This window comes from Ciceribacter lividus (genome assembly GCF_003337715.1).
In the GTDB taxonomy this organism is placed as follows: domain Bacteria; phylum Pseudomonadota; class Alphaproteobacteria; order Rhizobiales; family Rhizobiaceae; genus Allorhizobium; species Allorhizobium lividum.
Genome location: NZ_QPIX01000002.1, coordinates 402,862 through 452,371, shown reverse-complemented (window position 1 = coordinate 452,371; position 49,510 = coordinate 402,862). Strand labels below are relative to the sequence as shown.

General features: G+C 62.0%; 61 protein-coding genes. 25 read left to right on the top strand and 36 right to left on the bottom strand.

All coding sequences use genetic code 11. The features are described 5' to 3' along the window. Positions 1–79: 79 nt before the first annotated feature. Positions 80–307, bottom strand: coding sequence for a transposase (locus tag DFR48_RS22385; protein WP_425359235.1), 228 nt, complete (start codon positions 305–307; stop codon positions 80–82). Positions 308–1,050: 743 nt separating this feature from the next. Between DFR48_RS22385 and DFR48_RS06175 the strand changes: the two genes are divergently transcribed. Beyond that, entirely contained in the window at positions 1,051–1,299 is a 249-nt protein-coding gene (locus DFR48_RS06175; RefSeq protein ID WP_114362299.1) for a DUF4160 domain-containing protein, read from the top strand. Beyond that, entirely contained in the window at positions 1,247–1,699 is a 453-nt protein-coding gene (locus DFR48_RS06170; RefSeq protein WP_245415532.1) for a DUF2442 domain-containing protein, read from the top strand. Before DFR48_RS06175 ends, DFR48_RS06170 begins: the two co-directional genes overlap by 53 nt. Before the next feature lie 49 nt (positions 1,700–1,748). On the opposite strand, the gene DFR48_RS06165 is transcribed toward DFR48_RS06170, so the two are convergent. Continuing rightward, the gene (locus tag DFR48_RS06165; protein WP_114362297.1) at positions 1,749–2,423 is read right to left on the bottom strand and encodes a hypothetical protein; all 675 of its coding nucleotides are present in this window, start codon (positions 2,421–2,423) and stop codon (positions 1,749–1,751) included. A 944-nt stretch (positions 2,424–3,367) separates the two neighbouring features. Here DFR48_RS06165 and DFR48_RS06160 point away from each other — a divergent pair. The 7 genes from DFR48_RS06160 to DFR48_RS06130 all read left to right on the top strand — a co-directional run bounded on the left by DFR48_RS06160 (position 3,368) and on the right by DFR48_RS06130 (position 11,363). Next, positions 3,368–3,691 carry a hypothetical protein gene (locus DFR48_RS06160; RefSeq protein WP_147273511.1) on the top strand — a complete coding sequence of 108 codons (324 nt, stop codon included), beginning with the start codon at positions 3,368–3,370 and terminating at the stop codon, positions 3,689–3,691. Between the two features lie 32 nt (positions 3,692–3,723). Then, complete coding sequence (locus tag DFR48_RS06155; protein WP_147273510.1) at positions 3,724–4,182, top strand: hypothetical protein; 459 nt, start codon at positions 3,724–3,726, stop codon at positions 4,180–4,182. 179 nt (positions 4,183–4,361) lie between these two features. Continuing rightward, positions 4,362–5,207: a hypothetical protein gene (locus DFR48_RS06150; RefSeq protein ID WP_114362294.1), complete on the top strand. Its 846-nt coding sequence runs from the start codon at positions 4,362–4,364 to the stop codon at positions 5,205–5,207. A 10-nt stretch (positions 5,208–5,217) separates the two neighbouring features. Then, positions 5,218–7,542 carry a hypothetical protein gene (locus tag DFR48_RS06145; RefSeq protein WP_114362293.1) on the top strand — a complete coding sequence of 775 codons (2,325 nt, stop codon included), beginning with the start codon at positions 5,218–5,220 and terminating at the stop codon, positions 7,540–7,542. 9 nt (positions 7,543–7,551) lie between these two features. Beyond that, positions 7,552–8,685, top strand: a complete 1,134-nt coding sequence (locus DFR48_RS06140; protein WP_114362292.1) for an AAA family ATPase — start codon at positions 7,552–7,554, stop codon at positions 8,683–8,685. Continuing rightward, positions 8,682–10,508, top strand: a complete 1,827-nt coding sequence (locus DFR48_RS06135; protein ID WP_170141807.1) for a TniQ family protein — start codon at positions 8,682–8,684, stop codon at positions 10,506–10,508. Before DFR48_RS06140 ends, DFR48_RS06135 begins: the two co-directional genes overlap by 4 nt. A 204-nt stretch (positions 10,509–10,712) precedes the next feature. After that, positions 10,713–11,363, top strand: coding sequence for a hypothetical protein (locus DFR48_RS06130; RefSeq protein WP_114362290.1), 651 nt, complete (start codon positions 10,713–10,715; stop codon positions 11,361–11,363). A gap of 203 nt (positions 11,364–11,566) precedes the next feature. On the opposite strand, the gene DFR48_RS06125 is transcribed toward DFR48_RS06130, so the two are convergent. Further along, positions 11,567–11,923: an endonuclease domain-containing protein gene (locus tag DFR48_RS06125; protein WP_114362289.1), complete on the bottom strand. Its 357-nt coding sequence runs from the start codon at positions 11,921–11,923 to the stop codon at positions 11,567–11,569. 318 nt (positions 11,924–12,241) lie between these two features. Between DFR48_RS06125 and DFR48_RS21910 the strand changes: the two genes are divergently transcribed. From DFR48_RS21910 to DFR48_RS06090, 7 genes are all read left to right on the top strand, one after another. Then, entirely contained in the window at positions 12,242–12,802 is a 561-nt protein-coding gene (locus tag DFR48_RS21910; protein ID WP_170141791.1) for a Holotricin-3 precursor, read from the top strand. A gap of 198 nt (positions 12,803–13,000) precedes the next feature. Continuing rightward, positions 13,001–13,426: an HIT family protein gene (locus DFR48_RS06115; protein WP_170141806.1), complete on the top strand. Its 426-nt coding sequence runs from the start codon at positions 13,001–13,003 to the stop codon at positions 13,424–13,426. 152 nt (positions 13,427–13,578) lie between these two features. Further along, positions 13,579–13,941 (top strand): hypothetical protein, encoded by a 363-nt coding sequence (locus DFR48_RS06110; protein ID WP_114362286.1) that lies wholly within the window; start codon positions 13,579–13,581, stop codon positions 13,939–13,941. 97 nt (positions 13,942–14,038) lie between these two features. Then, positions 14,039–15,538 (top strand): multicopper oxidase family protein, encoded by a 1,500-nt coding sequence (locus tag DFR48_RS06105; RefSeq protein ID WP_114362285.1) that lies wholly within the window; start codon positions 14,039–14,041, stop codon positions 15,536–15,538. A gap of 62 nt (positions 15,539–15,600) precedes the next feature. After that, complete coding sequence (locus DFR48_RS06100; RefSeq protein ID WP_114362284.1) at positions 15,601–17,799, top strand: copper-transporting P-type ATPase; 2,199 nt, start codon at positions 15,601–15,603, stop codon at positions 17,797–17,799. Between the two features lie 113 nt (positions 17,800–17,912). Beyond that, positions 17,913–18,344, top strand: coding sequence for a GNAT family N-acetyltransferase (locus DFR48_RS06095; RefSeq protein WP_114362283.1), 432 nt, complete (start codon positions 17,913–17,915; stop codon positions 18,342–18,344). A gap of 148 nt (positions 18,345–18,492) precedes the next feature. Further along, positions 18,493–18,807 (top strand): DUF1883 domain-containing protein, encoded by a 315-nt coding sequence (locus DFR48_RS06090; protein ID WP_114362282.1) that lies wholly within the window; start codon positions 18,493–18,495, stop codon positions 18,805–18,807. A 6-nt stretch (positions 18,808–18,813) separates the two neighbouring features. Here the strand turns inward: DFR48_RS06090 and DFR48_RS06085 are convergent, their stop codons facing one another. Both DFR48_RS06085 and DFR48_RS06080 read right to left on the bottom strand, forming a co-directional pair. Then, entirely contained in the window at positions 18,814–20,130 is a 1,317-nt protein-coding gene (locus DFR48_RS06085; protein WP_114362281.1) for a replication-associated recombination protein A, read from the bottom strand. Next, entirely contained in the window at positions 20,127–21,536 is a 1,410-nt protein-coding gene (locus tag DFR48_RS06080) for a DegQ family serine endoprotease (RefSeq protein WP_114362280.1), read from the bottom strand. The genes DFR48_RS06085 and DFR48_RS06080 overlap by 4 nt, the downstream gene beginning before the upstream one ends. Before the next feature lie 306 nt (positions 21,537–21,842). Between DFR48_RS06080 and DFR48_RS06075 the strand changes: the two genes are divergently transcribed. From DFR48_RS06075 to DFR48_RS06065, 3 genes are read left to right on the top strand one after another with little or no spacing between them, the layout of a single operon-like run. After that, entirely contained in the window at positions 21,843–22,976 is a 1,134-nt protein-coding gene (locus tag DFR48_RS06075) for a cytochrome b/b6 domain-containing protein (RefSeq protein ID WP_114362279.1), read from the top strand. Further along, the gene (locus DFR48_RS06070) at positions 22,973–23,377 is read left to right on the top strand and encodes a DUF1924 domain-containing protein (RefSeq protein ID WP_114362278.1); all 405 of its coding nucleotides are present in this window, start codon (positions 22,973–22,975) and stop codon (positions 23,375–23,377) included. The genes DFR48_RS06075 and DFR48_RS06070 overlap by 4 nt, the downstream gene beginning before the upstream one ends. Positions 23,378–23,390: 13 nt before the next feature. Further along, complete coding sequence (locus tag DFR48_RS06065; RefSeq protein WP_210205960.1) at positions 23,391–23,891, top strand: diheme cytochrome c; 501 nt, start codon at positions 23,391–23,393, stop codon at positions 23,889–23,891. 104 nt (positions 23,892–23,995) lie between these two features. Here the strand turns inward: DFR48_RS06065 and ilvD are convergent, their stop codons facing one another. Next, the gene (gene ilvD / locus DFR48_RS06060) at positions 23,996–25,831 is read right to left on the bottom strand and encodes a dihydroxy-acid dehydratase (RefSeq protein WP_114362277.1); all 1,836 of its coding nucleotides are present in this window, start codon (positions 25,829–25,831) and stop codon (positions 23,996–23,998) included. Between the two features lie 271 nt (positions 25,832–26,102). Between ilvD and msrP the strand changes: the two genes are divergently transcribed. Continuing rightward, on the top strand, positions 26,103–27,053 hold the full coding sequence (gene msrP / locus DFR48_RS06055) for a protein-methionine-sulfoxide reductase catalytic subunit MsrP (RefSeq protein ID WP_114362276.1): 951 nt from the start codon (positions 26,103–26,105) through the stop codon (positions 27,051–27,053). Beyond that, positions 27,053–27,685, top strand: a complete 633-nt coding sequence (gene msrQ / locus DFR48_RS06050) for a protein-methionine-sulfoxide reductase heme-binding subunit MsrQ (RefSeq protein WP_114362275.1) — start codon at positions 27,053–27,055, stop codon at positions 27,683–27,685. Before msrP ends, msrQ begins: the two co-directional genes overlap by 1 nt. On the opposite strand, the gene DFR48_RS06045 is transcribed toward msrQ, so the two are convergent. Continuing rightward, entirely contained in the window at positions 27,682–28,611 is a 930-nt protein-coding gene (locus tag DFR48_RS06045) for a helix-turn-helix domain-containing protein (protein WP_114362274.1), read from the bottom strand. The two genes, msrQ and DFR48_RS06045, sit on opposite strands and share 4 nt — an antisense overlap. Positions 28,612–28,738: 127 nt before the next feature. Here DFR48_RS06045 and DFR48_RS06040 point away from each other — a divergent pair, with 127 nt between their 5' ends. Further along, positions 28,739–29,947, top strand: coding sequence for a serine hydrolase domain-containing protein (locus DFR48_RS06040; protein WP_114362273.1), 1,209 nt, complete (start codon positions 28,739–28,741; stop codon positions 29,945–29,947). 45 nt (positions 29,948–29,992) lie between these two features. Here DFR48_RS06040 and lhpI read toward each other — a convergent pair whose 3' ends face one another. Beyond that, on the bottom strand, positions 29,993–31,726 hold the full coding sequence (gene lhpI / locus DFR48_RS06035; RefSeq protein ID WP_114362272.1) for a cis-3-hydroxy-L-proline dehydratase: 1,734 nt from the start codon (positions 31,724–31,726) through the stop codon (positions 29,993–29,995). Positions 31,727–31,935: 209 nt separating this feature from the next. Here lhpI and DFR48_RS06030 point away from each other — a divergent pair, with 209 nt between their 5' ends. The 3 genes from DFR48_RS06030 to DFR48_RS06020 are packed head-to-tail and all read left to right on the top strand — an operon-like array spanning position 31,936 to position 34,132. Then, a complete protein-coding gene (locus DFR48_RS06030; RefSeq protein ID WP_114362271.1) occupies positions 31,936–32,373 on the top strand; it encodes a YciI family protein in 438 nt (145 codons plus the stop codon). 21 nt (positions 32,374–32,394) lie between these two features. Then, on the top strand, positions 32,395–32,817 hold the full coding sequence (locus DFR48_RS06025; RefSeq protein ID WP_114362270.1) for a VOC family protein: 423 nt from the start codon (positions 32,395–32,397) through the stop codon (positions 32,815–32,817). 49 nt (positions 32,818–32,866) lie between these two features. Beyond that, on the top strand, positions 32,867–34,132 hold the full coding sequence (locus DFR48_RS06020) for an RNA polymerase sigma factor (RefSeq protein WP_114362269.1): 1,266 nt from the start codon (positions 32,867–32,869) through the stop codon (positions 34,130–34,132). Positions 34,133–34,237: 105 nt separating this feature from the next. Here DFR48_RS06020 and rplQ read toward each other — a convergent pair whose 3' ends face one another. From rplQ to DFR48_RS21905, 28 genes are all read right to left on the bottom strand, one after another. Further along, positions 34,238–34,660, bottom strand: coding sequence for a 50S ribosomal protein L17 (rplQ, locus tag DFR48_RS06015; RefSeq protein WP_112684647.1), 423 nt, complete (start codon positions 34,658–34,660; stop codon positions 34,238–34,240). A 116-nt stretch (positions 34,661–34,776) separates the two neighbouring features. Next, a complete protein-coding gene (locus DFR48_RS06010; RefSeq protein ID WP_112684649.1) occupies positions 34,777–35,787 on the bottom strand; it encodes a DNA-directed RNA polymerase subunit alpha in 1,011 nt (336 codons plus the stop codon). A gap of 100 nt (positions 35,788–35,887) precedes the next feature. Further along, entirely contained in the window at positions 35,888–36,277 is a 390-nt protein-coding gene (gene rpsK / locus DFR48_RS06005) for a 30S ribosomal protein S11 (protein WP_015915761.1), read from the bottom strand. A gap of 126 nt (positions 36,278–36,403) precedes the next feature. Next, positions 36,404–36,772 carry a 30S ribosomal protein S13 gene (gene rpsM / locus DFR48_RS06000; RefSeq protein WP_112684651.1) on the bottom strand — a complete coding sequence of 123 codons (369 nt, stop codon included), beginning with the start codon at positions 36,770–36,772 and terminating at the stop codon, positions 36,404–36,406. A gap of 224 nt (positions 36,773–36,996) precedes the next feature. After that, positions 36,997–37,653 (bottom strand): adenylate kinase, encoded by a 657-nt coding sequence (locus DFR48_RS05995; protein WP_114362268.1) that lies wholly within the window; start codon positions 37,651–37,653, stop codon positions 36,997–36,999. Continuing rightward, positions 37,650–38,990 carry a preprotein translocase subunit SecY gene (secY, locus tag DFR48_RS05990; protein WP_114362267.1) on the bottom strand — a complete coding sequence of 447 codons (1,341 nt, stop codon included), beginning with the start codon at positions 38,988–38,990 and terminating at the stop codon, positions 37,650–37,652. Before secY ends, DFR48_RS05995 begins: the two co-directional genes overlap by 4 nt. Before the next feature lie 223 nt (positions 38,991–39,213). After that, positions 39,214–39,693, bottom strand: a complete 480-nt coding sequence (gene rplO, locus DFR48_RS05985; protein WP_112684657.1) for a 50S ribosomal protein L15 — start codon at positions 39,691–39,693, stop codon at positions 39,214–39,216. Positions 39,694–39,709: 16 nt separating this feature from the next. Next, a complete protein-coding gene (rpmD, locus tag DFR48_RS05980; protein WP_113462293.1) occupies positions 39,710–39,919 on the bottom strand; it encodes a 50S ribosomal protein L30 in 210 nt (69 codons plus the stop codon). 14 nt (positions 39,920–39,933) lie between these two features. Beyond that, a complete protein-coding gene (rpsE, locus tag DFR48_RS05975; protein WP_112684661.1) occupies positions 39,934–40,503 on the bottom strand; it encodes a 30S ribosomal protein S5 in 570 nt (189 codons plus the stop codon). Positions 40,504–40,648: 145 nt separating this feature from the next. Beyond that, the gene (gene rplR / locus DFR48_RS05970; RefSeq protein WP_112684663.1) at positions 40,649–41,011 is read right to left on the bottom strand and encodes a 50S ribosomal protein L18; all 363 of its coding nucleotides are present in this window, start codon (positions 41,009–41,011) and stop codon (positions 40,649–40,651) included. A 12-nt stretch (positions 41,012–41,023) separates the two neighbouring features. Beyond that, a complete protein-coding gene (gene rplF / locus DFR48_RS05965; protein ID WP_114362266.1) occupies positions 41,024–41,557 on the bottom strand; it encodes a 50S ribosomal protein L6 in 534 nt (177 codons plus the stop codon). Positions 41,558–41,600: 43 nt separating this feature from the next. Further along, a complete protein-coding gene (gene rpsH, locus DFR48_RS05960) occupies positions 41,601–41,999 on the bottom strand; it encodes a 30S ribosomal protein S8 (RefSeq protein ID WP_112684667.1) in 399 nt (132 codons plus the stop codon). A 12-nt stretch (positions 42,000–42,011) separates the two neighbouring features. Further along, entirely contained in the window at positions 42,012–42,317 is a 306-nt protein-coding gene (rpsN, locus tag DFR48_RS05955) for a 30S ribosomal protein S14 (protein ID WP_112684669.1), read from the bottom strand. 33 nt (positions 42,318–42,350) lie between these two features. Next, positions 42,351–42,908, bottom strand: coding sequence for a 50S ribosomal protein L5 (rplE, locus tag DFR48_RS05950; protein ID WP_114362265.1), 558 nt, complete (start codon positions 42,906–42,908; stop codon positions 42,351–42,353). Then, positions 42,901–43,209 (bottom strand): 50S ribosomal protein L24, encoded by a 309-nt coding sequence (rplX, locus tag DFR48_RS05945; RefSeq protein WP_114362264.1) that lies wholly within the window; start codon positions 43,207–43,209, stop codon positions 42,901–42,903. Before rplX ends, rplE begins: the two co-directional genes overlap by 8 nt. 14 nt (positions 43,210–43,223) lie before the next feature. Then, positions 43,224–43,592, bottom strand: coding sequence for a 50S ribosomal protein L14 (gene rplN / locus DFR48_RS05940; protein WP_112684675.1), 369 nt, complete (start codon positions 43,590–43,592; stop codon positions 43,224–43,226). 234 nt (positions 43,593–43,826) lie between these two features. After that, positions 43,827–44,063 (bottom strand): 30S ribosomal protein S17, encoded by a 237-nt coding sequence (gene rpsQ, locus DFR48_RS05935; RefSeq protein ID WP_112684677.1) that lies wholly within the window; start codon positions 44,061–44,063, stop codon positions 43,827–43,829. 14 nt (positions 44,064–44,077) lie between these two features. After that, positions 44,078–44,278 (bottom strand): 50S ribosomal protein L29, encoded by a 201-nt coding sequence (rpmC, locus tag DFR48_RS05930; RefSeq protein WP_028735898.1) that lies wholly within the window; start codon positions 44,276–44,278, stop codon positions 44,078–44,080. An 11-nt stretch (positions 44,279–44,289) separates the two neighbouring features. Then, complete coding sequence (gene rplP / locus DFR48_RS05925; RefSeq protein WP_112684679.1) at positions 44,290–44,703, bottom strand: 50S ribosomal protein L16; 414 nt, start codon at positions 44,701–44,703, stop codon at positions 44,290–44,292. 38 nt (positions 44,704–44,741) lie between these two features. Next, positions 44,742–45,464 carry a 30S ribosomal protein S3 gene (rpsC, locus tag DFR48_RS05920; protein ID WP_112684681.1) on the bottom strand — a complete coding sequence of 241 codons (723 nt, stop codon included), beginning with the start codon at positions 45,462–45,464 and terminating at the stop codon, positions 44,742–44,744. Continuing rightward, complete coding sequence (rplV, locus tag DFR48_RS05915) at positions 45,464–45,853, bottom strand: 50S ribosomal protein L22 (protein WP_112684683.1); 390 nt, start codon at positions 45,851–45,853, stop codon at positions 45,464–45,466. The genes rpsC and rplV overlap by 1 nt, the downstream gene beginning before the upstream one ends. A gap of 3 nt (positions 45,854–45,856) precedes the next feature. After that, positions 45,857–46,135 carry a 30S ribosomal protein S19 gene (gene rpsS, locus DFR48_RS05910; protein ID WP_062282885.1) on the bottom strand — a complete coding sequence of 93 codons (279 nt, stop codon included), beginning with the start codon at positions 46,133–46,135 and terminating at the stop codon, positions 45,857–45,859. Between the two features lie 15 nt (positions 46,136–46,150). Beyond that, entirely contained in the window at positions 46,151–46,987 is an 837-nt protein-coding gene (gene rplB / locus DFR48_RS05905) for a 50S ribosomal protein L2 (RefSeq protein ID WP_112684684.1), read from the bottom strand. A 17-nt stretch (positions 46,988–47,004) separates the two neighbouring features. Further along, positions 47,005–47,298: a 50S ribosomal protein L23 gene (locus tag DFR48_RS05900; RefSeq protein ID WP_114362263.1), complete on the bottom strand. Its 294-nt coding sequence runs from the start codon at positions 47,296–47,298 to the stop codon at positions 47,005–47,007. Beyond that, the gene (rplD, locus tag DFR48_RS05895) at positions 47,295–47,915 is read right to left on the bottom strand and encodes a 50S ribosomal protein L4 (RefSeq protein WP_114362262.1); all 621 of its coding nucleotides are present in this window, start codon (positions 47,913–47,915) and stop codon (positions 47,295–47,297) included. Before rplD ends, DFR48_RS05900 begins: the two co-directional genes overlap by 4 nt. Positions 47,916–47,928: 13 nt before the next feature. Further along, positions 47,929–48,570 (bottom strand): 50S ribosomal protein L3, encoded by a 642-nt coding sequence (gene rplC / locus DFR48_RS05890; RefSeq protein ID WP_114362261.1) that lies wholly within the window; start codon positions 48,568–48,570, stop codon positions 47,929–47,931. Between the two features lie 172 nt (positions 48,571–48,742). Next, on the bottom strand, positions 48,743–49,051 hold the full coding sequence (rpsJ, locus tag DFR48_RS05885) for a 30S ribosomal protein S10 (protein ID WP_006728688.1): 309 nt from the start codon (positions 49,049–49,051) through the stop codon (positions 48,743–48,745). Positions 49,052–49,416: 365 nt separating this feature from the next. Continuing rightward, a partial coding sequence (locus DFR48_RS21905) for an EF-Tu C-terminal domain-related protein (protein WP_132229124.1) occupies positions 49,417–49,510 on the bottom strand: 94 nt, incomplete at its 5' end.

Below are 49,510 nucleotides of genomic sequence, written 5' to 3'. Positions count from 1 at the left end.
CGCCGAAAAATCCTCAATTCGCCATGTCGTCGACGTCGGCATAACTGGGGAATTTTACTGCGGCACTTCTGGGGAAAATTCACGCGGCATTGACAGCTTCGTTGGAATCCTCGCTCCGGACGACGCGCGTCAGGGTTTGCTCGCGGCCGCGGCCGAACGGTGTCTTCTCCATGAGCGTCAGGATTGTCAGGCGTTTGAAGTTCTGGTTCTCGGCTCGACGTCGATCGACGCGATCCTCCTTGCGGTTCTCCGGCTTGATGTGGCCGCCAGCGTATTTGCCGTCGATGTGAATCTCGCCTTCGAGCATCATTCGGAAGCGCCTGGTCGAGATCGCCTCGCGCATCTTCATGAGCAACACCCATGCGGTCTTATACTGACAGCCGAGCTCGCGCGAGAGCTGGAGGGCGCTCTTGCCCTTGACCGAATTTACCGAGAACCAAAGGCCCGCCAGGATGTCCTGGAAGCTCATTTTGCGGAAGGCAAAGACAGTCCCGGTGGTGACCGAGAACTCGCGGCGGCACGCCTGGCGTTTGAAGCGACGGCGCCGGATCTCCCAGCAGTTCGAGTGTGAGCAGCGGACGCAGGTCGGTTTCCCTTCCGTATCCGGCCAGCGGATGAAGCAGAAGGCCTTGTAGGACCGCTCCTCGTCGAATGCACGGAGGTTTCTAAGCGTGAAGGTGCGGCAATAGGGTGACAGTAGGAAGTGCTGGTTGCCCCAATATTTCTACCCTCCGAAGGGCCTCCAATTCAGAGGAGATGGAGTTCTGCGGCGGAATGACGGACGGGAAGTTGGTGGGCATGTTCAGTCCCTTGGGGATACGCAATACGACAGGACATCGCCGGAGATGGCGAACGGAAAATCAGCGTTGTCGTATGTCTATGAACCTGAACATGCCGCGGACCATACCAGGGCGATCGGCAGGAGTCGATCGAAATCAATGCGGACAATTCAACCGCTGATTAAGCGCGGCAGGTTATGACTTCAATTCGTCAGCGATCGAAAGAAACCGCTTTCCTAAGCGCTTAGGTTTTGATATAAGGTGAACATAGATGCCAACGGTGTTGAATTTCGCAGGGCTGCGAGCGGTCATTTATCCCAACGATCATCGGCCTGCTCATGTACACGTCATTGGCAACGGCTGCTCTGCGGTTTTCATTATGAACTGCCCTGATGGGCCGCCAGAGCTGAGAGAGAACAGAGGGTTCGGAAAACCAGAACTCGGTAGGATCGCAAGGAGTTTGAACGATGCGCGAAAAGGTATCTGCGAAGCATGGAGCCGAATCCATGGAGATTTCTGATCTTGAGTTCGACATGGCCAACGTGAGCGGAATGAAGTCGCAGATGGGGCCATACGCCACGTCGGCCCGCTACGACGCTGAGCATGATGCCATCGTTGTGGTGCTTAACAACGGCTCTTTCCTCGGTTTTCCCGTCGAGAAACTGCAAGGGCTGCAAGGCGCTAACGCTTCGCAATTGAACAACGTCGTTGTCGAGGCCAAGGGCCTTGGGCTTCACTGGCCGGATATCGATGCCGATCTCTATGTTCCAGCTCTGATGGACGGAATTTTGGGATCCAGAAAGTGGATGGCGGCGCAATTGGGGGCTACTGGCGGGAAGGCAAAGTCCGGCGCGAAAGCCACTTCATCGAGACTCAATGGCCTCAAGGGTGGTCGCCCCAGGAAGAATGCCGCCGCGTAGTCGCTCCTCGAGCCCGCCTTTTCAGGCGGGCCTAGCAGGCAGGGTAATTTCATTGGTGGCAGTTGCTACCTAATTCCGAGAGTTCGTCCAGCGCCCGCTCCATCTCCTCATTTTCGTGCTGGTCGATCTCCTGCACCTTCCTGCCATCGATCACGATGAACGCCGGAAGATCTTCATCGAAGGGATAGGAGATGCGAAACTCGCGACCCAGCACATCCTCGAAAACGAAGCTCTCCGTCTCCCGGACGCTGTCGCGTTCGACGATCACTTCCTCGACGTCGTTGACTTGAGTGGTACCACGAACCGCCTCTTCCCACGCAAGCGCGAAAGCGGTGGATTGGATGATCTTGGGCCGGGAATAGTCGACGTCGATGACGGTATACGTCATCATCTCCTCTTTCATTCCCGCGAGTATCTCCTCGTCGGTGCCTTCTACACGATGGCTGGTATCCTGCAGGTACCACCAGTGGATCCACCCGTTGTCGCCAACCTCGATAAGATCGTAGCAATTTACGGCAACCGTCGCGTCCTGAAGAGTGACATCGCGGTCTACGTCCACGCCGAACCAGAGTGACATAGGCGAGAAGACCCTGGGGCCGGCCTGGAAACGAACTGCCAGTTCTCCTGCATCTTCCTCGGTCACCATGGTCAACCCGAGGCTCCTGTATGCCGGACCAAGCGCCTGCTCGATCTTCGCCACCACGCCCTTCACATTTTCCCGCATCATCATCCTCCCTTGTGAGCCGTCTTGCTCACGGGAAAGCTGCGGGGCGGCGGTGCAACCGACAACGGATGCCGACAGTGTCCCGACTCGCTTCGGTGGAGCCGTGTCCGAAAGAGAGGTCCAACCGGAGTCATCAAGCTGTCTTCGCTGCAATCGCTGAGGGAGTATCAATCCGACAAGTATATGAAGATCATCAACAATATTCCTGTCAAAGGATTCGCATATAAAGTTGACACTGCGTGAAAGACGAAAGAGATCATGAATATTACTGACCACAGCCAACGTCGATCTAAAATTTTCTATAGCAAGTACCGTTGACGTCGGACGATTTTTCGTCCTGAATATTCTTCATCGAAGCTGACGAGTAGCGCAATGACCTACCATTTCGCAGCCATAGCCGGGCGAATAGCCCTTCGGTCGAGGATCGTCGTCTAGCGGACGGTCCGCGCCATTGCGCGGGCGCCTGGACCGGCTGAAGGATCCGGGTCATCAAAAAAAGTGAACCGACCTTCATTTTCCCTCCATACGGACGAAAAAAATCCGAGTATGTACTTGTTCCGACCCGAGGCTCCATGCCCCGGAAGCTCAGTTTGTGCTGATGATCGAAAGGAACCACACATGCGTAATATATGCTGCTAGCACCTGACCCAGGCCATGCCTAGGGCGTAAGCCAAGCGACCGCCTGGCAAGCGATCCCCCTTCCCAAACATCCGGGACCATGATCCCGACGAGTATCCATCGTCGGAATGGCATCGTGCGTCCTGCATCAAGACAACCTGGAAGGTTCAGACAATGAAGCCTGCCATCGAAGAACCGTGTCCGCTGTTTGCGGCACCAATACGTCCTCCGGGGCACCTCGTCTTCCGTCGAGGACCGGCTCAACCGCCACCGCGGCTACCGTGCTCGATTCTGTAGTCCAATCCGGCCGAACATACAAACATTTCATGAATAGGGAGATTGAAATGGACAATCGTAGAACCTGCGATCTCATGCAAAACGCCCTCGATATCCTCACCGAGGGATCGAGAACCGCCGATTTCCGCCGGGAGTTCCAATACGACGAACTCGAGCAAGCGGCCATCCAGGAAGCACTCGGCATCGCAATGGATTTTCCCTCTCGCCAACGCGAGGCGTGGGAATTCATGGCTTCCCTGCGGACCGACATGAGCGAGCAGCTCGAGCAGCTTGATGCTCCGCCGCTGCGATTTCCCTCATACGAAACATTTCTCGGCCTTCTTTGCACGAAGACTGTCGGTTGGACTCCGTGATCTCCAATGCACCCAGCGACAAGGACACCACCATGTTTCACGAAAAAATGACTGCTTATTACACGACCTTGGCCGACTTCCATCCCTCAGTTCTTCGGTGGGCCGAGGGTATACTGGAAGACGAGCCGATGCTTGCCGTGACCTTTGCGGTCACGCTGAACATCATCATCCAGCAGGCCCAGTTCCCGCAAATCGATGATGAACTGGCCCACGGCTCTCTGATTTACCTGATCGACCAGGAGGCCGGTCCAGCCTTGCAACAATTGGGCATCAGCTTGCCGATCCCATCGCGCGAGGTTTTCTCAAAGTTGGCGCAGTCGTTCCGTGACGACGTTGATATCTCGAAAATCCTGCTTCGAGAGCCCCTGATGACGGAAAAAGGCCCCGTTGGGATCATGCGCAAGAGGCTGTGGGCCGAGGGCCTGAGAGAGCCGGAGGTTTCAATGAAGCTCGCCGCACTTCAGGATCAGTACGGCTCACAGATAAACTGATCCTTCGCACCAGGCCGCCTGACCAAGGCAGCAGCACATTTCCACACATCGCAAATCTGGCCCGCCGCGCGGCACATCGCACGGAGCGGCGGAGCCATGCCCATCCCAACAACAGACCCTCCAGCCCAGCGGGCAACTGCCCGCCGGGAACGGAGAGTTGCGTCCCAAAGGAATTCGAAATGACACGCATTCGCCAAGTCATCCGATACATGAAGGAACTGGAATCCGGCTTCGACCGTACCCTCCTTCCCCTGCCCACCGAAACCGTCTTCCTGAAAGCAAGCGAACCCCTCTCCGGCCGTTACGTGCCGTTCGAATCCGATCCGCACGACGAAGAGGATTATTCCGGCCTAACCAGCATTCCCTGGGTATGGCGGCCGACCGAAGAGGCCACCCCTTCCAGGTGGTATCCTGCCCGTACCAAGGGCCACAGCCGCGGCACCATGGTCAACGGCAAGACGCGCAAGGCAATCACGTACTCGAGCACCTACGAGCGGAACCTCGCATACATGATGTGCGCCTCCAAGCACATCGTGCTCGTCGAAGACCAACCATCCACAGTTCCGGTTCAGCAGGAGGACGGCACGTCCCACCACACATTCGACTACCGCGCAACGTTGGCAAACGGAACGGTGATCGTCGTGGGAGTGCGCCCGACCTACCTCCTGGAGAAGGACGGTCTGGAATACACCATCGGCACCGTGGACCGGAACCTGCCCCACGGCTTCGCCGACGGAGCCACCATCATCACCGAGCGGGAAGCCACCGACGCGCGCTGCTGGAATGCAATGAGCATCCTGCGTGCGCTCAAGCATTCCGTTGCGGCCGACAACGACCGCCTTCGCGAATACGCATCGCGCTTCCACGGCACCGTCCACATCCGAGATCTCCTCGCGGGGTGGGAGATTCCAGCCTACGGCCGCAACGCGGTCTGGTGCCTGATCCACGACGAGATCCTCATGCCGGTCCGCCCGGACCTCAAGCTCATCGACGCCCCTTTCGTCCGCTTCAACCACATGAATTGAGAGGAACAACATGCAGCCCAACCTCAGACAGATCCTCGCACTCCAGCACGATCCCGTATCGCTTCCCTACATCCGGCTTCCCGAGAACGCTCGGGTGAAGGATCTCGGCATCGAATACTGCGTCCTCTACTGCGACCGGAGTGGAGCCGTCCTCCGCCGCATGGACGAGACCAACGCTACCGTAAGCTTCACGCAGCCGGACCTCAATGAACGCCTGAACCGCGCTGGCAATCCAATGACGGTGGAGTTCGGATACTACGGCAAGAGCAAGGTCAAAGCGCGTCTCTCCGGCTCCAGCAGCCTGTCGACCCTGTCCCCTGCCGACCAGGACGATGTCTTGCGTAAGGAGTTCTTTGTTCGGAAGTTTCTCGAAATGCAGGCGGACTACAGGGAGCAGCGGCGGCTCGCCCGTATCCACGGCCTGCCCAAGCCTCCAGTGGTCAGCAAGTCGCGGGAACCGCTTCTTCGCATCATTCCGGTGATCGCCCGCGAGTGGCGTGAAATTCAGAGCCATGTAACGGGTTCCAAGGCCCTGACGTATCGCACGAAGGCCAACATCGCGCTCTTCGAGCCCAAGCCTTCGACCGTGAAGGGCTGGATCTTCGAGATGGAGCTGAACGACTTCGACCCCATCTGCCTCAAGAACGACTACCGGCGCGATCGCCCCGAATATTTCACGGCGGACGAGTTCGTGCATCTCAGCGCGGCAATCCACGAGGCCTGCTCGACCACGAAGCCGGATCTTGCGGCGATCCATCGTGAGATGGAACGGAAGATGGAGGCTGAAAACAAGCACCGGGGGCCGGACGACCAGCTCCGGATCCCGTGCCCGGAGACGCTCCGCAACCGCTTCAACGCTCAGCCGGAAATGTGGCGCGATCTCGGTCGCGACGGGAAGGAAGCCGCCCGTCGTGAATGGCAGCCGGAATCTGGCGGAATCGATGTAATCCGCCCGCTCGAGCGGATCGAATGCGACGACCATGAGACCGACCTTCAGACCCTTCTCGTAAAGATCGGAATCTGGAAGAAGTTGTCGAAGGCAGAGCGCAAGAAGATCAAGCGGATCCGTCTCGCGATCACGGCGATGATCTGCGTGGCGAGCCGGAGCATCGTCGCCCTACACGTCAGTGCCGAACCCCCGTCGTTGAAATCGGCAATGACTGCGCTGGAAATGTCCACCCGCAACAAGACGGAAATCGCGCAACGCCTCGGATGCCAGTCGCCGTGGCCGCAGGGCGGTACACACGAATTCGTGGCAGTGGATAGCGCGGTCTACTTCGCTCACCGACCGTATCGGGTCGTGCTCAATGATGCCGGGATCGAGATCTTCCTGCCACGAGCCGGCGATGCCTCGTGGCGCGGTTTCATCGAACGCTGGTTCCAGACCTTCAGCCACCAGATGTTCAACTACTTCGACGGCCGCACATGGGGATCGATCGCCGAGAAAGGCGACTATGACGCCGAGGCGCATGCGAACATGATCGCGGACCAGGTTGCGGAGTGCATGGTCCGCTGGTGCGTCGACGGCTATCACAATGCGCCGCATTCCGAGCTAAACGGCGCCACTCCCCTCGACACGTGGTTCGAACTCGCGCGTGACCATGGTGTCCAGCCGGGTCCGACCGGAGCTCTGCGCACCCACCTGTTCGGCACCTACGTGACGCGCAAGGCCTCGAAGAAGGGCTATCGGGTAGCGGGGCTCTACTACCAGAGCAAGGAGCTCCAGCAGATTAGGCGGAAGAACTCCAAGATCCCACTCGTCGGCCGCGTGAACAATCACGACCTGGGTGCGATTTCGATCCTGACGCAGGAAGGCTGGATCGAGGTTCCCTGCGTCCATCGCGAGCTGGAAGGGGTCAGCATCTGGCAGTGGCTGGCGGCGTCCGAGCGCCTCAAGCTCTTCAACACCGAGAACGCGAAGGCCTCCCGGCAGACCATGCTCGGCACGTTTGCGTGGCTCAAGCAGCAGGCGGACATGGCCCGGCTTGAAGCAGGTCTCGTCAGCCCGGTTCTGACTGACGAGGACTATCTCCGCTTCGAGAAGAAGATGGACCACGTCTTCGATGTCGTCGACCGTCCGGTCAAGGGCGAACCCCGCCCCACAGGTGAATGGCATCCGTCCGACGAGCTGTTCGCCGCGCTCAGGATCGAACCGATCGTCTACGCCAAGACGAGGAGCGTGAAGGAAATCCGCCAGGAAGCTGAGACGGGCGGCCGACCTGTTCTCGGTTCCGCCGCCCTGCCCACCAAGCCCAGCACCCCCGCCACACCGTACGGCACGAAGGAAACCTCGGTCGTCCGCCGCATCAGCAACGACATCTTCGACGACGAATAGGAGCACGAAATGACCGATTTCGAAAAAGACCATGAAGCACGCCGCAGCCAGGCTGCCATCGACCGCGTTCGCAGCCTCGTCGGCGATGATCGCCTTGGGGTCGCCGACCGCATCTCTCAGCTATACAACAAATACATCCCCCTCGATCGCGACGAACTCCTCAGGGAAGCACTGATGGGCTTGGTAGCGAGCGTGACAACGCCGATCACCGGAAAGCCCGACAAGCGGCGCATCGTTGCCGTGTGCGGTCGATCGGGAGCGGGGAAGACAACGGCGATCGTGAAACATGTCCGCAGCCTCAAGGCGATGGCCTCATATGTCGACGAGGATGGCGTGACCATCCATCCGGTCATCTTCATGGAGGCAGGTTCGCCCTGCACGCCGCGCCTCCTCGCCATCGCCGGACTCGAGGCTCTCGGTCACACGCCACCGGAACGCATCCGCGAAAATGAGGCCTGGCTTCTGTTCCGCCGCCTTCTCAAGGTGCACAAGGTCATGTGGGTCGTCATCGACGAGGCGCAAAACGCGATCGAGACTGCCAATGTCCGGCAGGCGACGGTCATCGGGGACGCATTCAAGGCACTCACCCAGATGCCCGACTGGCCCGTCCGGCTCATCCTTGCGGGTGTACCTCCGCTCGCGAGCTTCCTTGCCCGTAAACAGCTCTACAACCGCAGGACTGTCATTCCGTTCGACACGCTCAACGTGGACGGAAGCGTGGATCTCATCGACAGCATCCTGGAAACGGTCGTCGTGGAGCATGCCGGAATGGAGCTCCGCCTCGACCTCGACAGCTATGCGTCGGGAGACGAGGAACCTGATCCTCAAAAGCTCAAAGAGATCTTCCTCCGGAGGATGGCGCATGCATGCGACGGCGAATTCGGCTCCGTCGTCCAGATGATCCGGGGCGCGGTCGAGTTGGCCATCCTCGACGATCGTGGGCACGTGACGCTCGATGACTTCATCAAGACCTACACCTCGTTTTCGGGATGCAGGCCGAGCAAGAACGTCTTCACAGCCACCAACTGGGAGGAACTCGAACCCGCAGTGGCCCTGCTGCGCGACGACGACCGAGCCTGGGAGGAAGCCCGCCTCAAATCGAAGGGCAAGAACGCAACGAAATATGGAGTACGCCCTCAATGACCCGACTTGCGGAACTTCTTCCCTTCAATGCTGGCGAAACCATCGCCAGCTACTGCTCCCGGCTAGCTGTCGCGTGCGGATATCGCCATTCACGATCCTTCGCGAACGACCTGGGTTTCCGTTTTCAGGGACTGGTTGTCGGCAACTATACGGACGTCAAGCAGTTCGCTTCGGTTCTGGACGTGCCGGAATCGAAACTGTCTCCTGGCGTGATCGTGACCGAGAACCGGACGAGTACCTTCTCCGGCCAGAAGCTGACGCGTGCCCTCATGGAGCGGTACCGCCTCCGGCTCTGCCCCCTGTGCATCCGAGACGACGAGCGCAACCTCGAAGGCCGGAAGGGCTTCAGAGCTTACGGCCGTACAGAGTGGCTCGTGAGTCCCATCAGAACCTGCGAGACCCATGGGACCAAACTGATCACACCGATTGGGGAGGATGCACGCCAGTACATGCATGACTTCGCCGTGAATCTCGCGATTGCAGCAGCCAATGTCGAGGAATTCTTGTCGCAGGCGGAACCCATGGATACCGACAGCCTGCAGAGCTACGTTCAGGCACGGCTCAGGGGAATGCCCACGGCCTCACCTTGGCTCGACACCATGCCCTTGTATACCGCCGTCCGGCTCTGCGAAATAGTCGGCGCCGCGGAGCGCCACGGGGTCCGCTTCAAACCGAAGACTCTGAGCGATCAGGAGTTGTCGGCCGCCGCACACACCGGATTCAACATTCTTTCCGGGGGCGCGGACGAGTTCCGGGACTGGCTCGTTGGCAAAACGGAAGGCTTCTATCGCAAGAACAGCGATCTCGGAGGGCGCTTCCTCTTCGGACGACTATACGAGAAGGTCGCGTATGAGACCGACGACAGTGCATATGATCCGATCCGTCACATCATGCGGGAGGTCGTGATCAACACCCTCCCGCTCGGTCCAGGTGAAGAGTTCTTCGGCCCCGTCACCGAACGCCGGATTCACTCAGTGCATTCTGCATCCCGTGAATACGGCATTCATCCAGCACGCCTCGCCAAGCTCCTGGCGGCTGCCGGGCTGATCACCGTGGAAGCCTCCAAATTCACGTTCGAGAAGATTCTCGTCGCGGCCGACACCATGGAGAGGTTCGTCGCCGAAGCCAAGAAAGGCCTGAACGCAACGGAAGCGAAGGCAGCCCTAAACGCGAAAGGAACACAGTTCGAGCAACTCGTGAAGCTCGGATACATCAAGGCCGATGTGGAAGACGAAACGGGAGTCTTCTCCTTCATCAACCGATTTTCACCCTCCGAGATTGAGGAGTTCTTGCGGAAATTGAAGGGGGCCGTAACGTGCAAAGATGACGGCAGCCTTGTCGATCTGCAGCAGACCAGGAAGCGAGCGATCTGCTCGTTCGGCGAAGTAGTCGAGCTCCTGTTCGGTGGTAAGCTCTCACGGGTAGCAGTCGCGTCCTGCGAGTATGGTCTCGGTGCCACACGGGTGGATGTCGATGAGGTACGCGACCTCACAGCGGGCGCGAGCCACGACGGCATCCCGATCCATCACTTGGTCAAGTTAATGCCGTCATCGAGCAAGATCACAAGAGTGCTGCTCGCCGAGAAAAGGATTCCGACCGTCAGGTTGCGAAATCCGGTGACGCGTAACCTCCAGGACTATGTCGCCCCCAAAGACCTGGCGGCATTCATGCGAGAATTTGTTTCGCTTGGGAGCCTCGCCACGCAAGCGGAACGGAGGACTTGGACAGTAAAGAAAGAACTCCACGATCGCGGCGTGATGCCGATCTTTGTCGCCGGGGGGATGCCATTTTATCGGAGGTCGGAAGCTGAGATTGCTGACTAATTGAAGCTGATCTCTCTGCGAAAAGCCGGGCCGCTGCCCGGCTTTTTTTGTTGGCCGAGCGATTTGGCCAGTTCTTGCATCCAAGTTGGCCAGTTCTCGATGGGAAATCTCCCATCGGACACAAAAAATCAATGAGTTACATCGGGGTTGGCCAGTACTTCGTTGGTTTTCTCACTTATCGAAAACGAAGTGGAGGCGAGCCATATGCGGCTCGCCTTTTCTCTTTCGGCTCAATTCGAAGTCATGGATGCAAGTTTAGATTTGATCGAGAAAGCTGTGCTGCTGCAAGATATCGGCAGATCAGACCCAGAGGATCACGCAACATATCTGGCCGTCAGCGTTCTGGCCTTTCGCGCCACAAACGATATGAGGGCAGCCAAAAAATTACTGAATTGCGGCTATTTCGTACAGGCTGCAAGCTTGCTGCGAGATATCGCAGAGATCGGCATGCTTGCTCTATATTTCGCGGAATTTCCAGAAAGACTTCCAGATTGGCGGCGATCGGAAGGAACGAATAGACACAATAGATATGGGCGCAGCAAACTTAGGAAAGCGATCTCAGAACAAGGGAAATTCGAGTATCTGGATCAGTATTTTGACCTATTTTCCGAATATGGAACGCACCCCTCATCCGCATCAATCATGGCTCATCATGACGGACAGCGCTTCTACGTCGGACCGCACTTTAACGAGACCATCTACCGTCGAAGCATAATGGATTTGGCATCGCTTGTTTGGCACGTCACAGACGCTTGCGGCAGCGCCTATCGCAGCCTTTTCAACACCTCGCTTGAGGACGCCCTCGCAAAGGAACTTGCGCGCTTTTCGAAATCTTGGGACGGGATTGCGCCTTAAGACGCCACCCCTCCTCTCCCCTTGTGGGAGAGGTTACAAAATCGCGGTCTTAGCGTCAGCTAAGTCGCAGATTTTGTTGGTGAGGGGGTAGGTAGGCGGGCACAAGGCAAAGCCCCCCTCACCTGCAATTTCTAGCACTTAGCTCACGCTAAGATGCTGAAATTGCTTCCTCTCCCACAAGGGGCGAGGAAACCACCATCCGCTCACTCCCCGGTATTCCTCAACGCGCCAAGGATGGCGCGGCACACGCTGTCGGGACCGTCCGTCACCTCCTCGTTCCAGAAACGCAGAATGCGAAAGCCGTCATTCCGGAAAACTCGGTCCCGAACCGCATCGCCGGTACTCTCGGCATGCTGCCACCCGTCGACCTCCACGATCAGCCTCGCCTCGAAACAGACGAAATCAAGAATATAGCCCTTGAGCGGCACCTGGCGGCGGAACTTGAAGCCCTCAAGGCGCCGGTCCTTCAGCATCTGCCACAGGATGTCTTCCGGCCGTGTGGCATCCGCCCGCATGTCGCGGGCCCGCTTGCGGTGAAGCTCCGGCGAGCGATGGCGCATTCGGTCTCCCTCTGTCGCTCGACAGGATAGCACGGAGGAGTCGTGGCAAGAATGGCTTGGCATGCCAGACAGGTTTTCTGACCGCACGAACCAACCCTCGCCCGCTACCCTAATTTTTGGGGAGAGCGTCGACTGCAAGCGTTTTGGCCGGAGAACCCGTTGCTTTGCAGCCAAATTCTTCATGTCATATTAATATTCGTATCCTTCCTTTCGATCCATGAGGAGCGTCGCTGCCGAGGTTTGCAAGGCCCCCGCAAGAAGGGCAGACATCCTGGCACTGCAACGAAGAAGGTGAGAAAGACGACAATGGAGGTTCCGATGAAACATATTGCGCGCATTGCGGTCTGCGCGGCCGCCCTCGCCGTCGCGTTTACGATGCCGTCCGCGGGCGGCTTCGGCCTCGTCGACCAGGCGCTTGCCGGTAACGGAAACGGCGGCGGTCATGGCGGAGGTAACGGCGGCGGCCACGGCGGCGGCAACGGTGGTGGCAACGGTGGTGGCCACAGCAGCGAGAACGGCGGCGGCCATGGCAACGGTCATGCCTCCGAAAAGTCGCGGAACGGCAACGCCTATGGCAAGCTCGGCACCAAGCCGGCGAAGGCGAAGAAAACGGATACCGAAACGGTCGGCGCGGACGAACTCGGCCCCCTCAACGCCGCCCACGCCTCACCGGTCGCGCGCATGTTCGCCTCGCCGAATTCGGCCGTCGGCAAGGTCGCCACGTACCAGGAAGCCCGCGCCGCAGCCCTCGAACTTGCCGATCCGGCCGCCCAGACCGCCGCGATCGACGCTGCGGTCGACGAGCTGGAAGCAGGCTTCGGCCTGACGCTCACCTCGGTCCAGATCGACAAGCTGAACGCGATCCTCGATTCGCGCTGATCGCCCTTGTCCGGAGCCTGCCCTCCCCGCCTTTGCCGGAGAGGGCGGCCGTTCGGCCGGCGAAGCCCGCAAGCCCTGCAGACATGAGCGAACGGCGACACTGCAAACCGCTGCTTGCAACCTTCGCTCGAATCGAGAGACCATCGGGCATCCGTTCCTCGGCAGGGTCCACCAATGCCTCCTTCCTTCGACATCCGCATGAAAGACGTCGATTTCTCCCGCATGGACGTCTGCGAGAGCGAGCACTGGCTCACACGCCTTCATTTCAACCAGAGCTATCTCGGGCGCTGCCTCGTCATCGCAAAGCGCGTCTCGGATACCTCGCTCGCGACCTGCACCGACGACGAATACCGGGATCTTCGACTGGTTTTGCAGCGCTACGAGCGGGTGGTCGGAGCTGCCTTCCAGCCGGCGCGCTTCAACTATACCCAGCTCGGCAACGAGTGGCCGCAGCTCCACGTGCACGCGATCCCGCGTTACGACACGCCGCGCCGGTGGAAGCACTACACCATCACCGACACCCGCTATCACCAGAACCCCTCGCCCAAGCCGCCGCCACCGGTGCCGCTGGATGAGGCTTATGCGATCGCCGCGCATTTGCGGGCGCTGTTTGCGGCGGGCTGACGCGCTGCCAAAACGGCGCCCGATCAACAGATCGGAAACGTCGCGGCGAGCGGCGCCCTTGAGAATGCCGCAAAAGCGTCCTAAATCAGAGGAAGTGACGGAGACGGCGCATTCAATTCCGATGCATCGTCCTTCACGGAGACTTTGACCTGATGCGGCAATTGCGCGATCTCGGGAGAATGGCTTGGCTGGTGCTGGTCGTCGTGGCCGCGCTCGCCTTCGCCGGTGCGCCCGGCGCCAGCGCCCACCAGACGAACTGCGGCAGTGTCATGACCGTCGCGGCCGACGGCGCCCATCAGCACCACCATACAAAATCCGGCGACAGCACCGCCACGAAGGCGGCGGCCGTTCCCTGCTGCACGACGGCCTGCCCACTCTGCGTTTCGGCGGCCGGTCCTGCCGGGGCCGCTCCCCATGCGGTCGCCTTCCTCCACCTCGTCTATCCCGAGCGCCAGTCCGGCCTGTCGGGCAACGAGCCGCCGCCGGACTTCGAACCACCACGTCCCCTCGCCTGATCGATCCGTCAGCCGCACTCAAGCGGCGGCATGTCCCCACATGCATGGATGAAACTGCTGTCGGCCGAAGCCGACACACCGATCAGGAGAAAAGATCGTGTATCGTCGCAAATTCTTGAAGACTCTCGCCCTCGGCACCGCCGCGGCCGGGTTCGCCCCTTCCATTCTTTCAACCAATGCACGGGCCGCGGCCGACACACCGGCGAAGCGCCTTGCCGTTACCAGCCGTGTCCTCGAGGTCAACGGCAAGCCGGCCAAGGTCTTCGGGCTCGCCCAGCCGGACGGCACGCCCGGCCTGACCTTCGACGCAGGCACCGATTTCGACGTGCTGCTCGCCAACGAGACCGCCGAGCCGACGCTCATCCATTGGCATGGGCTCACCCCGCCCTGGACCATGGACGGCGTTCCGGACAATCCGGCCGCGCTCATGACGCCTGCAGAAACCCGCCGCTACACCTTCCCCGCCGGCAGCGGCGGAACGCACTGGATGCACGCCCACACCCTGCAGGAGCAGAACCTGCTCGCCGCTCCGCTGATCGTCCGGCGGCCGGAGGAAGCGGCAAGCGACGAGCAGGAGGTGGTCATCCTTCTCCATGACTTTTCGTTCCGGTCGCCCGAAGAGCTCTTCGACGAGCTGAAGGGCGGCAAGGGCCACGGCGCCGCCCAGATGGGCGGGATGTCGATGGGGGGCATGTCCGGCATGGGCCATATGGGCCATGACATGGGCGGCTCCATGGGTGGCGGCTCCATGGGTGGGCAGCAGGGCATGGCCATGCCCGGAATGGGCGGCATGGCCGGCATGGACCTCAACGACATCGAGTACGACGCCTATCTCGCCAATGACCGGACACTCGACGACCCGCAAGTCGTGCAGGTCGAGAAAGGCGGGCGGGTGCGGCTGAGGATCATCAACGGCGCGACCTCGACCGCCTTCACCATCGACACCGGTGAGGTGCTCGGCCGCCTCGTCGCGGTCGACGGCCAGCCGGTGCAGCCGATCGCCGGCACGCGCTTCCCGGCCTCCATGGGCCAGCGGCTCGACATCGTGGTCGAGCTTCCCAAGGAGGGCGGCGCCTTCCCCATCCTGGCCCTGCGCGAAGGCTCGACGAAGCGGACGGGCCTCGTGCTCGCGAGTGCCGGAGCCGCGATCGGAAAGCTGGCCGGTGACGGCGAGGAGACCGGCCCCGCACTCGATCTGGGGCTCGAACAGCGACTGAGGGCGGTAACACCGCTCGACAAGCGCCCGCCCGCCCGCAGCTACCGGATGGTGCTCGGCGGCGACATGGCGAGCTACACCTGGTCGATCGCGGGCGCCGAGGCGCTTGCCGTCGGCACCGGCGAGCGAATCCGTTTCGTCGTCCAGAACATGTCGATGATGGCGCATCCGATGCACCTGCACGGGCATCATTTCCAAGTGACCGCCGTCAACGGCGTCGCGATCGCCGGTGCGGTCCGCGACACAGTACTGCTGCCGCCGATGGCCGAGGTCGCGCTTGAGTTCGACGCCAACAACGCCGGACGCTGGCCCTTCCACTGCCACCATCTCTACCACATGGCCTCGGGCATGATGGCGTTCGTCGCCTACGGCAATGCCTGATAGAATGAGCGGGCGAGGTTTTGCCTCGCCCGTGTCCCGACCTGTCACGCGAGGAGGCAACAATGGCTGACGAGCACCATCACGGTCATCATCACGAGCACAGCCAAGAACGGACGGTCCCCCCGGCAGCGGATGTCTCCGGCAAAGGCGGGGTGGTCTACACCTGCCCCATGCATCCGCAGATCCGCCAGCTCGGCCCCGGCAACTGCCCGATCTGCGGCATGGCCCTGGAGCCGGAAACGGCGACGCTGGAGACGGGTCCGAGCCCGGAACTCCTCGACATGCAGCGACGCTTCCGGATCGGACTCGCTCTGACGCTGCCGGTCGTGCTTCTCGAGATGGGACAGCACCTCTTCGACCTGCACATGCTCATATCGCCTATGACGGCCGACTGGATCCAGCTCGTGCTGGCGACGCCGGTCGTACTCTGGGCGGGATATCCCTTCTTCGAGCGCGGCTGGGTTTCGCTGGTCTCCCGGCACCTCAACATGTTCACGCTGATCGCCATGGGCACGGGCGCCGCATGGATCTACAGCGTCGTCGCGACTGTCGCCCCGTCGGTCTTCCCCGCGACCTTCCGTTCCGGCGACGGCGCCGTCGACGTCTATTTCGAGGCGGCTGCGGTGATCATCGTTCTGGTTCTGCTCGGCCAGGTGCTCGAACTGCGGGCGCGCGAGCAGACGGGCGGCGCGATCCGCGCACTCCTCGATCTCGCACCAAAGACCGCCCGGCGGCTGCGGAGCGACGGGACCGACGAGGATGTGCCGCTCGACATCGTCGCGGTCGGCGACAGGTTGCGCGTCCGCCCGGGCGAGAAGGTGCCGGTCGACGGGGAGCTTCTCGAAGGCCGCAGTTCGATCGACGAGTCGATGATCACCGGGGAGTCGATGCCGGTCACCAAAGAGCCCGGCGCCAGGCTGATCGGCGGCACGATCAACCGCACCGGCGGCTTCGTCATGGAAGCGCGGCGGGTCGGACGCGACACGGTGCTCTCGCAGATCGTCCATATGGTGGCCGAGGCGCAGCGTTCGCGGGCACCGATCCAGAGGCTCGCCGACGACGTTTCGGGCTGGTTCGTGCCGATCGTCATCCTCGTGGCACTTGCTGCCTTCGGCACCTGGATGACCGTCGGCCCGGAGCCGCGTTTCGCCCACGGTCTGGTCGCGGCGGTTGCCGTGCTCATCATCGCATGCCCCTGCGCGCTGGGGCTTGCGACGCCCATGTCGATCATGGTCGGCGTCGGGCGTGGCGCCGGCATGGGCGTGCTGATCAAGAATGCCGAGGCGCTGGAGCGCATGGAAAAGATCGACACCCTCGTCATCGACAAGACGGGCACGCTGACCGCCGGTCGGCCGGAAGTCGTCGCGATCGCCACCGTTCCCGGCGTCGAGGAGACCGAACTGCTGCGACTTGCGGCGAGCCTCGAGCGGTCGAGCGAGCACCCGCTGGCGGCTGCCGTGGTGAGCGCCGCCGAGGTTCGCAAGGTAGCGCTCGCGGACGCGCAGGACTTCGACAGCCCCGTCGGCCGCGGCGTGACGGGCACCGTCGACGGGCACCGCCTGATCATCGGCAGTCACCGGATCATGGCCGACGAGAAGATCGACATTTCGGCGCTCGGCACGAAGGCGGAGGAACTGCGCGGCGAAGGTGCGACGGTGATCTTCACCGCAGTCGACGGCCGTCTGGCCGGTCTCTTCGCCATCGCGGACCCGATCAAGCCGACGACGCCGCCGGCCGTCGGCGCGCTCCTTGCGGAAGGCGTCCGCGTGGTGATGCTCACCGGCGACAACCGCACCACCGCGAACGCCGTCGCCCGAAAGCTCGGGATCACCGAGGTCGAGGCGGAGGTGCTGCCCGAACATAAGAGCGAGATCGTCGCGCGGCTGCGCAAGGATGGCCGCGCCGTGGCGATGGCCGGCGACGGGGTCAACGACGCGCCTGCGCTCGCCGCCGCGGATGTCGGCATCGCCATGGGGACGGGGACCGACGTCGCCATCGAAAGCGCCGGCGTGACGCTCCTCAGGGGCGATCTCGAAGGCATTGTGCGGGCAAGACAGTTGAGCCGCGCGACCATGCACAACATCCGCCAGAACCTCTTCTTCGCCTTCATCTACAATGCGCTCGGGGTACCGGTCGCGGCGGGCGTTCTCTATCCGGTCTTCGGTCTCCTGCTGTCGCCGATCATTGCGGCGGCGGCGATGGCGCTCTCCTCCGTCAGCGTGATCACCAATGCGCTACGTCTGCGGAGTGCGCGACCATAAGGTCCGGCAAACATCGGCGCACCGCCGTCGGTGTTGCGAAAGCGCGCGACGGGCTATGATCGCGCCGGTGATTCCCGTCACCGGCGCGTTCCCTCCCTGAAGTGAGCTCCCTCATGCAAAACCCCGTCATCGATGTCGTCATCAGCGACACGTCGCCCGAAGACCGTGACGCCGTGCTCGACGTTCTGCGCACCTACAACCGGGCGCAGACCGGCCGCGTTCGCGGCGCCGATTTCGCCGTGCTGCTGCGCGATCCGGAAACCGGATCGGTGATCGGCGGGCTCTACGGCGAGGAGAGCTATGGCTGGGCCTTCATCAAGTATCTGGTGGTGCCGGAGAACCTCCGTGGGCTGGGTCTCGGCAGCCGCCTGATGGAGGAAGCAGAAGAGATCGCACGCAGACGCGGCTTCGTGGGAGTCTGGCTAGACACCTACGATTTCCAGGCGCGGCCCTTCTACGAGAAGCTCGGCTATACCGTCTTCGGCGAGCTCGAAGGCGGCGCCGGCGCCCACGGCCAGTTCTTCCTCAAGAAGCGCTTCGCGTGAGCATTCCTGACCTCGACCGGAAACGGGTTGCCCTTCCGGGCCGGGCCGCTGTCAGGCCTTGTACCTGCGCCACCGCCTGCCAGCCACCAATCCTTAACCGACGGACCCTAGAGTGCGCCTTCAAAGCACTGACTGACGCGAGACTTGCATGCCGAACCCGACCTTCCGCTTCACCCACTACGACCTCAACGAGCAACCGGCCGGCGCGATCATCGAGGTGACGCTGAACGCGGTGAACAATGTGCGGCTGATGACGGCGACGAATTTCCAGCGCTTCAAGGAAACCCTGGACTTCAAATATGTCGGCGGGGTCGCCAAGAAGTCGCCGATCCGGCTCACCATTCCGGAAGCCGCGCATTGGCACCTGATCGTCGACATGGAAGGCCATCACGGACTTGCCGATTCCTCCGTCCGCATGATCGCCTCGCCGGCCCGGCAGCAGCGTCAGCAGAAGGCGTCTTAACGACGGTCAGGCGCCGCCGCGCTCCCGGCGAAGCTTCGACCACCAGTCGAGACGCTTGCGGATCTCCCGCTCGAAGCCACGCTCCGGCGGGTCGTAGAAGGTCTTTCGCCCCATCTTCTCCGGAAAATAGTCCTGGCCCGAAAAGGCGTCCGGCTCGTCATGGTCGTAACGGTAACCCTCGCCGTAACCTTCACCCTTCATGAGCTTGGTCGGGGCGTTCAGGATGTGCTTCGGCGGCAGCAGCGAGCCATTCTCCTTGGCCGCCCGCATCGCCGACTTGTAGGCCATATAGACGGCGTTCGACTTCGGCGCGGTGGCGAGATAGACGCAGGCCTCGGCGAGCGCCAGTTCCCCCTCCGGCGAGCCGAGATAGTCATAGGCGTCCTTGGCGGCGTTGCAGATCACCAGTGCCTGCGGATCGGCGAGACCGATGTCCTCGACCGCCATGCGCACCAGCCGCCGGCCGAGATAGAGCGGGTCCTCGCCGGCGTCGAACATCCGGCAGAGATAGTAGAGTGCGGCATCGGGATCGGAGCCGCGCACCGACTTGTGGAGCGCCGAAATCAGGTTGTAGTGGCCGTCCTGACCCTTGTCGTAGACGGGCGCGCGCCGCTGCACGATCCGCGTCAGACCCTCTGTGTCGAACACCTCGTCCTTGCGGGCGGCGCGCCAGACTTCCTCGGCAAGTGTCAGCGCCGCCCTGCCGTCGCCGTCCGCCATGCGGATGAGGCTCGCCCTGGCGTCGGCATCGAGCGGCAAGGGTTTGCCTTCCACCGCCTCGGCACGTGCGAGCAGCGTCTCGAGGCTTTCCTCGTCATGGGGCTTGAAGGTCAGCACCCGGGCACGCGACAGAAGTGCGGCGTTGAGCTCGAAGGACGGGTTCTCTGTGGTCGCTCCGACGAGAATGATCGTGCCATCTTCTATGACCGGCAGGAAGCTGTCCTGCTGGGCACGGTTGAAGCGATGGATCTCGTCGACGAAGAGCAGCGTCTGCCGCCCGTTCATCCGGCGCGCTCTCGCCGCATCGAAGACCTTTTTCAGGTCCGCGACGCCGGAGAAGATCGCCGAGATCTGTTCGAAGGCGAGCCCTGCCTCGCCGGAGAGCAGCCGGGCGACCGTGGTCTTGCCGGTGCCGGGCGGCCCCCAGAAGATCATCGAACCGAGCGAGCCGCTGTCGATCATCCGGCGCAGCACCCCGTCCTCGCCGGTCAGATGCTCCTGGCCGGTCACCTCGGCGAGCGTGGTCGGACGCAGGCGATCGGCGAGCGGCCGCTTCGAGGCGACCGCGTCGGGAACCTGCGGTGCAAAGAGGTCGTCGCTCATCGGAACAATTGCCTGATGCGTTCGCCGTCGCGCTCGATCTCCACTCGCCAGATACCCGGATCGCTGGCCGTCAACGTCTCCATGTCCGCGCTCGACGTGACGTTCGTGCCGTTGACGGCCACGATGATATCGTGCGGCCGGAAGCCGAGCCGTGCGGCGATCGAGCCGCCATCCACAGCGGTGATGACCACACCGGTGACCTCCGTCGGCATCCGCAGTTCGTAGGCGAGCCGCGGCGACAGATTGGCGACCGTTGCCCCGGCGAACGGGCTGTGGCCGCCAATCACCCGTTCGTCGCGCGGACGGGTTTCCGGGGCGGCCGCAAGCGGCAGGGTGATTTCCTTTTCCGAACCGTTGTCCTTGACGGTGAGCGCCACCGAGGTGCCGAGGCCCGCGGTCGTCAGCCGATAGCCGAGCGCGTCGGGATGTTCGACGGGAACGCCGTTGACGGCAGTCACCACCTGACCGGGGCGCAGGCCTGCCTTCGCTGCCGGCCCATCCTCGACGACGCGGATGACCAGCGCACCGCGGGGCCTGTCTAGCCCCAGCGCCTCGGCGACATCCGAGGTCACGGCGTCGAAGGAAGCGCCGATATAGGGACGCTCGAAACTGACGTCACCCCGTTCGGCGGCAGCCAGGAAGACCTTGACGAGATTGGCGGGGATAGCAAAGCCGACACCGTTCGAGCCGCCGCCCTTGGAGAAGATCGCCGTGTTGATGCCGATGAGTTCGCCGTTCATGTTCATCAGCGCGCCGCCGGAATTGCCGGGGTTGATCGCCGCATCGGTCTGGATGAAGAAGCCGAAATCGCCTTCCGTCACCTGATTGCGGGCAAGCCCCGAGACGATGCCGCTCGTCACCGTCTGGCCGACACCGAAGGGGTTGCCGATCGCGAGCACGAGGTCGCCCACCTCGATCGCGTCCGAATTGCCGATCTTGAGTGCCGGCAGCGGCTCGCGAGCATCGATCTTCAGCACGGCAAGGTCGAGGCGATCGTCCTTCAGCACCACCTTGCACGGGAATTCCCGGCCGTCGGCCAGTGCGATCTTGATCTCGTCGGCGCCGCCGATCACGTGGTTGTTGGTGACGACGATCCCCTTGGAATCGACGATGACGCCCGAGCCCAGCGAGGTCTGCTTCTCGCTGCGGTTCGGCATGCGTTGGCCGAAAAACTGCTCGAAGAAGGGATCACCGGCGAAGGGGGACGCGCGGCGCTGGACCATCCGCTCCGCGTAGACGTTGACGACTGCGCCGTGAGTCTCGCGCACCAGAGGGGCGAAGGAGAGCTGCATTTCGGCCTGCGAGCGCGGCAGCACCTTGGTCGCCTCCTCGGCGGAAGCGGAAAGCGGCGACAGCAGCGCGAGCGAAAGCACCGAAACGGCAGCGAAGCGGACCAGGCCTTGCATGGGAGACTCCCGATAAATTTACAGAATGGCTTTTAGTGCGGAGCGAACCGGAAGGGAACGGCAAATCGCCCTCTTCCGATCCCGACAATTTAGCCGGACGCCGCGCATTTCCAAGGCAGGCGACATTACAAGTCGGTCATGTTCCCCGTCCCGAAGAGATCTCCGATGCGGGGAATGCCGTCTCCTCTCGCACGATAAGTCGCTGATTGAATTGCGCTTTATCAATTCCGGCGATGACCGTTCAGGTAGTTGTCAGGAAGTGCTTCTAGCTTTCAGCGAGGATCTGACGATTCCGAGGGAGACAAGATGGCCGATCAAGCACCGCCGGAAGAGACCCGCATAGCCGTTTGGGACCTGCCCGTGCGCGCCTATCACTGGCTTCAGTTCGTGCTCGTCGCGGTCGCGGCGGTCACCGGCTTCCTTCTCGGCGGGCGCTGGATCGACGTGCATGTCTGGGCCGGTGCGGCGCTCGCCGCTCTTCTCGTCATGCGTATCATCTGGGGCTTCGCGGGCAGCACCTATGCGCGCTTCTCGACCTTCTTGCCGGCACCACGCACGGTATTCTCTCACGTTCGTGAGCTGAAATCGGGAACCGCTCGCCCTCATCTCGGGCACAATCCGCTCGGCGCCCTGATGATCCTGGCGCTCGTTGCCGTCATCGCCGGCCTCGTCGTGTCCGGTACGATCATCTTCGGCGGCGTCTTCAAGAAGGGGCCTGGCGCCGCCTTCTTCTCCTTTGCGACCGGGTTCTCGGCGCGCGAGATCCACGAACTGCTCGCCTTCGCGCTGCTCGGCCTGGTCGGACTGCACATCGCCGGTGCGTTCTTCGAGAGCTGGCGCACGGGCGAGAACCTGACCCGGGCAATGGTGACCGGGCGCAAACGGCTGGAGCCCGGCACGCATGAGGAAAGACCGATCGCCGCCCGTCCGCTGGTGGCCGTCGTCACCATACTCGTGCTGTTCGGCGCCGCGGTGCCGCTCGGGCTTTCGCTCGCGGCCATCCCGCCGTCCGGCATGCCCGTGGCGCAACTCGATCCGGTCTACCGGCAGGAATGCACCGCCTGCCACATGGCCTACCATCCGAGCCTGCTGCCGGTCGCGAGCTGGCAGGCGTTGATGGACAACCTCGACGACCACTTCGGCGAGGATGCGAGCCTCTATCCCGAAACGGCGACAACGATCACGGCGTTCCTTACCGCAAATGCCGCGGAAACCGCCGACACCAAGCCGGCCAACGCCTTCCGTCGACTCGATCCGGCATCCCCCTACGAGCTCACGGCGACACCGTTCTGGAAGCGCATGCACGGTGAAATCCCGGACTCCGTCTTTGCCGCCAAGCCGGTGAGCAGCAAGGCGAACTGTGCCGCCTGCCACCGCGATGCCGAAGCCGGCGCCTTTTACCCCGCGAATATCAACATCCCGAAGGAGGACTTGAAATGAAGAAGACAGCGATGCTCCTGCTGTGCGGCCTCGGCCTGCTTGCGGCTGCGCCCGCGAACGCCGACCCTGCCCGCGACGCCATCCTGAAGGATTATGCGAGCGCGGCCGGAGTCGCCTCCTTCTCGGCCGATGCCGGCAAAGCTCTGTTCCAGGCGAACCACACCGGCGGCAAGCCGGACACCCCCTCCTGCACGACCTGCCACACCACCGATCCTCGCCAGCCCGGCAAGTCGCGCGTCGGTAAGGTCATCGAGCCGATGGCGGTCTCCGCCAATCCGAGCCGCTTCACCGACGCGGCTGAGGTGGAGAAATGGTTCCGCCGCAACTGCACCTCCGTCCTCGGGCGCGAATGTACCGCCGAGGAAAAGGGTAATATCATCACCTATCTTTCAAGCCTCTGACCGGAGACCGACCATGACGACAATGCTGAAATCCGGCCTAAAACTGGCGTTCATCGCCGCAGCCTTTTCGGGTGCCACCCTTCTCGGCCCCGCTTTCGCCGAAGACGACGAGGGTGGCGAAGGCGGCATTCGCGCCGTCACCAACGAGACGGCGAAGACCGAATGCTCCGCCTGCCATATGGCCTATCCGCCAGGCCTGCTGCCGCAACGCTCCTGGCAGGCTCTGATGGGCAACCTGGCGAACCATTTCGGCGAGGACGCGAGCCTCGACGAGCCGGTGCGCAAGGAAATCGAGGACTATCTCGTCGCCAACGCGGCGGATGCCGGTGGCCGTTCCATCCGCGGCCTCAAGGCAGACCAGACGCCGCTGCGCATCTCCGAGCTGCCGTGGTTCACACGCGAGCACGGCCCCAAGCTCATCGCCCGGGCGAAGTCGAACCCCAAGATCGGTTCGATCTCGAACTGCGCCGCCTGCCACCGCGGAGCCGAGAAGGGCTATTTCGAAGACGACTGATCAAAAGGCTGAAAGTGCCGCCTTCCACGTCGGCGGCACCGGACGGCAAGGCCCGCCGACGCGCTCCCGCCGGCGGGTCTTGCCTTTTCGATACACGATGATGCCTATTCCGGCAGGATGCGGACTGCACCCTTGTCGGCGGAGCTTGCGAAGGCGGCATAGGCCTTCAGCGCCGTGGTAACGTTCCGCTTGCGCGGGCTCGACGGCTTCCAGCCGGCCTTGTCCTGCTCCGCACGGCGACGGGCGAGCTCATCGGCGCCGACCGCGAGATTGATCGTGCGGTTCGGGATGTCGATCTCGATCGTATCGCCGTCGCGAACCAGGCCGATCGTGCCGCCATTTGCCGCCTCCGGCGAAACGTGACCGATCGACAGGCCCGAGGTGCCGCCGGAGAAGCGGCCGTCGGTGATCAGCGCACAGGCCTTGCCGAGGCCCTTCGACTTCAGATAGCTCGTCGGATAGAGCATTTCCTGCATGCCGGGGCCACCCTTCGGGCCTTCGTAGCGGATGACGACGACATCGCCGGCAACGACCTCGTTGGACAAAATCGCCTTCACCGCCGCGTCCTGGCTTTCATAGACCTTGGCCGGACCAGTGAACTTCAGGATCGACTCGTCGACCCCTGCCGTCTTCACGATGCAGCCGTCCAGCGCGATGTTGCCCTTCAGGACGGCCAGACCGCCATCCTTGGAGAACGGATGTTCGACCGAGCGGATGATGCCCTTTTCTCCGTCCGTGTCGAGCTCTTCCCAGCGTGCGCTCTGCGAGAAGGCGGTCTGGGTCGGAATGCCGCCAGGAGCGGCCTTGAAGAACTCACGCACCGTCTCGGAATTCGTGCGGGTGATGTCCCAGCGGTCGATTGCATCGCCGAGGGTGGCGGCATGGACGGTCGGGCATTCGCGGTTGATCAGGCCGCCGCGGTCGAGCTCGCCGAGAATGCGCATGATGCCGCCCGCCCGGTGGACGTCTTCCATGTGAACGTCGTTCTTGGCCGGCGCGACCTTGGAGAGGCATGGAACCCTGCGCGACAGGCGATCGATGTCGTCCATGGTGAAATCCACCTCCGCCTCGTGAGCGGCGGCGAGGATATGCAGCACAGTGTTGGTCGAGCCGCCCATGGCGATGTCGAGCGCCATGGCGTTCTCGAAGGCAGCCTTCGAGGCAATCGTGCGCGGCAGGACCGAGGCGTCCTCCTGCTCGTACCAGCGGCGGGCGAGATCGACGATCAGGTGACCGGCCTCGACGAAGAGCCGCTTGCGGTCGGCGTGGGTCGCGAGCGTCGAGCCGTTGCCGGGCAGCGAAAGGCCGAGCGCTTCGGTGAGGCAGTTCATCGAATTGGCGGTGAACATGCCCGAGCAGGAGCCGCAGGTCGGGCACGCGGACTGTTCGATCGCCTTGACGTCCTCGTCGGACACCTTGTCGTCGGCGGCAGCGACCATGGCGTCGACGAGGTCGAGCGCGTGCTTCTTGCCGTGCAGGACGACTTTGCCGGCCTCCATCGGGCCGCCGGAGACGAAGACGGTCGGAATGTTGAGGCGCAGCGACGCCATCAGCATGCCGGGGGTGATCTTGTCGCAGTTCGAGATGCAGACCATCGCATCGGCGCAGTGCGCGTTGACCATGTATTCGACGCTGTCGGCGATGAGTTCGCGCGACGGCAGCGAATAGAGCATGCCGTCATGGCCCATGGCGATGCCGTCGTCGACGGCGATGGTGTCGAACTCCTTGGCGACGCCGCCGGCCGCCTCGATTTCGCGGGCGACGAGCTGGCCGAGATCCTTCAGGTGGACGTGGCCGGGAACGAACTGGGTGAACGAGTTCACCACCGCGATGATCGGCTTGCCGAAGTCGGCATCCTTCATGCCCGTCGCGCGCCAGAGACCGCGCGCGCCCGCCATGTTGCGGCCGTGGGTCGTGGTTCTTGAACGATAAGCTGGCATCGATGGTTCCTCGGATCTGTCCTGGTTATCTTTCCGGGCGCGCGCGGCAATCAAGAGCCGACCTCATGCGCATACCTGCGGATTTCCCCTTGTCCTAGTGCAATCGGCGCAAGGTGTCACTATCAGCATACCGCAAAACGGTACGCCCGGCACGACGGGTTGGTTTCCTCACGAAATCGTGGCTCGACGTTTCTTTTCGCGCGACTGAAACTCTGGTCCACTTTCCTGCGTATACTCTTCAGGAACGCAACAGTTACGAGAGAGCAGAGCCATGTCATCCTATCGTCCGCCCAGGATCGCCGCGAGCGAGATCACCCCGCCGGCGCTCTACATGAGCCGCCGGACGCTGATGGCGACCGCGGGCGCGGGACTTGCGCTCGCCGCCTTGCCGAAATCGCTGCGCGCTGCCCCTCTGGCCGCAAAGTCCAGCGACTACAAGGTCGACGAGACGGTCACCTCGAAGGAAGACGCAACCAGCTACAACAACTTCTACGAATTCGGCACCGACAAGAGCGACCCGATCCGCTATTCAGGCGACTTCAAGCCGCGGCCCTGGCGGGTGGAGGTGGGCGGGCTCGTCGCCAAGCCCACAGTCTTCGGCATCGACGACATCATGAAGGACTTTCCGATGGAGGAGCGCGTCTACCGGATGCGCTGCGTCGAGGCCTGGTCGATGGTGATCCCGTGGATCGGCTTTCCGCTTTCGGCCCTGCTCGACCGGGTGGAGCCGCTCGGCAGCGCCAAATATGTCGCCTTCGAGACGGTCGTGCGCCCAGAAGAGATGCCCGGTCAACGCGGTCTCTTCCAGCCGCTCTCCTGGCCGTATGTCGAGGGCCTGAGGCTGGACGAGGCACGCCATCCGCTGACGATCCTCGCGACCGGTCTCTACGGAGAGACGCTGCCAAACCAGAGCGGCGCGCCGCTTCGCCTCGTCGTGCCGTGGAAATACGGATTCAAGGGTATCAAGTCGATTGTCCGTATCACGCTCACCGAAAAGGAACCGCCCTGCACCTGGAACATCTCGGCTCCGCAGGAATACGGCTTCTATGCCAACGTCAATCCGGCCGTCGACCACCCTCGATGGAGCCAGGCGACGGAGCGGCGGATCGGCGAAGGCGGCGGCTTGTTCGGCGGGTCCCGGCGCGAGACCCTGCCCTTCAATGGTTATGCGGAAGAGGTCGCCGGCCTCTACGCCGGCATGGATCTCGCGAAGTACTATTGATGGCCGCCCTTCCCGTCCGCTACCGATCCCTCTCCGTCTGGGCGCTCTACGCGATCGGCCTCGCGCCCGGTCTCTGGACCTTTTATCTCGGGGTCACGGCCAATCTGGGGGCTGATCCCGTCAGGACCTTCGAGCACTTCCTCGGTCTCTGGGCGCTGCGCTTCCTGTGCCTGACGCTGCTCGTCACACCAACGCGCGATCTCTTAGGTATTAGCCTAATTAGCTACCGACGCGCATTGGGGTTGCTCGCCTTCTGGTACGTGGTCGCGCACTTCACCGTCTATCTCACCCTCGACCGCGGAATGATCCTGTCATCGATTGCCGGAGATCTCGCCAAGAGGCCCTACATCATGCTCGGCATGGCGGGGCTCATCATGCTGATCCCGCTGGCACTTACCTCCAACCGCTGGTCGATCCGCAGGCTCGGGCCGCGCTGGATCATGCTGCACCGGCTCGTCTACGTCATCGCCGCCGCCGGCGTGCTCCATTATGCCTTGTCACTGAAATCGATCACCGCCGAGCCAGCCTTCTATATCGCCGCGGTCAGCCTTCTTCTCGGTTATCGGCTCGTGCGGCCGAGGCTTATGGGCTGGAAACGGCAGCGCAAGGCGCGGGTCTCCGCGAGCGCTTAAGGTCGCCGTGTCCTCGGGCGATCGAGCCGCTTCAGGGTCGCGAGAGGCGTTTCACCATAATGCCGCCGATACATGCCCGAAAAGCGCCCGAGATGGAAGAAACCCCAGCGCATGGCGATGTCGGAAACGTCGCCCAGTGAGGAGCTTGGATCAAGAAGGTCGCGGCGGGCGCCATCGAGCCTCGCAAGGCGCAACCAGATCGAGGGCGGCATACCGACGGCATCCAGAAAGGCCAGGCGCAGGCGCTCGATCGGCACGCCCAGATCACCGGCAAGGGCCGGCAGCGTGACCGGCTCGCCCGGATCGTCGGCGATCTGCCGTTCCACCCGCCGGAACAGATCGAGCGAGACATGCCGGCTGGTGAGCCCCTTGCTGCGATCATCGAACGCCGCCCAGAAATCGAGAAACTGTTCGGCAAGCAGGCCCGGCAGGATCCGTTCGAGATCGACGGGCGGCCGCCCCTCCAGCGCTCCGAAGCCCAGCAGGCAGGCGAGCCAGTCGCCAAGCGCTTCGTCGGCCGGGGCGCGGCTGCGAGACCGGACTGCCGATCCAGCGGCCGAAAGTCCTATCGCCTCTACCGGCAAGGTAAGGCTGATCAGGTCGCTTTCCGCCCCCACGACCGTCATCAACTCGGTTTCGCCCTGACGTAGCGCGACCATCCGGCCGGTCTCATGGTGGCCGTTGACGCGCCAACCGCCCTGCGCCGCCATCGGGAAGATGAAAGAGAGTTTTCCGCCCGGGCTTCTCGTCTCCTGCGCGACCGCAGGACCAATGCGCTCGCGGCTGATCACCGCGTCACCGACGGTCATCAGCTCGAAGGAGGACCGATAAGTGCCGCGGCTCACCTGGCGGTAGCTCTGCACCCAGTCGTCGTCGCAAGCGTCGTGCTCGCTCGCATCCCGAAGAAGCTGCCTCTCATAGAACATCGCCGAACCATCGTCTTGCGAACCGGACTGCCCGAAATTCAGGCAGAAATCATCACACGAAGCGGATAGCCAGTCCAGTCGCGCATGCCCTAGCCATTATAGATCGATAACAAGGGGAACATCCGACATGCAGAAAACAGTTCTTGCGGCAGCGGTCCTCGCCGGTCTCGCGGTGCCTGCACTCGCTGAAACCGACGACCAGAAATGGCTGACGCCGACCATGGTCAATGCCCGCGCGGCAATGATGACGCCCGAGCTTTCGCTTCTGACCTTCCAGCACATGGACACGATCTTCGCGACGCGGCCGGTGCGGGCCGGCGGTAGCGTATGGGCTCTTGCCTCGGAGCCGGGTGATATCGGCAATACGTTCGCGCTCGACGGACAGTCGCTGCCGCTCGACGATTTTCTCGAAAAGACCGCCACAAACGGACTGCTGGTCATCCGCGACGGCAAGATCGTCAGCGAGATCTATCGCAACGGTCTCGATGAAAAGGCGCACCACATCTCCTTCTCGATGGCGAAGTCGATGCTGGCGACGATGGTCGGCATCGCCGTCTCGGAGGGCAAGATCAAGAGCCTCGACGACAAGGTGGTCGACTACCTGCCCGACTGGAAAAACTCGGCTTACGCCGACGTCTCCATCCGCGATCTCCTGATGATGCGTTCGGGCGTCGCGTGGCTCGAAGTCTACGAATTCGGCAGCGACACGCAGCTGACCGAAGTGCACAACAATTCGCTCGTCGCCTATCAGTACCGCTGGTGCGACTACGCAGAGGACCGCGCCAAGACGGAAAACAAACCGGGAGAGGTCTTCAACTATTCGACGCTCGACACGTCCGTGCTCGGCTGCGTCCTCGAAAAGGCGACCGGCATGAAGGGCGCGGACTATCTGAGCGAGAAGATCTGGAAGCCCGCCGGCATGGAAACGGACGCCTTCTACATGCTCGACGGGCCAGACACCGTCGGCCGCGAGTTCTTCGGCGCGGGCATGAATGCAGCGCTGCGCGACTACGGCCGCTTCGGCCTGATGATGCTCGACGACGGCAAGGCGAACGGCCGGCAAGTCGTCCCGGCGGAATGGGTGAAACGGTCGACGGTGCCGGACGCGGCCACGGAGCCGGCGAGCAAGGACGACTGGCTCGGCTACGCCTATCAGTGGTGGACGGTGCCGGGGTCTGACGCCTATGCCGCAATCGGCCTGTTCAACCAGTTCATCTATATCGATCCGCCGAGCAGGACGGTCATCGTCAAGCTCGATTCGCCTGCCGATCCGCTCGGCTTCGAGAAGGAAAACATCGCCTTCTTCGAGCAGATCGTCAAAAACATCGCGAACTAAGCGACCACGTAGCGGGGCCGGTCGTTCCGGTCCTGCTACGCGCGTTCAGCCGGCCAGCCAGGCCGGTGGCGCATCCGGACAGCGGCCGAGGACGGCCGCGTCGACGCATCCTGCGAGACTGGCGAAGCGCACCTCCTTGCCGCTCAGGCCCGGGCCGTAATGGGCGTATTTGCCGGAATTGGTGAGGATCAGGCGCGCCGCCGGCGGTACGATCGGCGGCATCACCGTGCACCAGCAGGCATCGCGAACGAAGGTGGCGCCGAACGCTTCCAGCTCGACGGCGATGCCGCTCTCGATGATCCTGCCGTAAGTGGAGCGACTTACCGTAACGGTAAGTGCCACCCCGGGATGTCTCTTCCGCCCGCGGCAGAGTTCGGCAAGCGTCCGGCATTCGTCAGCGGAGAAGTGCGGATTGCCGAGCGCGACCAGCTCGACTGGTTCGCCGACTGCCGGATTGAAGCTCCGCCAGACAGCGAGCAAATCGGCGCGCGATATGGTGAGTATCGGCAGTGTGGCACCGCCCGTCGCCGCTTCGAAGGTCGGCGCCTCCGGCGTGACGCCGACGATGTGGAACATCGGCGCGGCGGAGGTCGTGGCAAAGGCGGCGCCGAAAGCCTTCAGGTCGTCGTCACTCGGTGCGGCCGTCTCGAGCCCCGTCAGGACCGGAATCGTGTTCGGCGCAAGCAGGCCGACCTGATAGCCGAGCAGCGGCCAGAAGCTATCGTCGCGACCGGCCATCGGTTCGACGTCGACGACCAGCTGTGCCTTGCGGTTCTCGTCGATGTGACAGCCGGCATGAGGTGCGCGGCCGGTGAGCGCGATGCAGATGTCGAGGAAGTCCGGATACTTCATTGTGCGCGCGCCGAGCACGCTGTTGGCGTAGACGACGGCATTGGATTCCGCCCAGGCGATGTCCTCGCCCCGATCCGGGGCGCCGTCGAGCTGATAGGGTGCGCAGGTGAAGGTCGGCGCGGCCCCCATGCGGACATAGGCGTCGGCAACAGCACTCGCGGCCCGCGATCGCACCGGATCCGTTCCCTGCTCGCGCCAGCGCGCCTGATCCACCGAGATCGCGTTGAGTGAGGTCGGAACGACGACACGGCCGCCCCAACCGGCAAGCTTCTCGGCGAAATCGAGACTCGCCGGACCGATATAGATGCAGCCGTCGACATGGACCTGCGCCACATCGATCAGGCGCTCCGCCCCGTCCAGCCGTGCCATGCGGGTGACGATCCGCATCGCAAGGCTCGTCGCGTGGGGAACGGAGGCAGACAGCAGCTCGCGGTCCCTTTCGGTGAGGGCCAGCCGATCTGTGGACGCGGAGACTTCATGTCCCGTAACCGGCGTGGCGCCGGGTTCGAAAACACTGCCTTTCTCCACACGCAAGCTCTTCCGCCCCTGCAGGCGCGCGAAATCCCGCGGATGGAGCACCGCGATCGGAAGGGAGCGACCATAGACTTCTTCGGCGACGATCACGCCGAGGGTAAGGATGTCCTCGCGTTGCGAGAAGACCATGGCGGCGGGCGCCAGTCCGTTGACGATCAGCTGCAGCAGCACGGCGCTGCCGGTGCAGGAGCCGCGACCGCCCGGCATCGCCAGCACGGCGCCGGCGAGGCAAAGCCCGTGCAGTGGATGGGCGTGATCAATGACGATACCGGTCTCCGGATCGACTCCGCCCCAGAAGCTCAGGCCGGTGTCGGAGAAGAGAAGCGGCCCTTCCGCCCTGCCATCGACCAACATCGCCGCGGACGCCGCAAAAGCCCTGCCCTCCTCGTCCATGATCGCCTCCCGTGACTCCGGTGTTCCCTTCCTATTACCACGGACGGGAATCGTCGCAAGGAAAGGCCCATCCGTGCAACGCCAGCCGCCATCAACACGCTGCAGAGGATCGGCAAAAAGATTCATCACCCATGTCGATTTCTGTAACACTCGTTCGTCAAGGTGTCGGGCACGCCGAGGCGGCCTTGGTTCAATAAAGGAGAAGAACGATGCGTGTAATGGTTATGGTCAAGGCGACGACAGACAGCGAAGCAGGCGTCATGCCATCCACCGAACTGCTCGAAGCAATGGGAAAGTTCAACGAGGAGCTGGTCAACGCCGGCATCATGCTTACCGGCGAAGGGCTGAAGCCCTCTTCCAAAGGCAAGCGTGTAGCCTTTGACGGTGCGGGCCGCCGCGTGATCGACGGCCCCTTCGCCGAGACGCGTGAACTGGTGGCCGGCTACTGGATCTGGGAGGTCAAGGACATGGACGAGGCGGTCGAATGGGTCAAGCGCTGCCCGAACCCGATGCCGGGGCCGAGCGAAATCGAAATTCGTCCGGTCTATACGATGGAGGATTTCGCCGAATCGCTGACCCCGGAGGTCCGCGACCTGCATGAGCGTACCGGAGAACGGCTCGCCGAGCGCGAGGTCGGCAAGGCCTGAACCCGAGGGAGAAGCAACGCAATGGAAAAGATGATCTTCGTGAACCTGCCGGTGCGGGATCTGGCGGCGGCGACGACGTTTTACGAGGCGCTCGGCGGCACGCGCAATCCCAACTTCTCCGACGAGCAGACGAGCTGCATGATATTCTCCGGTGCCATCGGCGTGATGCTGCTGACGCGCGAGCGTTATGCCACCTTCACCAGCCGCCCGATCGGCGACGCGCGGAGGGAGAGCCAGACGCTCATCGCCCTCAGCGTCGAAACGCGCGATGAGGTCGACCAGACGGTGGAGAAAGCCGCTCGTGCCGGCGGCAAGGCCGATCCGAACCCGATGCAGGGCCACGGCTTCATGTACAGTCGCTCGGTCGAGGATCCGGACGGCTATGTCTGGGAGATCCTGTGGATGGATCAGGCGGCTGCGGCCGCAGAACCTCCCGGCGCATGACGCCCAAACCACGTTGACTGAGCAACGGGAGCCTCCATAATCCGCCCCCATGGAGGCTTTCGATACCCATCGCGTGGCAGAGACCGTCTTCCGCATTGAGCGGGCCCGGCTGATCGCCGGCCTCAACCGCATGGTGCGCGATATCGGCTTTGCCGAAGAACTGGCCCAGGAAGCGCTGGTGACGGCGCTTTCCGAATGGCCGAGAACGGGCGTGCCGCAGAGCCCGGCCGCCTGGCTGATGGCAACCGCCAAGCGGCGCGCGATCGACGCCTTCCGCCGCCGCAGGATGCAGGCACTGAAGCACGTCGAAATCGGTCATGATCTGTCGCTTGAGCGGGACACCACGATCGAGGAAGTCGAGGCCGCCATGGACGACGACATCGGTGACGAACGCCTGAGCCTGATCTTCACCGCCTGCCATCCGCTGCTCTCCGTCGACGCACGGGTTGCCCTGACGCTACGGCTGATCGGCGGACTGACGACGGACGAAATCGCCCGCACCTTCCTGGCCGGCGAAGCGACGATCGCCCAGCGAATCGTGCGCGCAAAGAAGACGCTCGGGAGTTCCGGCCTCGCCTACGAAGTGCCGCGCGGTGAGGACCGTGACCGGAGGCTCGCGGCCGTGCTCGAAGTCATCTACCTGATCTTCAACGAAGGCTATGCGGCGAGCGCCGGTGACAACGCCATTCGGCCGCAGCTCTGCGCCGAGGCTATGCGGCTCTGCCGTATCCTTTCCGGCCTCCTGCCCCAGGAGCCGGAGGTTCACGGCCTGCTGGCGCTGTTGGAGCTCCACGCCTCCCGCTTTCCGGCACGCACGGGCGCCGATGGCGCTCCGGTCACGATCACCGAACAGAACCGGGGCCGCTGGGACCGTCTCCTCATCCAGCACGGTTTGACCGCGCTCGGTCGCGCCGAACGGCTTGGCGGAGCGGACGGCCCCTATGCGCTGCAGGCGGCGATCGCAGCCCGCCATGCCCGGGCGCCGCGGACCGAGGACACCGACTGGCGACAGATCGCGACCCTCTACGACCGGCTGAGCCGCGTCATGCCCTCGCCCGTCGTCGATCTCAACCGTGCCATTGCTCATTCCATGGCCTTCGGGCCGGAAACAGGGCTCGAACTGCTGGAGCCGCTCGAAGCCGAACCTGCGCTGCAAGGCTATGCGGGCATGCCCGCGGCACGGGGTGACTTCCTGATGCGCGCCGGGCGGACAGCTGAAGCGAAGGAGGCATTCGAACAGGCCGCACGCCTCGCCGGCAATGCCGCCGAGCGGCAGTTTCTGACCGCCCGCGCAGCGGCCTGCGGCGGAGACTGACGCAACAAAGCATGAACGACCCGCGCGACGCCGTCCACCCCGTGTAACACAAAAGGCCGGAGGTTTCCCTCCGGCCTTTTCTATCCTTCCCTAACGGGAGGAAACTTACGCTGCTTCAGCTTCGGCTTCGGCGGCGACGCGGGCCTTGTCGGCGGCGCCCTTGGCGTCGACATCGCGTTCAACGAACTCGATGACGGCCATAGCGGCGTTGTCGCCCTGACGGAAGCCGGCCTTCATGATGCGCAGGTAGCCGCCGTTACGGTTGGCGTAGCGGGTGGCGATCGCATCAAACAGCTTGCGGACGGCGTCCTGGTCCTGGATCTGCGAGATGGCCTGACGACGGGCGTGCAGGTCGCCGCGCTTGCCGAGCGTAACCAGCTTTTCGACGATCGGGCGAATTTCCTTCGCCTTCGGGAGCGTCGTGACGATCTGCTCATGCGTGATGAGCGAAGCAGCCATGTTGGCGAACATCGCCTTGCGGTGGCTGGCGGTGCGGTTCAGCTTGCGGCCGGCTTTCTGGTGGCGCATTGCTATTCTCCTTTAAGTGCAGGCTCTGTCTCAGAGGCTGCCGTTTCCTGACACATACAGGCATCCGCCTGCAGTTTGACTGGAAAAGGCAGAGCTGAACCTGCCTTTTTTGTTTCTTAGTACTGGTCTTCGTAGCGCTTGGCGAGATCTTCGATGTTTTCCGGCGGCCAGGCGGGCACTTCCATACCGAGGTGCAGGCCCATGGAAGCCAGAACTTCCTTGATCTCGTTCAGCGACTTGCGACCGAAGTTCGGAGTGCGGAGCATTTCCGCTTCCGTCTTCTGAATGAGGTCGCCGATATAGACGATGTTGTCGTTCTTCAGGCAGTTCGCAGAGCGGACCGAAAGTTCGAGTTCGTCGACCTTCTTGAGCAGCGCCGGGTTGAAGGCGAGCTCGGTGACGGCTTCTTCTTCGACTTCCTTCTGCGGCTCCTCGAAGTTGACGAACACGCCGAGCTGGTCCTGCAGGATGCGGGCAGCAAAAGCGACCGCGTCCTCACCGGTGACCGAGCCATCGGTTTCGATGGTCATGGTCAGCTTGTCGTAGTCGAGAACCTGACCTTCGCGGGTGTTTTCGACCTTGTAGGACACCTTCTTGACCGGCGAGTAGAGGCTGTCGACCGGGATGAGGCCGATCGGAGCATCTTCCGCGCGGTTGCGCTCGGCCGGGACATAGCCCTTGCCGTTGTTGACCGTGAACTCCATGCGGATCTCGGCACCCTCGTCGAGCGTGCAGATCACGTGGTCGGGGTTCAGGATCTCGATGTCGCCAACCGTCTGGATGTCACCGGCGGTGACGACGCCCGGGCCCTGCTTGCGCACGACCATGCGCTTGGAATCGTCGCCATCCATCTTGATGGCGATTTCCTTGATGTTGAGCACGATGTCGGTCACGTCTTCCCGGACGCCCGGGATCGACGAGAACTCATGCAGCACGCCGTCGATCTGGACGGCGGTCACGGCGGCGCCGCGCAGCGACGACAAGAGAACGCGACGCAGCGCGTTGCCGAGCGTCAGGCCGAAGCCGCGTTCCAGCGGCTCTGCAACCAGCGTTGCCTTCGTGCGGCCGGACGAGGTGAACTCCACCTTGTTCGGCTTGATCAGTTCCTGCCAATTCTTCTGAATCATGTTTTTACCTTCCGTTCGTTGCCACCATCCAATCGTGGCAACCGAGCATTAGAAGCGTCGAGAGGGGCGCCCGAGCGCCCGTCGACTGGATGAATAATGATCAGACGCGGCGCTTCTTGCGCGGGCGGCAGCCGTTGTGCGGGATCGGCGTCACGTCGCGAATCGAGGTGATCATGAAACCGGCAGCCTGCAGAGCGCGCAGGGCCGATTCGCGGCCGGAACCCGGGCCGCAGACTTCGACTTCGAGCGACTTCATGCCGTGTTCCTGCGCCTTCTTGGCGCAGTCTTCCGCTGCGATCTGAGCGGCGAACGGGGTCGACTTGCGCGAACCCTTGAAGCCCTTGGCACCGGCCGACGACCAAGCAATGGCGTTGCCCTGCGCGTCGGTGATGGTGATCATCGTGTTGTTGAAGGTCGAGTTGACGTGCGCAACGCCCGACGAGATATTCTTGCGCTCGCGGCGGCGAACGCGGGTGGCTTCCTTGGCCATTTTCTTACCTTTCTTGATCTCTTCGCCGCCGTAGTTCCAGCGGCTCCACCTTGAAGCCAATAGGCAGTAGGCAGTAGGCAATAGGTTCTCCCTACTGCCTACTGCCCAAAACCTACTGCCTGCAAATTACTTCTTCTTACCGGCGATCGCCTTTGCCGGACCCTTGCGGGTGCGGGCATTGGTGTGCGTGCGCTGGCCACGAACCGGCAGGCCGCGGCGATGACGCAGGCCGCGGTAGCAGCCGAGGTCCATCAGACGCTTGATGTTCATCGCGGTCTCGCGACGAAGATCACCCTCGACCTGATAGTCACGGTCGATCGTTTCGCGAATCGCCAGAACTTCGGCGTCGGTCAGCTGATGAACACGCTTCTCAGCCGGGATACCGACCTTCTCAATGATTTCCTGTGCGAACTTCGGGCCGATCCCGTGAATGTAACGGAGCGCGATTACTACGCGCTTCGCGGTCGGGATGTTGACGCCAGCGATACGTGCCACGCCTATTCTCCTTGCGTTCCAGTTGCCATCCGGCAAGTGGTGTCTGGTTTACGCAGCCAAACAGGCCGCGCGTTCAAATTCGGGTCCTCAACATGTCAAAACGATCGAACCCGGTCCTCCGTGCGGAAGAACGCGCCGATCGCTTACATGTCGCGAGTTGGCGCGCTATTTAGCGGAATCAGCCGACAAAAGCAACTGTTCCGGTAAAGATTCTTGAAGCCTCGTCAGCCCTTCACGGTTGCGAGGATCGCCTCGATGTCCGCTGTGACGGCATCCATGTCCTTCATGCCGTCCACCGACTTCAGCTTGCCCTTGGCGTAATAGTAGCCGATGAGCGGCGAGGTTTCCTTGTAGTACGCCTCGAGCCGGGCCTTCATGGTCTCGGCATTGTCGTCCGGCCGACGCTTGAACCCGGTGGAACCACATGTGTCACAGACGCCCTCGACCGAGGGCTTCTTGTCGGTGTCGTGGTAGACGGCTCCGCAGTTGCCGCAGGAATAGCGTCCCGAGACACGACGGACGAGTTCCTTGTCGTCGACCTTGAGCTCGACGACAACCGAAAGATCCAGCCCCTTGTCGGCGAGCATCTTCTCCGTCGCATCCGCCTGCACGAGCGTGCGGGGGAAGCCATCGAGGATGAACCCTTCGGCGCAATCCGGGTGATCGATTCGCTCGGAAACGATGGCGATCACGATATCGTCCGAGACCAGCTTGCCCGCGTCCATGACAGCCTTGGCGCGCTTTCCAACTTCGGTCTCCGCGGCGACGGCTGCACGCAGCATGTCACCGGTCGACAATTGCGGAATGCCGTGCTTCACGACGATACGCTGGGCCTGGGTGCCCTTCCCCGCACCCGGCGGCCCCAAAAGAATAAGTCTCATCGTCCCCTCTTTCCTCCACGCAACTTCGACTTCTTGATCAGGCCCTCATACTGCTGGGCAATCAGGTGGCCCTGAATCTGTGCTACAGTATCGAGGGTGACGCTGACAACAATCAAAAGCGAAGTACCACCAAGGGATAATGGAACGCCGGTACGGGCGACCAGGATCTCGGGGAGGATGCAGACGAAGACGAGGTAGATCGCGCCGATCACGGTGATTCGGGTCAGCACGTAGTCGATGTATTCGGCTGTGCGCTCACCAGGGCGGATACCCGGAATGAAGCCGCCGTGCTTCTTCAGATTGTCCGCGGTGTCCTTCGGGTTGAAGACGATCGCGGTGTAGAAGAAGGCAAAGAAAGCGATCAGCGCACCATAAAGCACCATATAGAGCGGCTGGCCGTGGCCGAGCGCAGCAACGATCGTCGTCGCCCAGGAGGGCAGCGTCGAGGTTCCGGTGAAGCCCGCGGCGGTCGCCGGCAGAAGCAGCAGCGACGAGGCGAAGATCGCCGGAATAACACCCGAGGTATTGAGTTTCAGCGGCAGGTGCGAGGTGTCGCCCTGGAACATGCGGTTGCCGACCTGGCGCTTCGGGTACTGGATCAGCAGGCGACGCTGCGCGCGTTCCACGAAGACGATCAGCCCGATGACGGCGATCGCGACGATAATGACCGTCAGGATGAGCGCGGTCGAAAGGGCGCCGGTGCGGCCGAGTTCGAGCGTTCCGACGACGGCGGACGGCAGGCCTGCCGCGATGCCGGAAAAGATGATGAGCGAGATGCCGTTGCCGATACCGCGCGAGGTGATCTGCTCGCCGAGCCACATCAGGAACATGGTGCCGCCGAGAAGGGTCACGACGGTCGACAGGCGGAAGAACAGGCCGGGATCGTTGACCAGCCCCTGCCCGCTTTCCAGCCCGACGGCGATGCCGTAGGCCTGCAGCGTGCCGAGAAGAACAGTGCCGTAGCGGGTGTACTGGTTGATGACCTTGCGGCCCTGCTCGCCTTCCTTCTTGAGGTTCTCGAGCGCCGGGACGACGGACGTCATCAGCTGTACGATGATCGAGGCGGAGATGTAGGGCATGATCCCGAGGGCGAAGATCGCCATGCGCTGCACAGCGCCGCCCGAGAACATGTTGAAGAGGCCGAGAATACCGCCGGCCTGCCCTTTGAAGGCAGCCGCATAGGCTTCAGGATTGAGGCCGGGCAGCGGGATGTGCGTGCCGAGGCGATAGACAAGAAGCGCCGCAAGAGTAAACCACAGCCGCTTCTTCAGATCTTCCGCCTTTGCAAAGGTCGAAAAATTGAGATTCGAGGCCAATTGTTCCGCTGCAGAAGCCATGAAATTCTCCGCGTAACCGATCCGAAGCGAGAGCCTCGGAGGCAATTCACCAAATCGTTTTCAGAAAACCGGGCCGGCATGATTGCGGAGCAGCCGCTCGCCTCACCCTATTTTCCAGAATCTCCCGGAAGACGAAACAACGTCACCCCTTCTGAGGATCGTGAGGCTCACATATGGGAGCAAAATCGCCCGGTGTGAAGCACCCCGGGCGATCAAATCGTACTTATTCAGCGGCTTCCGCAGCTGCTACCAGCAGCTTGATCGAACCGCCGGCCTTCTCGATCTTCTCGACCGCGGCCTTGGAAGCGCCGGCAACCTCGAGGGTGACCTTGGCCTTCAGTTCGCCGTCGGAAAGAACGCGAACACCGTCCTTCTGGCGACGGATGACGCCGGCAGCCTTGAGAGCGGCAGCATCGATGGTCGCCTTCGGGTCGAGCTTCTTGGCATCGATCGCGGTCTGGATGCGGCCGAGCGATACGGTCACGAATTCAGATGCGAAGATGTTGTTGAAGCCGCGCTTCGGCAGACGACGGTAGATCGGCATCTGACCGCCTTCGAAGCCGTTGATGGCAACGCCCGAACGAGCCTTCTGACCCTTGACGCCGCGACCACCGGTCTTGCCCTTGCCGGAGCCGATACCGCGACCAACGCGGATACGGTCCTTGGAGGAGCCTTCGTTGTCCTTGATTTCATTCAGTTTCATGGTGACTTCCTCCGTCTCACTTCTCGTCGACGACGCGAACGAGATGCTGGACAGCACGGATCATGCCACGAACCGAAGGGGTATCCTCCAGGGTGCGGACCCGGTGCATCTTGTTGAGGCCCAGCCCGATGAGCGTCTTGCGCTGGACTTCCGGGCGGCGGATAGGCGAGCCGATCTGTTCGATCGTGATCGTCTTTGCTTCAGTCTTCTTCGTAGCCTTGGCCATGGTTCAGACTCCTCTTATTCTTCAGAGGCGTTGCCGGAAGCGGCACGGCGAGCCTGGAGCGTGGCATACTTGAGGCCGCGCTGAGCTGCGATGTCCTTCGGGTGTACCTGGTGCTTCAGGGCGTCGAACGTGGCGCGAACCATGTTGTACGGGTTCGACGAACCGGTCGACTTGGCGACGACGTCGTGCATGCCGAGCGTTTCGAAAACGGCGCGCATCGGACCACCGGCGATGATACCGGTACCGGCCTTGGCGGAGCGCAGCAGAACCTTGCCGGCGCCGTGACGACCGTTGACGTCGTGATGCAGCGTACGGCCGTCACGCAGCGGTACGAAGATCATGTCGCGCTTGGCGGCTTCGGTCGCCTTGCGGATTGCTTCCGGCACTTCACGTGCCTTGCCATGGCCGAAACCGACCCGGCCCTTCTGGTCGCCGACGACGACGAGGGCAGCAAAGCCGAAACGACGGCCGCCCTTCACCACCTTGGCGACGCGATTGATGGCGACCAGCTTGTCGACGAACTCGCTGTCGCGCTCTTCACGGCTCGCACGCTCTTCGCGCGAACCACGCCTGTCCTGTGCCATTGTCCTGTTCCTTTTTCTTTTCCGGGTGCAATCGGCAGATTACGAAAAAATTCCGCCCTGCCCTTCCGGGTCACGGGCGAAATCGGGGAAACCGGCTCATGCCGGAAATCCGCCCGGACGGCAAGCCCGGGCGGAAACTCTCAAATCAGAAGGTCAGACCGCCTTCGCGGGCTGCATCGGCGAGAGCCTTGATGCGGCCGTGATAGATGAAGGCGCCGCGGTCGAAGACCACTTCCTTGACGCCCGCCTTGACGGCCCGCTCGGCGACGAGCTTGCCGACGGCAGCCGCGGCTGCGACATCTGCGCCGGTCTTCAGCGACGAGCGCAGACCGGTGTCCAGGGTCGAGGCGGCAGCCAGCGTACGGCCGGCGACGTCGTCGATGATCTGGGCATAGATGTTCTTCGACGAGCGATGAACCGACAGACGCGGACGGCCATTGGCCACCGCCTTGATCTGACGCCGTACGCGATTGGCACGACGAACCAGTGCTTCTTTTCTGCTTGCCATTTCGCGCGTTCCTTACTTCTTCTTGCCTTCTTTGCGGACGATCCGCTCTTCGGCATACTTGACGCCCTTGCCCTTGTAGGGTTCGGGGCCGCGGTATTCGCGGATCTCGGCAGCGACCTGGCCGACCTGCTGCTTGTTGATCCCGGAAACCACGATTTCCGTCGGCTTCGGAACAGCGATCGAGATACCGACCGGCGGTTCGTAGACCACGTCGTGCGAGAAGCCGAGAGCCAGCTGCAGGTTCTTGCCCTGCATGGCGGCACGGTAACCGACGCCGTTGATCTCGAGCTTGCGCTCATAGCCGTCCTTCACACCCTTGAAGATGTTTTCGATCATCGTGCGGGACATGCCCCACTTCGAACGAGCACCCTTGGTGTCGTTGACAGGCCGAACAACAACGGCGTTGTCTTCGAGCTTTACGGAGATTTCGTCATTCGCGACGAAAAACAGTTCGCCCTTCGGGCCCTTGGCAGTCACCTTCTGGCCGTCGACGGCGGCCGTGATCCCTGCAGGAACCGGAACGGGCTTTTTACCGATACGAGACATTTTTGAAATCCTGTCTGTTCGTTCTGGAGATCTCTGCCCTGTCTTAGAAGACCGAGCAGAGAACCTCACCACCAACGTTCTGTTCGCGAGCCTGGTGATCGGCCATCACGCCCTTCGGGGTCGAAAGGATGGTGATGCCGAGGCCGTTCGCGACCTGCGGAATGGACTTTACCGAGACATAAACCCGGCGGCCCGGCTTGGACACGCGGCCGATCTCGCGGATGACCGAAGCACCTTCATAGTACTTCAGTTCGATCGTGAGTTCGGACTTGCCATTGCCGTAGTCGACCTGGGAATAGCCGCGGATGTAACCTTCGGCCTGCAGGACATCGAGAACGCGTGCGCGCAGCTTGGAAGCAGGAGTGCTTACCGAGCTCTTGCGGCGGGCAGCGCCGTTACGGATACGGGTGAGCATATCGCCCAACGGATCAGTCATCGTCATTTACCCGTCTCCTTACCAGCTCGACTTGACAATGCCCGGCACCTTGCCGAGGTTGCCCAGCTCGCGAAGCGCGATACGCGACATCTTGAGCTTACGGTAGAATGCGCGCGGACGACCGGTTACTTCGCAACGGTTGCGAATGCGGGTCTTGGAGCCATCGCGCGGCAGTTCTGCCAGCTTCAGGGTTGCCTTGAACCGCTCTTCAATCGAGAGAGACTGGTTCATGATGGTTGCCTTGAGGGCGGCACGCTTGCTGGCCTGCTGGGCAACTGTCTTGCGGCGGCGCTTGTTCTTTTCAACTGCGCTTGTCTTCGCCATATCGAAGTTCCTCTTCTACGCTCGTCGTTACGGTTACTGACGGAACGGGAAGTTGAACTCTTTCAGAAGAGCCCGAGCTTCGTCGTCCGTGTTTGCCGTCGTGCAAACGATGATGTCCATGCCCCACATCTGATCAACCTTGTCGTAGTTGATCTCAGGGAACACAATGTGCTCCTTGATGCCCATGGCGAAGTTGCCACGGCCGTCAAAGCTCTTCGGGTTCAGGCCCCGGAAGTCGCGAACGCGCGGCAGCGCGATGTTGATCAGGCGGTCCAGGAATTCGTACATGCGGGCGCCACGAAGGGTAACCTTCGCACCGATCGGCATGTTTTCGCGGACCTTGAAGCCGGCGATCGAGTTGCGTGCCTTGGTGATGACCGGCTTCTGGCCGGCAATCGCCGCGAGGTCGGCGGCAGCAATGGTCGGCTTCTTGGAGTCGCCGGTTGCTTCGCCCACACCCATGTTGATCACGATCTTGTCGATCTTCGGGATCTGCATTTCGTTAGCGTAGGAGAAGGTCTCCTGCATGCTCTTGCGGATCCGGGAAACATATTCCTTCTTGAGCCGCGGCTCGTACTTTGCCTCAGCCATCGATCACATCTCCCGAACGCTTGGCCACACGCACCTTCTTGCCGTCGACGACCTTGAAACCGACGCGGGTCGGCTTGCCGTCCTTGTCCATGACGGCAAGGTTGGACAGATGCACGGAAGCTTCCTTGTTGATGATGCCGGCTTCCTGGCTCTGGGTCTGACGCTGATGGCGCTTGACAATATTGATGCCACGAACGACCGCACGGTCTTCCTTCGGCATCACCTGAATGACTTCGCCGGAACGACCCTTGTCCTTGCCGGTGAGTACGACGACCTTGTCGCCCTTACGAATCTTTTGCATCGCTTGTCGCTCCCTTACAGTACTTCCGGAGCCAGCGAGATGATCTTCATATGGTTCTTGGCGCGAAGTTCGCGCGGAACCGGTCCGAAGATACGGGTGCCGATCGGCTCTTTCTTGTTGTCGATAAGAACGGCTGCGTTGCTGTCGAAGCGGATGACGCTGCCGTCGGGACGGCGGATGTCCTTGGCGGTGCGGACGACGACCGCCTTCATCACGTCACCCTTCTTCACGCGGCCGCGCGGAATCGCTTCCTTGATCGAAACGACGATGATGTCGCCGACCGAAGCGTACTTGCGCTTGGAGCCGCCCAGCACCTTGATGCACATGACACGACGTGCGCCGGAATTATCCGCCACGTCGAGGTTAGTCTGCATCTGAATCATGTCAGGTCGCCTTCTTGTTGTACCGGAACGGTTGGGCGCAATGCCCCCTATTCCGGCTCATGATAAATCTCGATTGTCGCGCGGGAGGGATATTGCCAAGGCGGTTTCCCGTCGAGGGACCTTCCCTGCGCTCAAAGCAAAAGAACGCCCGCTTGCCGAGCGTTCCTGCGCCAGTGTGGTGCTTCATACAGATTTTTGCGCAAGGTGCAATACCTAAGCGCAAATCTCCGTCGATCAGGCGTGGGCGGAAACGACCGTCCAGCGCTTGTCCTTCGAAATCGGCGCACATTCCTCGATGGAAACGACATCGCCGACCTTATACTGGTTGCTTTCGTCGTGAGCCTTGTACTTCTTCGAACGACGAACCGTCTTCTGGAGGAGCGGGTGAGCGAATCGACGCTCCACACGAACCACCACGGTCTTGTCGTTCTTGTCGCTGACGACGACGCCCTGCAGAATGCGTTTAGGCATATTATTCTGGTCCTTTAGGCCTTGGCTTCCGCCGCCTTCTGGCGGGCGATGGTTTTCACGCGTGCGATGTCCCGACGGACTTCCTGGATACGCGAAGACTTTTCAAGCTGGCCGGTCGCCTTCTGGAAGCGCAGGTTGAACTGCTCCTTCTTCAGCTTGGCAAGCTCGTCATTCAACTGGTCGGCGCTCATGGCGCGAACATCTGCGGCTTTCATGGGCCTGATCCTCACTCTGCAATGCGCTGAACGAAGCGCGTCTTGACCGAGAGCTTGGCCGCGCCGAGACGCAGAGCCTCGCGGGCGATCTCTTCGGAAACGCCGTCGATCTCGAACATCATACGACCGGGCTTGACCTTGCAGGCCCAGTATTCGACGGAACCCTTGCCCTTACCCATACGGACTTCGGTCGGCTTCGCCGTGACCGGAACGTCGGGGAACACACGGATCCACACACGGCCGGCACGCTTCATGTGGCGCGTGATGGCGCGACGTGCCGCTTCGATTTCGCGAGCGTTGACGCGGTTCGGTTCCTGAGCCTTCAGGCCGAATTCACCGAAAGCCAGATCGAAACCACCCTTGGCGACGCCCTTGATGCGACCCTTGAACTGCTTGCGGTACTTGGTACGCTTTGGCTGCAACATTTTCTTACTTCTCCGAGCTTATCTTTCGCCAGCGCCTATCAAGCGTTCTCGCGACGCCGCTCGCCGCGTTCACGGCTTGCCGGACCTTGCGAGTCGCCTTCGAGCGCACGGCGCTCAGATGCCATCGGATCGTGTTCAAGGATTTCGCCCTTGAAGATCCAGACCTTGATACCGCAGATACCGTAGGCGGTTTCTGCTTCGGCGGTGCCGTAGTCGATGTCCGCACGCAGCGTGTGCAGCGGAACGCGGCCTTCACGGTACCATTCGGTACGAGCGATTTCCGCACCGCCGAGACGGCCGGCGCAGGTGATCTTGATGCCTTCGGCGCCAAGACGCATGGCCGACTGAACGGCACGCTTCATCGCACGACGGAACGCGATACGACGTTCCAGCTGCTGGGCGATCGACTGTGCGACGAGCGTCGCGTCGATTTCCGGCTTGCGCACTTCGACGATGTTGAGGTGCGTTTCAGAATTCGTCATCTCCGAGAGCTTCTTGCGGAGCTTCTCGATGTCTGCACCCTTCTTGCCGATGATCAGACCCGGACGAGCCGAGTGGATCGTGACGCGGCACTTCTTGTGCGGACGCTCGATGACGACCTTGGCGATGCCGGCCTGCTTCAGTTCCGACATCAGGTAGGAACGGATCTTCAGGTCTTCATGCAGCAGCTGGCCGTATTCGGCGTTGTCGGCGAACCAGCGGCTGTCCCAGGTACGGTTGATGCCGAGACGGAAACCGATCGGATTGATTTTCTGACCCATTATGCGGCCTCCCCATTGGCTTCGACTTCCCGCACGACGATCGTCAGGTGCGAGAACGGCTTTTCGATGCGCGATGCGCGGCCGCGGCCACGAGCGTGGAAACGCTTCATGACGATCGACTTGCCGACATAGGCTTCTGCAACGATCAGCTGGTCGACGTCGAGATCGTGGTTGTTCTCGGCGTTCGCGATGGCCGATTCCAGCGTCTTCTTGACGGTGCCGGCGATGCGCTTGCGCGAGAACTCGAGGTCAGCGAGTGCGCGGTCAACCTTCTTGCCGCGGATCATCGCGGCAACCAGGTTGAGCTTCTGGGGGCTGACGCGGAGCGTGCGCGCAACGGCTTGCGCCTCGTTATCCTTCAGCCGACGTTCGGCTTTTGCCTTGCCCATTTCTTACTTCCTCTTCGCTTTCTTGTCCGCACCGTGACCGTAGTAGGTCCGGGTGGGAGCGAATTCTCCGAACTTGTGTCCGACCATGTCTTCGTTGACGCTGACCGGAACATGCTTGCTGCCGTTGTAGACGCCGAAGGTCAGACCTACGAACTGCGGCAGGATCGTGGAGCGACGGCTCCACATCTTGATCACTTCGCTACGACCGCCTTCGCGAACCTTCTCAGCCTTCTTGAGAAGATAGCCGTCAACGAACGGACCTTTCCATACTGAACGAGCCATTAATGACTACCTCTCTTACTTCTTCTTCAGGTGGCGGGAGCGCATGATGAACTTGTCGGTCGACTTGTTCGAGCGCGTACGCTTGCCCTTGGTCGGCTTGCCCCACGGGGTAACCGGATGACGGCCACCGGAGGTGCGGCCTTCACCACCACCGTGCGGGTGGTCGACCGGGTTCATGACGACGCCGCGGTTATGCGGGGTCTTACCACGCCAGCGCGTACGACCAGCCTTGCCGTCGTTGATGTTGCCGTGGTCCGGGTTGGAGACGGCGCCGACGGTTGCAAGGCAAGAGCCATGCACGAGACGCTGCTCACCGGAATTCAGGCGAAGGATCGCCATGCCGGCATCGCGGCCAACCAGCTGTACATAGGTGCCTGCAGAACGGGCGATCTGACCGCCCTTGCCCGGCTTCATTTCGACGTTGTGGACGATCGAACCGACCGGGATGTACTGCAGCGGCATGGTGTTGCCGGGCTTGACGTCGACAGCCTTGTCGGACGCGATGACCTTGTCACCGGCAGCGAGGCGCTGCGGAGCAAGGATGTAAGCCTGTTCGCCGTCGGCATAGGTGACGAGAGCGATGAACGCGGTGCGGTTCGGGTCGTATTCCAGACGCTCGACGGTGCCTTCGACGTCGAACTTGCGACGCTTGAAGTCAACCAGGCGATAGGTGCGCTTGTGACCGCCGCCGATGAAGCGGGCGGTGATGCGGCCGAGGTTGTTACGACCACCGCTCTTCGTCAGACCTTCCGTCAGAGCCTTGACCGGCTTGCCCTTGTAGAGGCTGGAGCGGTCGACGATGACGAGCTGACGCTGGCTCGGCGTGGTCGGATTGAAGTGTTTCAATGCCATTGTTCTTGTTCCCTACCTCAGACGCCCGTCGACACGTCGATGGACTGACCTTCGGCGAGCGTTACGATCGCCTTCTTGACGTCCTTCTGCTTGCCGGCAAAACCGCGGAAACGCTTGATCTTGCCCTTGCGCAGCAGCGTGTTCACGGCCGTGACCTTGACACCGAAGAGCGATTCGACGGCAGCCTTGATTTCCGGCTTCGTTGCGCCCTTGGCGACGTTGAACACAACCTGGTTCTGTTCCGAAACCAAGGTCGACTTTTCGGTGATCGACGGAGATACGATCACATCGTAGTGGCGAAGATCAGTCATTTGAACCGCTCCTCCAGAGCTTCAACCGCAGCCTTGGAAAGCACGAGCTTGCCGCGACGCAGGATGTCGTAAACGTTGATGCCCTGAACCGGCAGAACATCGATGTTCGGGATGTTCTGGGCAGCGAGCTTGAAGTTGCTGTCGATTTCGGCGCCGCCGATCACGAGAGCATTGGTGAGGCCGAGCGAGGCAAAGTTGCCGACGAGAGCCTTGGTCTTGGCTTCGGCAGCGACCAGCTGATCGACGATGATCAGGTCTTCAGCCTTGAGCTTGGCGGAGAGAGCGTGACGCAGAGCAAGCGCACGAACCTTCTTCGGAAGGTCCTGGGCGTGGCTGCGGACGACCGGGCCGTGGGCCTTACCACCGCCGCGGAACTGCGGAGCGCGAGCCGAATGGTGACGAGCGCGGCCCGTACCCTTCTGCTTGTACATCTTCGAGCCGGTGCGGGAGACTTCCGCGCGACCCTTCGCCTTGTGCGTTCCCTGGCGCTTGTTGGCAAGCTGCCAGCGGATCATGCGGGCGATGATGTCTTCGCGCGGCTCCAGGCCGAAAATTTCATCCGACAGGGAAACCTTGCCGGCGTCTTTGCCCTCGAGGGTCTTGACGTTCAATTCCATTGGTTTGGCTCCCTTACTTCGATGCCGACTTAACGGCGTCGCGGACGATGATCCAGGAACCCTTGGAACCGGGAACGGCGCCCTTCACAAGGATGAGACCCCGATTTTCATCGGTCGAAACGACTTCAAGGTTCTGCGTGGTGACGCGCGTCTGGCCCATGTGACCAGCCATGCGCTTGCCCTTCCAGACGCGACCCGGATCCTGGTTGGAACCGGTCGAACCGTGGGAGCGGTGCGAAACAGACACACCGTGCGTGGCACGAAGACCGCCGAAGTTGTGGCGCTTGATGGCGCCGGCAAAACCCTTACCGATCGTGGTGCCGGTCACGTCGACCAGCTGACCCGCGGCAAAGTGGCCGGCAGTGATCTGCGAACCGACGTCGATCAGGTTTTCTTCCGAAACGCGGAACTCGACGAGCTTCGCCTTCGGTTCGACGCTGGCGGCAGCAAAGTTGCCGCGCATCGCCTTCGACGTGTTCTTTACCTTGGCAGTGCCGGCGCCCAGCTGGACGGCCGTGTAGCCATTCTTTTCCTTGGTGCGGTGAGCGACAACCTGAACATTGTCGAGCCGCAAAACCGTTACCGGGACATGCTCGCCGGCGTCGTTGTAGACGCGGGTCATTCCCACTTTCTGTGCAATCACACCTGAACGCATCAGTTCGTTCCTCTTGAGAGTCGTGTCAGGGTCTTAGCGACCCTTCCTTGCCTCTTTGTTTAAGGATTCCTGCAAGGCCCTTCCGGACCAGGAGGTTTCCCGTTTCGAGAAGTCGTTGGCAGGTCTTGCCACGTACCTTCCTTGTTATTTCGGCTCTCGCCGGAATCTCTTCTTAAAGCTTGATCTCGACGTCCACGCCGGCAGCCAGGTCGAGCTTCATCAGCGCGTCAACGGTCTGCGGGGTCGGATCAACGATGTCGAGCAGGCGCTTGTGCGTGCGCATCTCGAACTGTTCACGGCTCTTCTTGTCGACGTGAGGCGAGCGGTTGACCGTGAACTTTTCAATGCGGGTCGGAAGCGGTACCGGACCGCGGACGCTTGCACCGGTACGCTTGGCGGTCGACACGATCTCCCGCGTGGAGGCATCGAGAACCCGGTGATCAAACGCCTTCAGGCGGATGCGGATATTCTGGCCGTTCATTCGACTTGTCCTTGTTTCTTTTCTTGCGTCCCGCATACGCAGAGACAGTGAATTACCAATTGCTGGCCGGCCCCTGATTTTCAAAAATCACAGGGACACCAAAGGTGCCCCTGTCACTTGTAAGCATGAGGTGCCCTGCCCGCACCGATCCGAGAAAACAGACCGGTAAAATACAGCGCAAAAACCGGACGACGCAAATCACCGTCCGATTCTGGTCTAGGCCGGCGACATACACCGCCGCCGGCAATTCGTCAATCGATTACTCGATGACCGAGGCGATGATGCCGGCGCCGCGTGCAAATCGCGCTTGCGCGCCATTTGCACCACTTCAATGCGTCGGCAGCTTTCGGCCTCTCGCTCGATTATTATTCAATAATCGAGGCGACGATGCCGGCGCCGACGGTACGGCCGCCTTCGCGGATAGCGAAGCGCAGCTTTTCTTCCATCGCGATCGGAACG

Bases quoted from the DNA above. Each gene is read 5' to 3' on its own strand.
- DFR48_RS06065 (WP_210205960.1), top strand. From the start codon at position 23,391: ATGACGACAATGCTGAAATCCGGCCTAAAACTGGCGTTCATCGCCGCA.
- DFR48_RS06140 (WP_114362292.1), top strand. From the start codon at position 7,552: ATGACCGATTTCGAAAAAGACCATGAAGCACGCCGCAGCCAGGCTGCC.
- DFR48_RS22385 (WP_425359235.1), bottom strand. From the start codon at position 307: ATGCTCGAAGGCGAGATTCACATCGACGGCAAATACGCTGGCGGCCAC.
- lhpI (WP_114362272.1), bottom strand. From the start codon at position 31,726: ATGGACGAGGAGGGCAGGGCTTTTGCGGCGTCCGCGGCGATGTTGGTC.
- msrQ (WP_114362275.1), top strand. From the start codon at position 27,053: ATGGCCGCCCTTCCCGTCCGCTACCGATCCCTCTCCGTCTGGGCGCTC.
- rplF (WP_114362266.1), bottom strand. From the start codon at position 41,557: ATGTCTCGTATCGGTAAAAAGCCCGTTCCGGTTCCTGCAGGGATCACG.
- DFR48_RS06130 (WP_114362290.1), top strand. From the start codon at position 10,713: ATGCGGCTCGCCTTTTCTCTTTCGGCTCAATTCGAAGTCATGGATGCA.
- DFR48_RS06040 (WP_114362273.1), top strand. From the start codon at position 28,739: ATGCAGAAAACAGTTCTTGCGGCAGCGGTCCTCGCCGGTCTCGCGGTG.
- DFR48_RS06135 (WP_170141807.1), top strand. From the start codon at position 8,682: ATGACCCGACTTGCGGAACTTCTTCCCTTCAATGCTGGCGAAACCATC.
- DFR48_RS05900 (WP_114362263.1), bottom strand. From the start codon at position 47,298: ATGACTGATCTTCGCCACTACGATGTGATCGTATCTCCGTCGATCACC.
- rpsC (WP_112684681.1), bottom strand. From the start codon at position 45,464: ATGGGTCAGAAAATCAATCCGATCGGTTTCCGTCTCGGCATCAACCGT.
- DFR48_RS06080 (WP_114362280.1), bottom strand. From the start codon at position 21,536: ATGCAAGGCCTGGTCCGCTTCGCTGCCGTTTCGGTGCTTTCGCTCGCG.
- rpsN (WP_112684669.1), bottom strand. From the start codon at position 42,317: ATGGCGAAGACAAGCGCAGTTGAAAAGAACAAGCGCCGCCGCAAGACA.
- rpsE (WP_112684661.1), bottom strand. From the start codon at position 40,503: ATGGCACAGGACAGGCGTGGTTCGCGCGAAGAGCGTGCGAGCCGTGAA.
- DFR48_RS06125 (WP_114362289.1), bottom strand. From the start codon at position 11,923: ATGCGCCATCGCTCGCCGGAGCTTCACCGCAAGCGGGCCCGCGACATG.
- secY (WP_114362267.1), bottom strand. From the start codon at position 38,990: ATGGCTTCTGCAGCGGAACAATTGGCCTCGAATCTCAATTTTTCGACC.
- DFR48_RS06170 (WP_245415532.1), top strand. From the start codon at position 1,247: ATGCGCGAAAAGGTATCTGCGAAGCATGGAGCCGAATCCATGGAGATT.
- rplE (WP_114362265.1), bottom strand. From the start codon at position 42,908: ATGGCTGAGGCAAAGTACGAGCCGCGGCTCAAGAAGGAATATGTTTCC.
- msrP (WP_114362276.1), top strand. From the start codon at position 26,103: ATGTCATCCTATCGTCCGCCCAGGATCGCCGCGAGCGAGATCACCCCG.
- DFR48_RS06070 (WP_114362278.1), top strand. From the start codon at position 22,973: ATGAAGAAGACAGCGATGCTCCTGCTGTGCGGCCTCGGCCTGCTTGCG.
- DFR48_RS05995 (WP_114362268.1), bottom strand. From the start codon at position 37,653: ATGAGACTTATTCTTTTGGGGCCGCCGGGTGCGGGGAAGGGCACCCAG.
- rplN (WP_112684675.1), bottom strand. From the start codon at position 43,592: ATGATTCAGATGCAGACTAACCTCGACGTGGCGGATAATTCCGGCGCA.
- rpsJ (WP_006728688.1), bottom strand. From the start codon at position 49,051: ATGAACGGCCAGAATATCCGCATCCGCCTGAAGGCGTTTGATCACCGG.
- rpsS (WP_062282885.1), bottom strand. From the start codon at position 46,135: ATGGCTCGTTCAGTATGGAAAGGTCCGTTCGTTGACGGCTATCTTCTC.
- rplC (WP_114362261.1), bottom strand. From the start codon at position 48,570: ATGCGTTCAGGTGTGATTGCACAGAAAGTGGGAATGACCCGCGTCTAC.
- DFR48_RS06160 (WP_147273511.1), top strand. From the start codon at position 3,368: ATGAATAGGGAGATTGAAATGGACAATCGTAGAACCTGCGATCTCATG.
- DFR48_RS06110 (WP_114362286.1), top strand. From the start codon at position 13,579: ATGCGGCAATTGCGCGATCTCGGGAGAATGGCTTGGCTGGTGCTGGTC.
- rplO (WP_112684657.1), bottom strand. From the start codon at position 39,693: ATGAAACTGAATGAAATCAAGGACAACGAAGGCTCCTCCAAGGACCGT.
- DFR48_RS06025 (WP_114362270.1), top strand. From the start codon at position 32,395: ATGGAAAAGATGATCTTCGTGAACCTGCCGGTGCGGGATCTGGCGGCG.
- DFR48_RS06075 (WP_114362279.1), top strand. From the start codon at position 21,843: ATGGCCGATCAAGCACCGCCGGAAGAGACCCGCATAGCCGTTTGGGAC.
- DFR48_RS06045 (WP_114362274.1), bottom strand. From the start codon at position 28,611: ATGTTCTATGAGAGGCAGCTTCTTCGGGATGCGAGCGAGCACGACGCT.
- DFR48_RS06115 (WP_170141806.1), top strand. From the start codon at position 13,001: ATGAAAGACGTCGATTTCTCCCGCATGGACGTCTGCGAGAGCGAGCAC.
- rpsQ (WP_112684677.1), bottom strand. From the start codon at position 44,063: ATGCCTAAACGCATTCTGCAGGGCGTCGTCGTCAGCGACAAGAACGAC.
- DFR48_RS21910 (WP_170141791.1), top strand. From the start codon at position 12,242: ATGAAACATATTGCGCGCATTGCGGTCTGCGCGGCCGCCCTCGCCGTC.
- DFR48_RS06030 (WP_114362271.1), top strand. From the start codon at position 31,936: ATGCGTGTAATGGTTATGGTCAAGGCGACGACAGACAGCGAAGCAGGC.
- DFR48_RS06145 (WP_114362293.1), top strand. From the start codon at position 5,218: ATGCAGCCCAACCTCAGACAGATCCTCGCACTCCAGCACGATCCCGTA.
- rplV (WP_112684683.1), bottom strand. From the start codon at position 45,853: ATGGGCAAGGCAAAAGCCGAACGTCGGCTGAAGGATAACGAGGCGCAA.
- DFR48_RS06155 (WP_147273510.1), top strand. From the start codon at position 3,724: ATGTTTCACGAAAAAATGACTGCTTATTACACGACCTTGGCCGACTTC.
- DFR48_RS06150 (WP_114362294.1), top strand. From the start codon at position 4,362: ATGACACGCATTCGCCAAGTCATCCGATACATGAAGGAACTGGAATCC.
- rplB (WP_112684684.1), bottom strand. From the start codon at position 46,987: ATGGCATTGAAACACTTCAATCCGACCACGCCGAGCCAGCGTCAGCTC.
- DFR48_RS06020 (WP_114362269.1), top strand. From the start codon at position 32,867: ATGGAGGCTTTCGATACCCATCGCGTGGCAGAGACCGTCTTCCGCATT.
- DFR48_RS06165 (WP_114362297.1), bottom strand. From the start codon at position 2,423: ATGCGGGAAAATGTGAAGGGCGTGGTGGCGAAGATCGAGCAGGCGCTT.
- DFR48_RS06095 (WP_114362283.1), top strand. From the start codon at position 17,913: ATGCAAAACCCCGTCATCGATGTCGTCATCAGCGACACGTCGCCCGAA.
- rplP (WP_112684679.1), bottom strand. From the start codon at position 44,703: ATGTTGCAGCCAAAGCGTACCAAGTACCGCAAGCAGTTCAAGGGTCGC.
- DFR48_RS06010 (WP_112684649.1), bottom strand. From the start codon at position 35,787: ATGATTCAGAAGAATTGGCAGGAACTGATCAAGCCGAACAAGGTGGAG.
- rplX (WP_114362264.1), bottom strand. From the start codon at position 43,209: ATGCAAAAGATTCGTAAGGGCGACAAGGTCGTCGTACTCACCGGCAAG.
- rplD (WP_114362262.1), bottom strand. From the start codon at position 47,915: ATGGAATTGAACGTCAAGACCCTCGAGGGCAAAGACGCCGGCAAGGTT.
- rplR (WP_112684663.1), bottom strand. From the start codon at position 41,011: ATGGCAAGCAGAAAAGAAGCACTGGTTCGTCGTGCCAATCGCGTACGG.
- DFR48_RS06085 (WP_114362281.1), bottom strand. From the start codon at position 20,130: ATGAGCGACGACCTCTTTGCACCGCAGGTTCCCGACGCGGTCGCCTCG.
- ilvD (WP_114362277.1), bottom strand. From the start codon at position 25,831: ATGCCAGCTTATCGTTCAAGAACCACGACCCACGGCCGCAACATGGCG.
- DFR48_RS06090 (WP_114362282.1), top strand. From the start codon at position 18,493: ATGCCGAACCCGACCTTCCGCTTCACCCACTACGACCTCAACGAGCAA.
- rpsK (WP_015915761.1), bottom strand. From the start codon at position 36,277: ATGGCCAAGGAAGCCACCCGCGTTCGCCGCCGCGAGCGCAAGAATATC.
- rpsH (WP_112684667.1), bottom strand. From the start codon at position 41,999: ATGACGATGACTGATCCGTTGGGCGATATGCTCACCCGTATCCGTAAC.
- rpmD (WP_113462293.1), bottom strand. From the start codon at position 39,919: ATGGCCAAGGCTACGAAGAAGACTGAAGCAAAGACGATCACGATCGAA.
- rpmC (WP_028735898.1), bottom strand. From the start codon at position 44,278: ATGAAAGCCGCAGATGTTCGCGCCATGAGCGCCGACCAGTTGAATGAC.
- rplQ (WP_112684647.1), bottom strand. From the start codon at position 34,660: ATGCGCCACCAGAAAGCCGGCCGCAAGCTGAACCGCACCGCCAGCCAC.
- DFR48_RS06100 (WP_114362284.1), top strand. From the start codon at position 15,601: ATGGCTGACGAGCACCATCACGGTCATCATCACGAGCACAGCCAAGAA.
- DFR48_RS06175 (WP_114362299.1), top strand. From the start codon at position 1,051: ATGCCAACGGTGTTGAATTTCGCAGGGCTGCGAGCGGTCATTTATCCC.